Genomic DNA, 56,038 nt, shown 5'->3' with positions numbered 1-56,038 from the left:
TGACGCTGTTCGACACCGCCGAGGTGTACGGCCTGGGCAAGAGCGAACGGATCCTCGGCGAGGCGCTCGGCGACGAGCGCGCCGAGGTCGCGGTGGCCAGCAAGGTCTTCCCGGTGGCCCCGTTTCCCGCCGTGGTCAAGCAACGCGCAGGCGCGAGCGCGCGGCGGCTGGGGCTCGATCGCATCCCGCTCTACCAGATCCACCAACCCAACCCGCTGGTCCCCGATTCGGTGATCATGCCCGGCATGAGCGAGTTGCTCGACGCCGGAAAAATCGGCGCGGCCGGCGTCTCGAACTACTCGCTGGCGCGGTGGCGCAAGGCCGACGCCGCGCTCGGGCGCCCGGTCGTCAGCAACCAGGTGCATTTCTCGCTCGCCCACGCCGGTGCGCTCGAGGAGCTGGTGCCCTTCGCCGAAAGCGAGAACCGCATCGTGATCGCCTACAGCCCGCTGGCCCAAGGGCTGCTGGGCGGCAAGTACGGCCCGGACAACCGTCCCGGCGGCGTCCGGGCGATCAACCCGCTGTTCGGCACGGAAAACCTGCGCCGCATCGAGCCGCTGCTGGACACGTTGCGGGAGGTGGCGGCTGGCGTCGGCGCCCGGCCGGCCCAGGTGGCGCTGGCGTGGCTGGTCAGCCTGCCGGGCGTGGTGGCCATTCCGGGCGCGTCGAGCGTCGAGCAGCTCGAGTTCAACGTCGCCGCCGGCGACATCGAGCTGCCCCCGGACGCGCGCGACGCGCTCACCGCCGCGGCGCGCGCCTTCCGGCCGGTGTCGAGCGGGCGCTTCCTGGTGGACACGGTCCGCGAGAGACTGAGGCGCTAGACCGTTACGACTGCGCGGCGTCGGCGAACGCCGCCGGGCTGGCGGGGGCTCCCCGCGCCACCACGACCGGCATCGACGTCGCGGCATTGGTGCGCAGGATCGTGTGGACCACGTCGACGAGGTCCTCGATGGGCATCAGCTTGCCGGGCATGCAGCCGCGCGAGGACCACAGCGGGACGGCCTGCATCGCGAGGTCCATGTCCCAGCCGACGTTCATCCCGGTTTGCCCGTCGCCCTCGCCGCCCGCGCACTCCCCCACGATCAGGCTGGTGAAGCCGATGTCGGGATGCTCGGCCCGCCACGCCTCGACGAGCCTTTCGAGGGCGGCCTTGCTGACGCCGTACGCCCCCAGGCCCGGCCACGGCGGCCCGAAAGTGCCTGCGTCGGAAGACAGGTAGACCGCCTTGCCGGCCGAAGCCGTCAGGTGCGGCACCGCCGCGGCGGTCACCAGCGACGCGCCGATGACGTTGGTGTCGAAGATGCGCCGCCAGGTCGCGGCGTCGGTGTCGACCATCCGGACCAGCGGCCCGACGGCAGGCGCGTAGACGAGGTTGTCGATCCCGCCGAGCGCGTCCGCGGCGGCGCCAATTCCCGCGCGGCAGGACGCCTCGTCGGTGACGTCGCATTCGATGGCGACCGCGCCGGGGCCCGCCTCCTTCGCCGCGGAGTCGATGCGCTCACGTCGCCGGGCGAGCAGGGCGACCTGATCGCCGCGCCGAGCGAGGCCGACGCCGATGCAACGCCCGAGGCCGCTCGATGCGCCAACCACCACTGTCCTTGACATATTCGCCCTCTCCTGTAACGAGCCCGCTGGAGGCACAGCGTATCGACCAGGGCGGGGTCGCGTGAGGGCGCCCGGCGGTCTAGCGCGGCGTGGTGCGGCGCGGACGCCCGTGGGGGTCGCGCTCGATGAGGCCGTTCTCCTCGAACGCGGCCAACCAGCCCCGCATGGGCCACCAGCCCCATCGCTCGTGAAAGATCGTGGCGTTGCGCAGGATGTCGTCGAGATGCTGCACGGGCGGGTCGGCGGTCGGGTGGAACTGATGGAAGGCGTGCGCGCCGCCCACCCAGCGCATCGGCACACGCCGGGCCGCGGCACGTTGCGCGAAGTCGGTGTCCTCACCGCCGTAGCCGCGATAGCGCTCGCAGAAGCCGCCGATGCGATGCCACGTCGCGGCGGTCACGGCGAACGACAGCGACCAGAACAGGGCGTAGTCCGTGGTGGACTCGACGTGGCGGTCGGGCGGCGCGGGACGCGCGGGGTGCGGATCGGGGTGGGCCTCGAGCTCGGAGATCGCGTAGCCGGCCGGTCCCGGCGGCGGCAGGTAGGTGACCGGTCCGCACAGCAGGGCGCCGGCGTGCTCGGGGTTCGACGCCGCGTGCCGGTAGCGATCGAGCAGGTGCCTCCCCGGAATGCAGTCGACATCGAGGAACACCAACAGTTCGGCCGAGCGTGCCAGCGCGGCGGCGGCTCCCCGGTTGCGACCGTGCGCGACGGGGACGGGTTCGGCGGCGCGCACCTCGAGGACATGGGCAGCGGCCCCGGCGTCGGCGACGGTCTGCGCGACGCACGGATCGCCGAGCGCGACCACGATATGCACGTCGGGCGGCGCGGCGCTGCCCGCTAGTCCGCACAGCTGGCGGCGCAGGTGGAGGCTTCTGCCCCGCGCGGTGGTGATCACCGCGGTCTTCATACCGCCGGCCCGGGCGCGCACCGCTGCGCGGTGGCTTCGATCGCCGCGGCGGCGCGAGCGGCCGCGTCGCGCACCTGCCAGCGACACCACGCGCCGGGCTCGCCGGCCCGGGCGTGCGCCAGCAGCGCCGGCCAGGCCCGGGTGTCGGGCCACCCGTGCGCGACCGTGGCCAGCCGATGCCGGCGCAACACCTCGGCGGTGGCGCGTTGCTCGTCGAAGGGACGCGGCTGGGGGATCACCACGGCGGGCCGCCGCGCTGCGGCGACGTCGGCGATGCAGCTTTGGCCCGCGTGCGTGACGACGACGTCGGCGCCGCAGATCCGTGGCCAGGGATCGTCGGCCCAGCTCCCGTTGCCGCCGCCGAGCACCGTCCACGTCGTGCCCGGACAGGCCCGCGCGCCGTCGGCGGCGGTTTCGCCGAATTCCGCACTGCCCCCGCCGAATACGAGGACCCGCAACGTGTCCGGCGGGCCAGTCGGCCCATCGGCGCGGGAACAGGCCCGTCCGTCGAAGCGGCTGATGCCCCCGACGTAGCTGGTCTTGTCGGCGTAGGGCCGCAACCACGCCGGCTCGGAGAGATCCTTGGGCCAGGCCGCCACGATGTGGTCGGCGAGCCGGTGGGCAAGCAGGTGCGGGGGGTCGACGCGGGTGCCGGGTAGCGCGACGACGATCAGCGGCACGCCCAGCAGCCGGACGAAGGCCGCCACCTCCACCGACACGTCCGTCACGAAGGCCTGCGGTCGCTCCTCGGTGACCCATTGTGCGATCGCGTTCATCCGTTCCCGAAACCCGTTGTCGTGGTGCGGCGCCCAGTGCAGCGCGCCGTGCGCGGTGGGCCGGCCCATGTGCCGACCCTGGTCGTCACGCGGTAACTTCACGGTGGCCGCGAAGGGGTGTGGCGTGGGGACCTCAGACGAGGTCAACGCGGCGACCGGGTGGCGCATTTGCGCGCAGATGCTCATCGCCCGCGCCATATGACCGAAACCGTGGTGGTGGATGTAGTAGCCGATCATCGCTGACCTCGCTGTGGTTTTCGATCACCTGCCGGTACAAGTCGACGTAGCCGCGCACCATCGCCTCCGACGAGCACCGGCGCAGGGCGTGCTCGCGCACGGGGCCGCGTGCCAGCCGGTGGGCCTCGGGTATGGCCCGCGCCAGGGCGGCGACGTGGCCGGGCTCCACGAGCCGGCCCGACTGGGGCGCAACGAGTTCGGGGATCCCCCCGCGGGCGAAAGCGACCACCGGCGTGCCGCAGCACATGGCCTCGGCAACCACGAGCCCGTAGGGTTCGTCCCACATCGGGGTGACCAAGGCCGCGGCGGACGCGCCGACCAGCCGCGCCAACTGCTCCTGGTCGAGGTGGCCGGCGTAGCGTATCTCGTCATCCAGCTGCGGCGCCACCTCGGCGGCGAAGTACTGCGCGTCGGCGATCGGGCCGGCGAGCACGAGTCGCCTGCCGGCGCGCCGGGCCGCCCCGATGGCCACGTGGGGCGCCTTTTCGGCCGTGATCCGGCCGAACCACACCAACGCGTCGCCGCCGGGACCCAGCGGCCACTGCCGCACGTCAATTCCGTTGGGCACCACGGCGATATCGCCGACGGCGTCGCGCCACGCCGTCGCCGTGTGCCGGGAGACGGCGACGAAGCGGCTGGGGGCCCCGGCCGTGGACTGGATCGCGGACTCCAGCCACGGTGTCGGGGGCGTGTGCACCGTGGTGAGCAGCGGCGTGCGCAGCATGGGGGCCATCGCCACCGGCAGATAGTGCAGGCTGTGGTTGTGGATGATGTCGAAGTCGCCGCGGGCGCTGGTCGCCAGCTGCAACATCAGCGTCAGGTAGGCGTGATGGTCGGCCATGAAGGTCTCCGGCGGCATGGACACGTCGGCGCGCGCGGTCGCCGAGACCTCCAGGCTGCGCACCGCGAGGCTGCGGCATCCCAGGTCCCGGTCGGATCCGGGCGCGGCGAAAAGCGACACCTGGTGGCCGCGCCCGACGAGGGCGCGGGCTAGGTGCCACACGTGCGCTTCCAGACCGCCGGCGAACGGCTGGCTGATGGGGAAGCGGCTGGACGCGATCACCGCGATCCGCAACGGCGCGGTCATCCCAGCACCTCGCGATACAGGCGCCGGTGAGCCGCGGCGAGTCGCACCCGTTCGCTCCGTCGCGCCGCCCAGCTCGCCCGCGGCATCGGGGCGCCAATTGTCCAGCGGCGGTGGGCTTCCGCGACCGCGCGGCCCAGCGATTGCTCGTCGAAGCTTTCCTCGCTGAACTCGAAGACCCCGCACGGGCGCTGTTGGTCGTAGAATCCGCAGCTCGGGACGATGACGGCCGTGCCGAGGTCAAAGCAGGCCTCGAGCCAGCCCGAGTGGCTGCCGAAACGATACGGCAGCACCGAGACGGTCAATGACGCCAAGTAGTCCCACAATTCGGCGTCGGAGAAGTACGGATGCACCCGCACGCGGACATGGCCGTGGCGGTCGTAGGCCAGCAGCGCGGCGCCGGTCCGCGGCGCGTACCAGTGGTTGGCGGGATCGAAAATTTCGTCGTGGACGTCGATCCGCAGTACCGCGTGCGGCAGCGCCGAGACGATTTCGACGAGCGCATCGACGATCGGCAGCGGATCCATATTGGCGCGCAGGCTTTTCGCGTGCACACCGACCACGAAGCTCGCACCGTCGCTGCGCTCCTTTTCGATGCGGCCGCTGCTCAGCACGTGCGGATGGGGAAGGACCCGGCAGGCGCGTCCCCACCGAGACGAAATCGCCTGTGCGGCACCCGGTGTCAGGGTGATCAACTCGTCGGCCGCCGCGACCAGCACGTCCTGTTGCTCGGCGTGGGCCTGCGGCACATCATGGTGCGGGTTGCGCAGGTCGTGCAACGTGTACACCAGCGGCTTGTGGTGGGCCTTGAGCTCGGCCACCACCCCCGACAGCACGTCGGGCGAGATGGCGTCGAAGCCGAAGTGGACGTGAAACACGTCGAACCGGTCGTGGTTGTCGCCGACCCAGCCGGGCTCGAGCATCAGCGGCGGCCACCAGCCGCCCGGGACGGTCCGGCCGTCGGCGGGCGCCGGGTCGGCCAGGCGCACCACGCTGTCGAAGCCGCCGGGCTCGGACAGGTGTCGCACGTATACGTGCGAAGCCGGTACCGAAGCAACACGCACCGATGACATCCTTCCGAAAAGGCAAGGGGTCGAAGGGCCGCGGGCCAAAGCGCCTGTGAGCGCCGTGAAGTCCCCGCGTGCAGAACCAGTCCTGCGAGCTCAAGAACGCTGCGCCAGGACTGGTACCCCGGACCTTGCGGGCTAAACGCCGCCGGATGGGGCCGTGGGATCCGGCCCGGTCACGGGCGTGTCCGCACCGTCCGCGCTCGCCGGCATGGGGGCGTCAATCGCCGCGTCACCGTGCGGTAGCGTCCGGTGCGGCCTGCAGCACGACGGCGGTGTAGGCGTCCACGGTCAGCGTCGCCGCCGCGGGCAGCTCCTCGCCCAGCGCCGCCGCGTCGGCTCCGGTGTGCACCGCGGTGAGCCAGGAGGCTCCGAATTCCTTTGGCGGCAGTGTGAATTCGATGGGCTCGTGGTGGGCGTTGAAACACAACAGGAACGAGTCGTCGACTACCCGCTGGCCCCGCGCGTCGAGGTAGGGGATGCCCTGGCCGTTGAGGAACACCGCGACGGACTTGGCGAAACCCGTGCCCCAGTCCTCGTCGCCCATCTCGGTGCCGTCGGGAGTGAACCAGGAGATGTCCGGCAGCCCGCCCGCGCCGCGCCGGCCCACCGGCTTGCCGGAGAAGAACCGGCGCCGGCGGAACACCGGGTGGTTGGCCCGCAGCGCCGACACCACCCGGGTGAACTCCAGCAGGCCGGCGTCGGCGTTGGCCCAGTCGATCCACGTGATCTCGTTGTCCTGGCAGTAGCCGTTGTTGTTGCCGTCCTGCGTCCGGCCCAGTTCGTCACCGTGGCAGATCATCGGCACCCCCTGCGACAGCAGCAGGGTGGTCAGGAAGTTGCGTTGCTGGCGGGCCCGCAACGCGTTGACCTCCGCATCGTCGGTAGGCCCCTCGGCGCCGCAGTTCCACGACCGGTTGTGGCTCTCGCCGTCGTTGTTGTCCTCGCCGTTGGCCTCGTTGTGCTTTTCGTTGTAGGACACCAGGTCGCGCAGCGTGAAGCCGTCGTGGGCGGTGACGAAGTTGATCGATGCCACCGGCCGGCGGGCGGTGTGCTCGTAGAGGTCGGCCGACCCGGACAGCCGGTAGGCGAACTCGTCGAGGGTGGCGGGCTCACCGCGCCAGAAGTCCCGGACGGTGTCGCGGTACTTGCCGTTCCACTCCGTCCACTGGGGCGGGAAGTTGCCGACCTGGTAGCCGCCCGGGCCGACGTCCCAGGGTTCGGCGATGAGCTTGACCTGGCTGACCGTCGGATCCTGTTGCACGAGTTCGAAAAACGTCGCCAGGCGGTCGACGTCGTAGAACTCGCGGGCCAGCGTCGCGGCCAGATCGAACCGGAAGCCGTCGACGTGCATCTCGGTCACCCAGTAGCGCAGCGAGTCCATGATCAGCTGCAGGGCGTGCGGATGCCCGACGTTGAGGCTGTTGCCGGTGCCCGTGTAGTCCATGTAGTAGCGCTTGTCGTCCTCGACCAGCCGGTAGTAGGCGGCGTTGTCGATGCCGCGCATCGACAACGTGGGGCCCAGGTGGTTGCCCTCGGCGGTGTGGTTGTAGACGACGTCGAGGATGACCTCGATGCCGGCCTCGTGCAGGGCGCGCACCATCGCCTTGAACTCCTGCACCTGTCCCCCGGCCGACGCGGAGCTGGAGTACTTCGGGTCGGGCGCGAAGAACGCAATCGTGTTGTAGCCCCAGTAATTCGACAGCCCCTTGTCGACGAGGGTGGAGTCGTTGGCGAAGTGGTGCACCGGCATCAGCTCCACGGCGGTGACGCCGATGCTCTGCAGGTGCTCGATCATCACCGGGTGCGCCACCGCGGCGTAGGTTCCGCGGAGCTGTTCGGGGATGTCGGGATGGGTCTGGCTGAGGCCCTTGACGTGCGCCTCGTAGACCACCGTGTCGGCGTACTGATGGTCGGGTGGGCGGTCGTTGCCCCAATCGAAGTACGGGTTGATCACCACCGACTTGGGCATGCTGGCGGCGGAGTCGTCGTCGTTGCGGCTGTCGGGGTCGCCGAAGTTGTAGCCGAACAGGGACTGGTTCCACTCGAACGTGCCGTCGATGGCCTTCGCGTACGGGTCCAGCAACAGCTTGTTCGGGTTGCACCGCAGCCCGGCCTGGGGGTCGTGCGGGCCGTGCACGCGGTACCCGTAGCGCTGGCCCGGCTCGATGTTGGGCACGTAGGCGTGCCAGACGAACCCGTCGGCCTCGGGCAGGCTGATGCGGCTCTCTTCGCCGTCGGCGTCGAACAGGCACAACTCCACCCGCTCGGCCACCTCGCTGAACACCGCGAAGTTGGTGCCGGCGCCGTCGTACGACGCGCCCAGCGGATAGGCCCGGCCCGGCCACACTTCGCCGGTGGGCGTGGGGGCGGCGGCGGGTGCGGTGGTCATGGCCCATTCAGTACCCTGCCGGGCCCACCCTCAAACCGCCGTCCGATCGGTAGCCGGAAAGCGTTGGGCCCTAGACGTTTTCAGGGTTTCAGGACGATCTTGACGGCACCGTCCTGCTTTTTCTGGAAGATATCGTAGGCGTGGGGGGCCTGGTCCAGCGGCAGCACGTGGGTGGCGAACGTGTCGACGCCCAGCGGGTCGTCGTCGCCCAGCAAGGGCATGATGTCGTCGACCCACCTCTTGACGTTGGCCTGCCCCATCCGCAGGGTCACCTGCTTGTCGAACAGGGTGAGCATCGGGATGGGGTCGGCCATCCCGCCGTAGACGCCGCTGAGCGAGATCGTGCCGCCGCGCCGCACGATGTCGATGGCCGAATACAGGGCCGAAAGCCGGTCCACGCCGGCGGTCTGCATGAGCCGCTTGCCGAGCGCGTCGGGCAACATGCCGCTGGCCTGCTGGGCGAGCTTGGCGACCGGGGATCCGTGGGCCTCCATGCCGACCGCGTCGATGACCGAATCGGTGCCCCGCCCGTCGGTCAGGTCCCGGATCACGTCCCCGAGGGGGGAGTCGATTCGGCTCAGGTCGATGGTGTGGATGCCGCGCCCGGCGGCGCGAGCCAGGCGTTCGGGCACCAGGTCGACGGCGATGACCCGGCGGCCCAGATGGTCGGCGATGCGCGCGGCCATGTCGCCGATCGGGCCCAGACCCAGGACGGTCACCGAGCCGCCGTCGGGAATGTCGGCGTAGTCGACCGCCTGCCAGGCCGTCGGCAACACATCGGAGAGATAGACGAACCGCGAATCCGGCGGGCCCACAGGGACTTTGATGTGGGTGAACTGGGCCTGCGGGACGCGCAGGAATTCGGCCTGGCCGCCGGCGACCTCGCCGTAGAGCTCCGAATAGCCGAATAGCGCCGCGCCCATGCCGTGGTCGCGCACCTGGGTGGTTTCGCATTGGGTGTAGAGCTGCTTGTCGCACATGTAGCAACGCCCGCAGGAAATCTGGAACGGGATGACGACGCGGTCGCCGACCCGCAGGTCGCCCGTCTCACCACCCACCTCGCGGACGATTCCCATGGCTTCGTGGCCGAGGATGTCCCCCGCCTCCATGAAGGCGCCGAGGACCTCGTAGAGGTGCAGGTCGGACCCGCAGATGTTGGTCGAGGTGACCTCGACGATGGCGTCGGTGGGCCGTTCGATCTTGGGGTCGGGCACCGATTCCACGCGGACGTCGCGTTTGCCCTGCCAAGTGACGGCTTTCATGTGCAAGGCACATACCCGCCTCGCGCCGGGCGAAACGCCGTCAGGTGCCGCGCTCGGTTTGCTGGGACGCTTGAGCGGATGTTCGCTGTCGATCAGCGTTTTGGCGATCTCGATCAGCTTGGTATTGGATTTTTGCGACAGCCGGGACAGCAGTTCGAACGCCTCGACCGCATCGAGGTTGAAGCGCTCCATGATCACGCCCTTGGCCTGACCGATGATGTCCCGCGACGCCAGGGCGCTGCGGAACTGGTCCTGGCGGCGCATCATCGACCACGCCAGCGCGACGTGCGCGGCGAAGACTCCGCCGAGCTCCAGCGATTCCTCGGTGAAGGCGTGCGGCTCTTCGGCATAGAAGTTGAGCGCCGACATGCTGTTGCTGTCGACGAACAGCTCGTAGGACAGGATCGAGCGGATCGGGGTCTCCTCGAGCGCCTCGCGCTGATAGTGCGGCCAGCGTTGGTCGGTGTTGAGATCCTCGACGTGCATGATGTGGTGCTGCCACACCGCCGCCAGGCAGGGCCCCTCCCCGTACCGGTTCTGGATCGCGTCCAGGACCATCGGGTAGCGGTGGGTGGCGACCACGTTGGTGACCGTCTTGGTCCGGTCGGCCAGGGTTATCCCCGCGTACTGGCAGCCCGCCACGTGCCGGGCGCCGCTATCGACGAGTTCGCGCAGCACGACGTTGGTTTCCGTTTCGTGGCGCTCGAGGTCGGCAATCAGCCCCGCGAGCTGGGTCGCGATCGAGTTCTGGCCCTCGGGCATGGTAGTCACCCGCCCCGCCTCAGTTGGGTCATGGTGGCGACGACAATTCCGACCTTGCCGACGCATAAAACGAAGTCTATGAGCCATAGAACGAAGTGCCAAGCGGGCAAAATGGGCCGCGGCGGGATCCCGGATGCCTTCTGAACGCCCGCGCCGCCGATACCGATTGCGGCGTAACGATTTCGGACGATTTCGGGTCCCTCACGGCGCCCGCGCCGGGCAAATCACGGCCCGTTACACTCGCGGTGATGACCTCGATCGTGATCGTCGGCAGTGGCTTCACCGGGTTCACCTGCGCGCGCCGCCTCGCGCGCATCCTCGAGCGGCGACGCGCGCCGGTCGCCATCACGATGATCTCCCCGGTCGACTACATGCTGTACACGCCGCTGTTGCCCGACGTCGCCGGCGGCGTCGTCGACGCCCGCTTCGTCGCAATGCCGCTGGCCAACACCCTCAAGGGCGTCCGCGCCGTGCGCGGCCGGGTCGACGGCGTGGATTTCGCGCGACGCACCCTGACCTATCGCGATCCCGACGAACGCGGCCACTCGATGTCGTGGGATCGGCTGGTCCTCACCCCGGGTTCGGTGACGCGGCTGTTCGACGTGCCGGGGCTCGCGACGCACGCGCGGGGACTGAAGACCACCGCCGAGGCCCTCTACCTGCGCGACCACGTCGTCGAGCAGCTCGAGCTGGCCAACATCGAGGACGACCCCCAGGTGGCGGCGGCCCGGCGCGCGGTCGTCGTGGTCGGCGCGTCCTACTCGGGCACCGAACTGGTCGCCCAGCTGCGGGCGCTGGCCGACGCGGCGGCCAAACAGATGGGTTTCGACGCCGCCGAAGTCAAGTTTTTGCTCCTGGATACCGCCGAGCAGGTCATGCCCGAGGTGGGACGCAAACTCGGCGACGCCGCCCTCAGGGCGTTGCGCCGCCGGGGCATCGACGTCCGCCTCGGCACCACGCTCAAGGAGGCGCACGCCGATCACGTTGTGCTCAGCGATGATTCACGCGTCGACACCCACACGCTGGCCTGGGTGACGGGGGTGACCGGGGCCCCGCTGATCCAGGAACTGGGCCTGCCGACGGAACGGGGCCGGCTCACAGTCCAGGCCGACCTGCAGGTGCCCGGCCACCCCGCCGTGTTCGCCGCCGGCGACGCGGCGGCGGTTCCCGACCTGACGGAACCCGGAAAGATCACCCCGCCCACCGCGCAGCACGCGACGCGGCAGGGCAAGGTGCTGGCCCGGAACGTGGCCGCCAGCCTGGGCTACGGCACGCCCAAGCAGTACAAGCACCACAACCTGGGCCTGGTGGTCGACCTGGGCCCCCGGTATGCCGTGGCCAACCCGCTCAACGTCCAGCTGTCGGGGCTCCCCGCGAAGGCCGTGACCCGGGCCTACCACCTCTACGCGATCCCGCGGGCGGTCAACCGGTGGGCTGTCTCGCTGGCCTACCTGACCGACGCGCTGTTCGACCGATCCGTGGTGTCGATCGGCCTGGCCTCCGAGGAGGACGCGCAATTCGCCGCCAGCGAGGGCATCCCGATGCCGAAGACGAGCTAGCCCCCGGTCCGCTTCTTCTTGGCTGCGGCGCCCCGCAAGTCGCGGTTGGTGGAGCGCAGGTCGGAGTTGGCCGCCGATAGCGCGGTGTTGTCGTCCTCGAGGCTGAGGATGCGGGCGATGCCGGCCAGGTTCACCCCGGCCTCGACCAGCGCGCTGATGCGTTGCAGCCGGGCCAGGTCGTCGGCGCTGTAGCGCCGGGTCCCGCCGTCGCTGCGGGCCGGGCTCAACAACCCGTGCCGTTCGTAGAGGCGCAGGGACTGCACCGGGACGCCGGAAAGTTCGGCGGCCACCGAGATTCCGTACACCCCCCGATCCGACGCCGGAGCGCCGGCGTTCTCGGTCATATCGGGTCTCCGCAGCGAACTCGCACGAAAATCTGTTTATCACACTTGCACTCAGCTGTCGAGAGTGCTATATGAAATCTATGTCGTGAGACATAAGTTAGACACTTCGCAATCAACAGATTGGAGTGAGAGGTGACCGCCATGCTGATGCGTACCGATCCGTTCCGTGAGCTGGACCGCTTCGCCCAGCACGTGCTCGGCACGGCCGCCCGGCCCGCGGTGATGCCGATGGACGCCTGGCGCGAGGGAGAGCGCTTCGTCGTCGAATTCGACCTGCCGGGCATCGACACCGACACGCTGGACATCGACATCGAGCGCAACGTGGTGACCGTGCGCGCCGAACGCCCGGCCGTCGACCCCGACCGCGAGATGCTGGCCACCGAGCGGCCACGCGGGGTGTTCAGTCGCCAGCTCGTGCTGGGCGAAAACCTCGACACCGAGAGGATCGAGGCCGCCTACCGCGAGGGCGTCCTGCGGCTGACCATCCCGGTGGCCGAAAAGGCCAAGCCACGCAAGATCTCCGTCGACCGCGGCAACGGGCACCGCGCCATCGACGAGAACGCCCCGACGCGGGAGGTGATCGACGCCTGAGAGTCGGCTGAAGGGCGGCGGCCCAGCTCGGGTCGCCGCCCTCAGACCCGGAAAGGTCCAAATGAACTGGCAGCTGAACGGCCACAAGCCACACGTCGAACAAGCCCTGGCCGGTGGCGTGCCGCAACGGGCGGGCTGGTTCCGTTTCTACTTCACCGACCAGCGGTGGGAATGGTCCGACCAGGTGCAGTGCATCCACGGCTACGAGCCCGGCAGCGTGGCCCCCACCACCGAGCTCGTGCTGGCCCACAAGCACCCCGACGACCGCGGGCAGGTCGCGGCCACCATCGACCAGATCCTCAACACCCGCCAGCCGTTCAGCACCCGCCACCGGATCGTGGACACCGGCGGCCACGTGCGCCACGTCGTCGTCGTGGGCGACCAGCTTCTCGACGAGCAAGACGAGGTGATCGGAACGCACGGGTTCTACATCGACGTCTCGCCGCCGGCCGGGGACGCGGAGGACCTGCTTACCGCCAGGCTGGCGGAAATCAGCGAGAACCGGGCGGGCATCGAGCAGGCGAAGGGCATGCTGATGCTGATCTACAACATCGACGACACGGCGGCGTTCGACCTGCTGCGGTGGCTGTCCCAGGAAGCGAACGTCAAGCTGCGGCTGCTGGCCGAGCAGATAGCGGCGGACTTCCGCGGTGCGGGGCCGGTGCTCGACGCCCGAGGCGAGTTCGACCACCTGCTCCTGACCGCGCATCGACGCGTAAGGGATGGCCGCCCCGTCTAGATCGCTCCCAGCCAGTAAGCGAGGGCCTCTCGCGCTGAGTCCTCGACGGTTCCCGAGGTGTCGATCGGATGGGCGGTGTCCCAGCCGGAGTTGCGCGCGGACATCGCCGCGGCAATCTCCGGGGTGACCTCCGAGTTGCCGGGTGGCCTCGTGGTGATACGGCCGGCCGCGGTGTCCGCCCCGGCCACGCACCTGAGTTCGACCGTCGCCGAATGTGTTTCGGAGGCGAGCCGACGGGCCCGCGCGCGCATCCGCGGTTCCCCCCAGGTACCGTCCAGGATCACCGACCGCCCGTTGCCCAGCACCGGGCGCGCGCGCATCAGGGCCTCCTCGTAAACCGCCGCCACGTTTTCCGGGCTGTACAACCCGCGGTCCAGGACACCGGCGTCTCCGCTTATCGCGCCGGAGTCGCGCAGCTCGCGTCGCACGTCGTCGGTCGAGATGATCTGCGCCCCAGTCTGTTCGGCGAGCGCGCGGGCGACCGTCGACTTGCCGGTGCCCGGGTTGCCGCCGACCAGCGCCAGACGCACTGCGCCGGCCTCGAGGTGCTCGACCGCTATCGCCAGGTGGCGCGCGGCGTCTTCGGCGGCCCGTGCGTTGCCCTGCGACAGCCGCACGCAGTCCGTCTTTCCCCGCACCCCCGCGCGATAGGCGATGTAGAAGTGCGCGAGCGACGCCGGCACCGGGTGCCCCGAGTGCGCGGCGTAGCTTTGCAGGAAGTGCTCGCCATAGTCTTTGCGGCCCAAGAACTCCAGATCCATCGCGAGGAACGCGGCGTCGTCGACGCAGTCGACGTAGCGCAGGTCGTCGTCGAACTCCAGGCAGTCCAGTAGCGCGGGTTCCCCGCCCCCGCAAAAGATGTCGTCGGCGAGCAGGTCCCCGTGGCCGTCGACGATGAGCCCCTCCTCGATGCGTTCGGCGAACAACGGCGCCCGGCCGGCGAGGAAATCGGTTGCGAGCCGCCGGATTCGCGGCACGGACCCCTCCGGTAGCGTGCCCGCGTACCGATCGAGTTCGGTCAGGTTGTCGCGCCAGCGTCGCTCGATCGCCCCTGGCTCACCCTGGGCGCTGATCGACCGGCCGCGCTCGGCGCTTTCGTGAAACCGCGCCAGCACCGCGGCGACGGCATCCAGCAGGCCTCGAACGGTCCGGTCGGGGTCGGTGAGGACCCTCGCCGCCAGCCGGTCCTCGTCGTGGTGGCGGCGCATGACGACGATCGGCTCGGCCGGCCCGCCGGCGGGGTCGCTGAGGTGCGCGACCCCCAGGTAGCTGTCGGGCGACAGCCGGCTGTTCAGCTCGACTTCGCGGCGGCACGCGCGCTCGCGCCGCTCCGGGGTGCGGAAGTCGAGAAAGTCGGTCAGCACCGGCTTCTTCGCCTTGAACGCCCGGTCGCCGACCAGCACCACCATGCCGGTGTGCGTCTCGTGCGCGGCCACGTAGGGGACGTAGGTGGGATCCACCAACCCAGCGTCCGTCGCCGTGGGCGTTTCCGCCAACTTCAGGCCGGTCGCGCCACGATCACCGGCATCCGGACCGCGTGAACCACGGCGTTGCTGACCGAGCCCAGCAGCGTCCGGGCGATGCCGCCACGGCCGTGGCTGCCGACGACGACCAATTGCGCGGACTCCGATCTCTCGATCAGCTGGCGGGCCGGCCGGTCGCTGACGAGGAACCGGTGCACCGTGACGTCCGGGTAGCGTTCTTGCCAGCCCGCCAGGCGTTCGGCGAGGCTGCGCTCGGCCTCGGCCTGCACCGCCGCCCAGTCGAATCCGGGGAGTTCGAGCACCTGGGCATCGCTCCAGGCGTGCAACGCGTGCAGCTCGACGCCGCGGCGCGACGCCTCGTCGAAAGCGATCGCCGTCGCCAGCTCGGACGCGGGCGAGCCGTCGATCCCGACCAGCACGGGCGCCCATTGGGGGTGGGGCATCAGGGGGTCCTCGTCGCGAATGACCGCGACCGGGCATTTGGCGTCCCGGGCCACCCCCGAGCTGACCGATCCCAGCAGCACCCGCCCCACCGCTCCGCGCCCGTTGCTGCCGACGACAATCATCTCCGCCTGGTCCGATACCTCGATGAGCGTCGGCACCGGTGGTGAACACCTCAGTTCGGTGATGATCTGGATCTTCGTGCCCTTGACGACCGCTTCTTCGGCGATCTTGACCGCCCGCTCGAGAACCTCGCGGCCGTCCTCCTGCCACACCGCGACCCCGGCCGGAAGCGGTATCGGGGGGAACGTCGGCGCGGCCGCGCCGTACATGTGCATCAACGTCAGCGGGACGTTGCGCAGCGCCGCGTCGCGGGCCGCCCAGCAGACGGCGGCGTTGGACGGCGGCGATCCGTCGACCCCGGCGACGATGCCGTAACGCTTGATGGATGTGGCCATCGTGTCCTCCCTTCAGCCCGCGGCCCATTGCTTGGCGCGGTCCAGCTCGTCGAGTCCGAAGATGGCGAGGTTTTGCGGCATGTCCGGTAGCAGTTCGATCATCGAAATCTCCTCAGCGAACTACGATCACGGGAACTCGTGCGCCCTGGGCCACGGCGGAACTGACGGAACCGAGCAGCATGCCCGGGAAGCCGCCGCGGCCGCGGCTGCCGACCACGACCAGTTGAGCGCGTTCGGATTCCTCGAGTAGCCACCGGGATGGCTTGTCGCAGAACAGCAGTCGCTCGATGTGCACATCCGGGTACCGCTCTTGCCAACCGGCCAGGCGCTCGGCGAGGATCTCGTGCGCCGCGCGTTCGCGGTCGCGCCAGTCCATACCGAGGATGGGAAACACCGCGACGTCGCTCCACACGTGCAGCGCGCGCAGCCCCACCCCGCGGCGGGAGGCCTCATCGAAGGCGAGGGCGGTCGCCGCTTCCGACGCGGGCGACCCGTCGACGCCGAGCAGCACCGGCGCGGTGGCGTCGTGCCCCGCTTGCCGATTCGGGTGGATGACGGCAACCGGGCAGTGGGCGTGGTGTACCAGCCCCGTCGTGACCGAGCCCAACAGCAGGCGACCCACCGCGCCCAATCCCTGGCTTCCGGCGACGATTATCCGGGCATCCTTCGACGCCTCGATCAGCGCCGGCACGGCGGCGGAATACACCAGCTCCGTGCGTGTTTCGAGTGTCCGCACACCGGCGCTCAGCGTCTTGCGCGCCTGATCAATGATGTGCTGCGCCTCGTCGCGCTGCCAGTCGGGCATCTCGGCATACAGGCGGCCCGCGGGCCAGCCGGCGACCACCGGCGAGACGGCGTGCAGCAACGTGACGGGCAGCCCGCGCATGACCGCCTCCCGCGCGCCCCAGTCGACGGCAGCGTCGGAGGCGGCCGACCCGTCGACGCAGATGAGGACTCCGTTGTCGCGTGTACCCATGATTGCCAACGCTATTCGGTGTCGGGCCGGTCGGGCAGGGCCGTTAGACCCCCACCCGCGCGCCATTGGTCACTCGCCGGTGAGCGGGGCCACCCAGTGGACCCGGGTGCCGCCCTGCGGCGGGCTGGTGATCTCGCAGGTGCCGCCGAGCTGTTCGGCGCGATGCCTCATGTTGGCCAGGCCGCTGTGGCGCCGGTTGTCGGCGGGGATGCCGCGGCCGTCGTCGGTGACGTCGAGGACGAACATGTCGGCGACGCTGACCTCGACGGCCAGCCGGGACGCGCCGGCGTGGCGCAGCGCGTTGCTGACGGCCTCGGTGGTGACCGCCTCTGCGTGCTCGGCGAGTTCGCCGCCGACCGCGGTGATCGGCCCGTGCATGCGCACCGTGGTGGCGACGTCCCGGTTCGCGGTCAGGTCGGCGACCACGCGTTGAATCCGTTGCCGGAAGTCGCCATTGGGTCCCGACGGGGATTTGAGTTGGAAGATCGTGGTGCGGATCTCTTCGATGATCGTTTGCAGATCGTCGAGGGTGCGGTTGAGCCGTTCGGCCACCTCCGGTGACCGCGCCCGGGCGAGCGTGCCCTGCAGGTTCATGCCGACGGCGAAGATTCGCTGGATGACGTGGTCGTGCAGATCGTGCGCGATGCGCTCGCGCTCGGCCAGGATGGTCAGCTGCCGCGAGTCCTCCCGCCCCGACGCCAGCACGAGGGCGATCGCGGCGTGCGTGGCGAAGTCGCTGACCAGGTCGAGGTAGCTCTCGTCGAACGGCGGCTGATCGGCGGCGCGGGCGATCGCGATCACGCCGGCGACCTGATCGTCGGCGCGCAACGGCATCACGACGGCGGGGCGCTGCCCGGCGTCGCTGAACGCCTGGATCGGGTACCGCAACGCGTCGGTGATCAGCGGTTTGCCGGAGCGGAAAACCTCGCCGCTGGTGGAACCCTGCACCGGAACCCGGCTGCCGAGCACCTCGTCCGCGTGCGCGCCCACCGCCGCGGATACCACCAGCGTGTCGGTTTCGTCGTCGGGCACGTCGGCGTCGGCGGGGACGAGCACGATCGCCTGCTCGGCATCGGTGAGGCCCATCGCGCGCTCGGCGATCAACTGCAGCGGGCGGCGGTGCGGCTCGGCGCTGGACAGCAGGGCGGTGGTGATCTCGCGGCTGGCCTCCATCCACTTCACCGACAGCCGCTCGCGCTCGAGGACGCGCGCGTTGTCGATGCTCGCCGCGGCCGCGAAAGCCAATGCGCGCGCGGCGAATTCGTCGGATTCGGAGAAGACCCGCGCCGGGTCGTCGTGGGTCAAATAGATGTTGCCGAAGACCCGCCCGCCGATGGTGATCGGCACCGCCAGAAACGCCCGCATGGCGTGGTGCTCCGGAACGCCGACGGCGGCCGGGTGCGCGGTCAGGTCGTCCAGGCGCAGCGCCGGGGTGTCGAACAGGGACAGGCTCAACAGGCCCTTGCCCACGGGCAGATGCCCGATGCGCCGGACGGTGTCGGCGTCCATGCCCTCGTGGACGAACCGCAACAGGTTGCCCTCGGGGCCGCGGACGGCCAGGGCCCCGTACGGGGCCCCGGTCAATTCCCTTGCCGCGGCGACGATCCGGTGCAACGTCGCATCGAGGTCGCCGACGTCGGCGCCGATCTCGACGACCACGCGCAGCAGGTGTTCCATCTGATCGCGCGCGGCCGGCGGCTCGTCGGGCCGCTCCTCAGTCCGGCGGCGCATCGGCGCGCGCCCCCGGCCGCCCGGACCGCTGCTCCAGTTTCGAGGCGAACACCGCCGCCTGCGTCCGGCGCTCCATGCCCAGCTTGGCCAGCAGCCGCGACACGTAGTTCTTCACCGTCTTTTCGGCGAGGAACATCCGCGCGGCGATCTGGCGGTTGGTCAAGCCCTCCCCGAGCAGCCCGAGCAGCGTGCGCTCCTGGTCGGTCAGCCCGGACAGCGGGTCCGCGCGCCGCGCCGTCCCGCGCAGCTTCGCCATCAGCGCGGCGGCGGCCCGGTTGTCCAGCAGGGACTTGCCGGCCCCGACCTCCTTGATCGCCTGGGCCAGTTCCATGCCCTTGATGTCCTTGACGACGTAGCCGCTGGCGCCGGCCAGGATCGCCTCCAGCATCGCCTCATCGGAGGTGAACGACGTCAGCATCAGGCAGCGCAGGTCCGGATGATCGGCCAGCAGGTCGCGGCACAACTCGATGCCGTTGCCGTCGGGAAGGCGCACGTCGAGCACGGCCACGTCGGGCTGCAACGCCGGTATCCTCGCCTTCGCCTCCGCCACGGAACCGGCTTCGCCGACGATCTGCAACTCGGTGTCCGAGGCGAGCAGGTCGGCGAGGCCGCGCCGCACGACCTCGTGGTCGTCGACGAGGAAGACCTTGACCATTCGGGCCCTTTCTGCCGGGCGTGCCATCCGCCATTTTTCCACGAGGTCAAAGACTCACAAATGTTGCCGGTTGACGACCAGCACGGAGCAGCCGGCCCGCCCGACGAGCTCGCCCAGGTGGCGACGGTTGCGGGCGCCGGCGACGACCAGCCCTGCCGGGCCGGGGCGGTGGGCCAGGTACTCGGGAAGGCCGCCGGGGACGGCCGCCGGCTCGACGCGCAGGCCCGGATAGCGTCGCGTCCAGCGGGCCAGCCGTCGATCCAGGCCGGCGAGCGCGCGGCGATCGCCTTCGTGTCGCCGCACGAGCGCGCGGATGGGGGCGCCGCGCAACCGGGCCTCGGTGACGGCCGCGTCCAGCACGACGCCGTTGTCGGGTGAGCCGTCCAGCTCTACCACGATCCGGTCCGGCCGGCCGTCGTCCCGGGCGCGGATGATCGCCACGGGGCATCGCGCCGACATCGCCACACCCGCGGCGACCGAACCCGCCCGGCCCGGCCGGAAGTGGTGCAGCCCGACCGCGCCGACGCACACCAGGGCTGCCGACGCCGACGCCCGGATCAACGATCCCAGCGCCTGCCCCTCGGCGACTTCGGTTTCGATCGTCACCGCAGTGCCCGCGGCCTCAATCTCCTTGACCGCGTGGCGTATCGCCATCTCCGCGGCGGCCGCGGTTTCACCCGGCTCGGCCGCGTAGAGCAGGCGCAGGGGCGCGTCCCGGCTCACTGCCTCCTCGACCGCCCAGAGCGCCGCATGTATCGCCGCCCGCGATCCGTCGACGCCGACGACGACGGGCCGCGGTGCCGCTACCCCGTTCATCGGCTTTGCGGGCGGACCACCAGCACCGAGCAGTCGGGATAGCCCACGATCGGGTGGCAGTTCGGGGTGGCCAGGTCGGCGATCTCGCCGGCGTCGGCGGCGCCCACGACGGCCAGTTCGATTGCGCGGCTCCGCCTTTCGCCGGTGTGGACTCCGGTGCCCGCGGCCACGGTCGCCACGTGCACGTCGGGATAGCGCCGGACCCAGCTGTTCAGCCGCCGATCGATCTGCAGCACGGTGGCGCGCCGGCGCCGGCCCTCCTCCATGGCGTGGCGCACGACTTCGTCGTTGTCGGGGTCGTCGTTGAGGACGACGGCGATGACACCGTTAGCGGATCGGTCGGGCTTGGAACGGATGATCGCGACCGGACACGGCGCGTCCGCGACCAACGCCGCGGCGACGGGGCCCACCAAGGGGGCCCGCCCGCGCCTGGAGGCACCGACGCACACCAGCGCCGCGCCGTGCGCTTCGCTGAGCAGCGCCTGCCCGGGATCACCTGAGAGTACGGCCGTTTCGACGTCGACCGGGTTGTCCGCGCGCTGAACGGCGTGTTCCGCCCGGGCCAGCGCCATCTCGGCGCGTTCGATGTCCCACTCGGTCTGCCCATCGCGGCGCGGGATGACATACACGAGGCGCACCGGCAGCTGCCGGCTGCGCGCCTCCTCGATCGCCCACTCGGCGGCGTCGACCGCGGCTTGCGAGCCGTCGACGCCCACGACCACCGACTTCGCGTCCAGCTGGTTCATGTCGGCTCCTGACTAGCTATTTTTCGCTCAATACCAGGCTATTTCGCGGTTCTGCGGAGCGCAGGGGCCGTTGGGCCCTAGTCGGGGAGCCATTCGTCCCTGCCCTAAAGGACCCGAGGCGGCCTAGCGTGGACAGTGACCATGAACGCGACGCCGGACATCCAGACCGTGAAGGCAGCGGTGCAGCTGGCGTGCCGGGCGCCGTCGGTACACAACAGCCAGCCATGGCGCTGGGTGGCCGAGGACGGGGTGTTGCGGCTGTTCGTCGACCGTGACCGAGCCCTGCCCGGCGCGGACCGCTCCGGGCGCGAGGCAATCCTCAGTTGCGGTGCCGCGCTCGATCACCTCCGCGTCGCCATGCTCGCCGCGGGGTGGCGCGCCGAGATCGAGCGGTTCCCTGATCCCGAGGACCCCAACCAGGTGGCGTCGATCCGGTTCGTTCCCGTCGAGCACGTCACCCGCGCGCAGCGCGACCGCGCCGACGCGATCCTGCATCGCAGGACCGACCGGCTGCCGATGGCTCAGCCCGTGTACTGGAGCATGTTCGAGCCCGTGCTGCGCGGCGCCCTGGACGAGAGCCTGGTGACGCTCGATGTGCTGACCGACGACGAGCGGCCCAGGCTGGTCGAGGCCTCCCGGCTCACCGAGGCGCTGCGCCGCGACGACGAGTCGTATCACGCCGAACTCGACTGGTGGACTTCGCCTTTCGTGTCGGCCGAGGGTATTCCGCCGAGCGCGCTGCCGTCCGACAAGGAAAGCGGGCGGGTGGACGTGGCGCGAGAGTTCCCGGTCCGCGGTCACCAGGATCGGCGTCCCGAGGTCGCGGTGGATGGCTCGACGATCCTGGTGCTGTCGACCCCGGACGACACCAGGATCGATGTGCTGCGCTGCGGCGAGGCGTTGTCGAGCGTGCTGCTGGAGTGCACGCTGGCGTTCCTGGCGACCTGTCCGCTGACCCATCTCATCGAGCTGGACGAAAGCCGCGACATCGTGCGCGGCCTGCTCGAGGGCGGCGGGCGGCCGCAGGTGCTGATCCGCGCCGGGATCGCGCCGCCGATGGAGGCCGTTCCGCCGCCCACGCCGCGGCGCGCGCCGCGCGATGTCCTGGAGATCCGATCGAGCGAAGAAGGGTGCGCTGATGTCGACGACCGATGACGGGGTGACCATCCTGTCGGAGAGCGAATGCTGGGAGCTGCTGGCCGGCGTGGCGCTGGGGCGGATCGTCACCAGCGTGGACGGCCAGCCCGAGATCTTCCCCGTCAACTACGTCGTGCAGGGCCGCACCGTGCTGTTCCGCACCGCCGAGGGCACCAAGCTGGTCAGCGCCGCGATCAACAATCGCGTGCTGTTCGAGGTCGACGACCACAACGTCGCGGAGGGCTGGAGCGTGATCGTCAAGGGCAGCGCGCGCTCGCTTCGCACCAAAGAGCAGATCGAGGAAGCCGAACGCGCCCAACTGCTTTCGTGGACGGCGTCGGAGAAGACGCACTATGTGCGGGTGGTTCCCGAGATGGTCACCGGCCGGCGGTTCCGGTTCGGCCCGCGGCTCTAGTCCGTTACCCATTCGACGAAGTCATTGAGATCGCGTCGTGGCGTCGCCGGCAACGGGTCGGCGTTGATGGGCGCCCAGCCCACCCGCAGCAACATCTGCGGGTAGTGGCCGCCGCCGAAGACGTCGGAGCGCACCGACTCCCGGGTCGCGGCGATCTCCAGCGGCTCGGTGACCGGGCAACTGGCCAACCCCGCCGAGGTGGCGGTGAGCAGCACGATGCTGGTGGCCTCGCCGGCGCGCAGCTGCGCCAGCCGGTCGTCGGCCCGGGCGCCCAGGGCGAGGACGACGGCGTTGTCGTCGGCGGACGACGACGCCGGCGCCATGGCCAGCGCGGGACCGGCGAAGACACGGCCCGGAATCTTGGCCGTGGGGTCCGGCGCCGGTGTGCTGCGCGCCGGAACCCCCGCCACCGACGCGTAGCGCCCGCTCCACGCCGTGAGCTCCAACAGGTAGTCGTAATTGCGGTGCTGCCCAATGGATTCGGCGACGATGTCGTGCAGCTTGTCGAGGTCCTCGACCTGGCACAGGGTCACGCCCTGGCGCGCCGCGCGGGCCGCCATCAGCGCGATGTCGCCGACGGGCACCGCCCAGGAGCTGTAGTGGCGCCTGTCGGTGCGCCGCCGCGGGATGGCCGCGGCCAGCGCGATGTCGACGCCGTCGGCGGGGTGACGCGACAGTTCGATCGCGGCAAGGTGATTGGGGTCGGCCGGATTGGGCAGCCGGGTCACCTTGGCGCGCCAGCCGACGGCCGCGAAGGCGACGACGCAGTGGTGCAGCGCTGTGCCGCAGCTCAGGATCAGGTCGCGGCCGTCGGGGTCGGTATTGGGCAGTTGCCGCGCGGCGTCCGCGTAGAGGTGCAGGCTCGTCGCGTCGACGCGCCACCGCCAGGGTTGCGTGTTGTGCACCGAGGGCGCCCGAGACGCCAATGCCAGGACGGTCCGTATCGTGCCGGCATCCGGAAAACGCGAGTTCATGGCTGTGTCCCCTTCGGTAAACGTTCCGGCTTCCACGGTCGCGCAGTTGCGCCGGGCCGACGAGGGGACGAGGGCTCTAGGCGAAGGGACTTTGGGCCACTTCGCCAACGCCGGGCAAGTGGACCTGAGCTTACGATTGTGGTATTATTCGAACGTTACGAAAGACCTTTCGCTTTGTTCGAATAAAGGCTGGTGAGTCCTGTGAGCGCTGAGGCGATCGAGGCCGCGACATTTCTGCCTGATCACCCTGAAGAACTCGCACCAGTGATCGGGTTCCTCGCAGCTCACGAACGCCGTCGCGGTACTTCAGCTTCTCCAAGTTACGCGTTGGTCGGTATCGACGAGCATGACCGCATCGAGCTGCCCGAAGCAATCCATCAGGCGTTGACGAAGGTGGTCGCCGCACTCCACGGGGGCAAGGCGGTGACCATCGCGCCGCAAACCATGGCACTGACCACGCAGCAAGCGGCCGATCTTCTCGGCGTTAGTCGTCCGACCGTCGTACGCCTGATCAACAACGAGGTGTTGCCTGCCGAACGAATCGGCAACCGGCATCGGCTTCTGCTCGACGATGTGCTGTCCTATCGGGACAAGCGCCGCAAGCGTCAGTACGACGCACTGGCAGCGACCGCGGACATCGACAGCAATGACGATCCGGAAACGATCCGGAAGCAACTGCGCGAAGCGCGCCGCGCTGTGGGGGCGCGCCGAAAGACAGCACGGCGGCGAAGCTGACACAATCGGCAACAATGTTTGCTGCCCTCCTCGACACTTCGGTGTTATGGCCGAGTTTGCAGCGAGATTTTGTGCTTTCGCTCGCAATCGAAGGGCTATATCGACCATTGTGGTCAAGCGAAATCCTGGCTGAACTCCAATATCACGAGGCGCAGAAGCTGATCAGACGAGGAGTACAACCCCGTTCAGCTGCAGCGCGAGCCCGTCGCCTGATAGACCGGATGACAACAGCTTTCGACGATGCTTTGGTCGAAAACTGGGAACCACACGACGGCACGTTCAACCTGCCAGACCCCGACGATGAACACGTCGCCGCAGCGGCACTCGTCGGCGGAGCGGGAGCCATCGTCACCGACAATCTCAAGGACTTCCCGATTGCGAAGATTCCCGAGCACATCAAAGTCCTGTCCCCGCCGAATTTGCAGCGGATACCGTATCGGTCTCGCCAGATGTAGCGCTGCGAGCCGTCCACGCCATGGCCACGAGGTTTTCCGAGCCACCAGTGACCGCTGAGGAGATCCTGAACCAGCTGGTTCAGCGATACCAGATGACCGAAGCGGTCGAGCTCATCCGCGCCGTCATCTGACGCGTCCCGCCGAGCATCGCATCAGCCTGCATTCCCGTGCAACGATCGGCAGACTGTCGTTGTGGAAGAGCGGTTCCCCGGTGAGTTGGAGACATTGCGCGCCGACAATCTCCGACTACGTCGCCTACTGAAACTAAGTGAAGAGCAGGCGCGGGCGGCGAACCCGGATCAAGCCACCCTGACCGGTGCACCGGAGTCGCCGGTGAGCATGGCATCAGCGCCCGAGGACAAGATGCGGTTCTATCTCGATCTATTTAGCTGCCGCTCCGATGTCTACGCTCTGCGATGGGAGAACCGCCGCGACGGGCGCTCCGGCTGGATGCCGGCTATTCACGGATATTGGCGACGAGGCATGAAGCGCACCGATGCAAACTATCGTGCGCTGACCACCGACGTCATCGACCAGCACCTACGTGGCGAGATTCATATCGGCCTGTATCCACTTGGCGACGATGACACATGTTGGTGGGTCGCGGCCGACTTCGACAAGGAGGCCGCGATGCTCGATGCGCTGGCCTATATGAAAGCCGCACGTGCCCATAATGTTCCGGCTGCATTGGAGGTATCCCAGTCGGGGCGGGGCGCGCACGTGTGGATCTTCTTCGCGCAGGCCACTTCTGCGGCAACCGCACGCAGTATCGCGACCAGCCTGCTCGGCGAGGCCTTTCAACTGCGCGGCAGTATGCACCTGAGCAGCTATGATCGACTGTTTCCATCCCAAGACGTCCATACCGGCCGCGGCATGGGGAATCTCATCGCCGCACCGCTCAACGGCAAACGCCGCCAGCACGGCACAACCTTGTTCCTCGACGCAGCCACGCTGGAACCTTTCGACGACCAGTGGGCATACCTGTCCAGCATCGCGCGGCTCTCCACCAAGGAGGTGGCCGTACTCGCTCGCACGCTGCCGGGTCCCCAATTCGGCCATCGCGTACGCCAACTGCGGCTGCCCACCTCGTCGAAAATCGTGCCGAGGCCGGCACCGATCATTCGCGCAACCTTCGCATCTCGGCTCATCCTGGCCGCCAACGATCTTGGTCCCGCAATGATCGCGGCCGTCAAGCACGCAGCCTCCATTCGAAATCCGGAGTTTGATGCTCGCCAGCGAGCTCGACGCAGTACGTGGGACACGCCGCGCTTTCTGTACAGCTATGACGAGACGGCCGAGGGCGATCTCGTCCTGCCGCGCGGCCTGCACGCGCTACTGACGGAACTGGTTGATTCAGCCGACAGTACGTTGCGCATCGACGACAAGCGCGCCGTCGGCCATACTCAAGAATTCAGCTGCACAACACCGCTCCGGACCGAACAGACCGCTGCCGCTCGACAACTCGTCGAAGAAGACACGAGTGTGCTTATCGCGCCCCCTGGCTCTGGCAAAACAGTAATTGCTTGCGCCGCAATCGTCTCCCGTGCAACCTCGACCCTGATCCTGGTCGACCGCAAAGCACTGGCTGACCAATGGCGTGACCGGCTTCAGAAGCACGTCGGATTCAAGTGCGGACAGATCGGCGGTGGGCGTTCGAAGACCACCGGCACCATTGACGTCGCTCTGCTGCCCACGCTCGCCCGTCGCGACAACATCGAAAATCTCACGGCGAACTACGGTTTCGTGATTGTTGACGAATGCCATCACATCGCCGCCAGCGCATTCTTCCACGTGATCAATCGAATCCCTGCAAAATACTGGCTGGGACTCACCGCCACGCCGGAGCGCCGCGACGGGCTTGAAGATCTCATCTATCACCAACTCGGATCACATCACGTGACCCTCGAAGGCCCCGCCGCGGGCCAGCTCCCCTCCGCGGACACCGGCCTGCTTGCACCGCACCCGGTCCTGCACTTGCACCGCACTCGGTTCCGCTACTCCGGCGATGCCGATCCCACCGCGCCGGCCGGAATGGCCGAAATCTACCGCGCATTGATCACCGATGAGGCCCGGCTTGAGCAGATAGTCACCGACATCCTCGCCGCTCACCGCGACGGCGCCAACATCCTCGTACTCACCACATGGATCGGCCACCTGGACGCAATCGCCGAGCGTCTCCGCGCCGCAGGTGAACCGGTCGTCGTACTCAGCGGGCGAATGAAGGCACGGGAGCGCCGTGAAATCTCCGAACAACTCGCCAGCCACACCGCCGACAGCGAGCCCTTGCTGATCATCGGTACCGGCTCATTTATCGGTGAAGGATTCGATTGCCCGATCTTGGACACCCTGTTCCTCGCGGCCCCGATCAGCTTCAAGAACAGACTCGTTCAGTACGTCGGCCGCATCACTCGCCCTCACCCCGCTAAGTCCACCGCGACCGTGCACGACTACCACGATGAGCTCACTCCGGTCCTCGCCTCTTCCCTACGGAAGCGCGCACCCGGCTACATCAAGATGGGCTTTCCCGACCCGAGGACATTGGTCCGATAATCGTCGCTGGCTGCCACCGTCAAGGCGGCCGGCCAGCAGCTGCCGTTTCAAAATGCTCACGGCGGCCGTCCGGCCGGCATGAAAATGGCCCCGGAATCTCTTCCGAGGCCATTCCCACTTAGTAGCGGGGACAGGATTCGAACCTGCGACCTCTGGGTTATGAGCCCAGCGAGCTACCGAGCTGCTCCACCCCGCGTCGGTAAATGACAGGTTACCGAACGCTCGTCACCGGGTCCAAATCGCGCGCCGACCAGCGCGGTCGAGGGCGTCAATGCGACGGCGGGTTGAGGCCGTACCGCCGCCTGATGTCGTCCATCCACTCCGGGTTCCCGTACGTGAGGCCGTATTTGTCCGCGAGCTCGCCGAACTCGGGCAGCTCATGCAGGACGAGGCCGCCCGGGTCGTCGGCGTGCTCGACGAGCAGTTCACCCAGCTCCCTGAAGTAGTTCTCGAAGCCGCCCGGGGTGATCACCTCGATGATGCGGCCCGGCTCGGAGCCCGCGTTCCACATCGCGTGCATCTGCCCCCGCGGCTTGGTGATGTAGCCGCCGGGTCCCAGCACCACCTCGCTGTCGTCGGAGCGAAAGCCGATCTCGCCGGCCAGCACAATCGAGTGCTCGTCCTCGCGGGTGTGCCGGTGCGCGGCGGTGGGCACGCCGACGGCAAACGGATGCTCGACGATGGACACCTCGCCCCCGTTGGTCGTGCCGGACAGCTTGAAAACCGCCCCGAAACCGGGCAGCGCAACGCAATCGCCTTCCCCGGGCAGGACGACCGTGACGGGAATCTGATTCACCTCGACCGCTCCTGCTATTCGGGCCAGCTGCTGCCCAGGACGAGATCAACCATGTTGCCCCGTTTGAAGGATGGGTCGAAGTGCGCCAGGACGTCGGCGTTCATCGTGCCGAAGGTGGTGTCCGGGCGGTGCTTCATGCCGTGGTTGAAGGCGTCCAGGATGCGGTCCTTGAAGTCGGGGCGCGGGTGGGCGGCGGTCACCGCGGCGATGGCCTCGGCGGAAAGGTCTTCACGGCCAATGCCGATGACATCGGTTTCGACACCCGCTGTGACCAAGGCGATTTCTGGGTCGAGGAACTCGGGCACGCCGGGAGTGGTGTGCAAGGCGATGCCCAGCCACACCTTCTGCGCGTCGGCTTCGTCGACCCCACGCTCCAACAGGAAGGCCCGTGCCGCGTTGGCTCCGTCGACCTCGAAGCGCAGGGTGGACGTGCGATAGCGATCGGTCAGGCCCAGGTCGTGAAACATCGCGCCCACGTACAACAGCTCCAGGTCCGGTTCCAGCCCACGACGGCGACCCTGCAGCGCGCCGAACAAAAACACCCGTCGTGAGTGGTCGAAGAGCAGGTCGTCCTCGGCCTCCCGAATGAATTCGGTGACCTCGCGGACGAGTGGCGTATCGGGCACGACGATGCCCGCAATAGTTTCGATCGATTGTGTCTCCATGGCCAAAGTCTGCGGGTACGGGGCCCCAACACCCCATGTCGTTTGAGCCGTGCTTCCCACAAATTGCGACACGGCGCGGACAATGGGCTTGTGTCGGGCCCGCGGTTGATCGTGATCGTCGTCTTCGACGACGTGACCATGCTCGACGTCGCGGGAGCGGGCGAGGTGTTCGCCGAAGCCAACCGCTGCGGCGGCGACTACCGAATCAAGATCGCGTCGGTCGACGGGCGCGACGTCACCACCTCGATCGGCGCCCGGTTGGGTGTCACGGACGCCATTTCGTCGATCGAGTCCGCCGACACCGTCCTGGTCGCCGGCGGCGACAACCTGCCCCGGCGCGCCATCGACCCCGAGCTCGTCGACGCGGTCAGGTCGGTCGCGGGCCGAACCCGCCGCCTGGCCTCGATTTGCACGGGGTCGTTCATCCTGGCGCAGGCGGGCCTGCTCGACGGGCGGCGCGCCACCACCCACTGGCACGACGTCCGGTTGTTCGCCCGGGCCTTTCCCGAAGTCACCGTGGAGCCTGACGCGATCTTCGTTCGCGACGGCGACGTCTTCACCTCGGCCGGTATCTCGTCGGGCATCGACCTGGCGCTGGCGCTGGTCGAAATGGATCACGGCACCGAGCTGGTCCGCGCCGTCGCCCGGTGGTTGGTGGTCTATCTCAAGCGGGCGGGCGGCCAATCGCAATTCTCGGTGCTGGTCGAGGCCGAACCCGCGCGGCAGTCGCCGCTGCGCAAGGCCACCGATGCGGTCTCGGCCGACCCGTCCGCCGACCACAGCGTGAAAACCCTTGCGGCGCGGGCCTCTTTGAGCACGCGGCAGCTGACCCGGCTGTTTCAGTCCGAGCTCGGCACGACCCCGGCGCGCTACGTCGAATTGGTGCGGATCGACGCCGCGCGTGCGGCGCTGGATGCCGGCCGCACCGTCGCCGACACCGCGCGGGTGGCGGGCTTCGGCAGCGCCGAAAGCCTGCGCCGCGTGTTCATCGACCGCCTCGGCGTCTCCCCGAGGGCGTACCGGGAGAGGTTCCGCACGGCATCGCGAGGCTGACGGCTACTGTTCCGTCATGCACGTCGACGTGATGGCGGTCCCGCAGCCGCTGGGCAAGACCGGTGATCTGGCCCGTCGGACGCAGGCCGCGGGGTTCTCCGGTCTGCTGTTCACCGAGACCGGGCGCACGGCCTACCTCAACGCCGCGATCGCCTCGCAGGCCGCGCCGGGGCTCGAGCTGTCCACCGGTGTCGCGGTGGCGTTTCCGCGCAGCCCGTTCGTCACGGCGGCCGCGGCGTGGGAGTTGCAGGAGGCGACGGGCGGGAGGTTCCGGCTCGGGCTGGGCACGCAGGTGCGCACCCACGTTGTGCGGCGCTACGGCATGGCCTTCGAACGTCCCGGCCCGCGGCTGCGCGACTACGTGCGCGCCGTGAAGGCCTGCTTCTCGGCGTTTCGCAGCGGAACGCTCGACCACCACGGCGAGTTCTACGAGCTCGACTTCATCACGCCCCAGTGGAGCGCGGGACCCATCGACGCCTCCGACCCCAAAGTCGATGTGGCGGCGGTGAATCCGTGGATGCTGCGGATGGCGGGCGAAGTCGCCGACGGGGTGCACGTCCACCCGCTGGGCGAGCCCGGCTACCTCACCCGCCACGTCGTGCCCAATGTCGCCGAGGGGGCGGAGAAGGCGGGGCGCTCGCCGTCGGACGTCGCGATGATCGTGCCGGTGATGACGATCGTCGGCGACAGCGACGAGGAGCGCGCCGGCGAGCGGGAGTCGGTGCGGGCCAGCATGGCCTTTTACGGCAGCACGCCGAACTACGCGTTTATCTGGGACGAGGCGGGATTCGAGGGGACGACGGCGCGGATTCGCGAGAAGCAGAAGGCCGGGGACTTCGCCGGCATGGTGGCCCAGGTCTCCGACGAGCACATCGCCGCCTTCGCCACCGAGTCGACCTGGGACGGCTTGGCCGACGCGCTGAGGGCCAAGTACGACGGCGTCGCCACGCATCTGGTGCTGTACAACGCCTTTGGGGCGCTGGAAAGCCCTGAGCGCTTCGAGCGGTACGGCGAGGTGGCGCAGGCGCTGCGGGGCTAACCGCCTCGGCGAGCGTCCGCAAAATGCCAAGGTTTACGGCGTGTCGCCGTACCAACACGCACGCTCGCGGTGGTGGCGGGCACGCTCGCGGGAAAAAAGTTACTTGGCGGCGTTGTACTTGTTGATCGCGTCGTCGAGGCGCTGCAGCGCGGCGCCGTACGAGGCGAAGTCGCCCTTCTTCTGCGCGTCCTTCGCGGCGCCGATCGCGGCCTGAATCTCCTGCAGGGCGGCGGCTTTCGCCGGCGACAGGGTCACCGACCCGTCCGGGGCCGGCGGCACCACCGCGGCGGGAGGCGGCGGCGATCCCGGCACCGCGGCGGGCGCCGGCGGGCTGGCGGGCGGGTTCGGATTCGGGTTCGGGGGCGCGCCGGCCTCGGTCGGCTGGATCCCGGTGGCGGCCGCACCCGCGCCGGGCCCGAACAACCCGGTCAGGGCGTCACCCACGGTGGGGCCGTAGCCGATCTTGTCGTTGTACATCATGGCCACGCGGATCAGCCGCGGATACGACGAGGCGGCGTCGCTGGCCCCCGGCGAGGCGTAGACGGGCTCGACGTAGAGCAGGCCGCCCTGGGCCACCGGCAGGGTCAGCAGGTTGCCCCACCGGATGCGGTTCTGGTTGTCGCGGCCGATCACGCCGAGGTCCTGGGACACCGCGGGGTCGGTGGTGATCGCGTTGTTGGCCAGCTTCGGGCCGTTGACCTGACCGGGGATGGTCAGCACGGTGATCTTGCCGTAGGTCGCGGGATCCGAGCTGGCGCTGATGTAGGCGGCCAGGTAGTCGCGCTTGAACCGGTTCATCGCGCTCGTCAACTGGTACGAGGACGAATTGTCGTTCTTGGCAATGTTTTTCGCGACGATGTAATACGGCGGCTGGTAGCTGCTGGCAGTCGGATTCGGGTCCAGCGGCACGTCCCAGAAATCGGAGGTGGAGAAGAACGTCACGGGGTCGTTGACGTGATACTTGGCCAGCAGCATCCGCTGCACCTTGAACAGGTCCTCGGGGTAGCGCAGGTGCTCGGCCAGCTCGGGGGTGATGTCGCTCTTGGGTTTGACGGTGCCGGGGAACACCCGCATCCACGCCTTGAGCACCGGGTCCTGCTCGTCCTGCTGGTACAGCGTGACGGTGCCGTCGTAGGCGTCGACGGTGGCCTTGACCGAATTGCGGATGTAGGAGACCTGCTTGTCGGGCGCCAGCCGGTTGAACGCGACCTCGGTGGAGTCGGCGGTGGCCGATTCCAGGGAGGTCAATTCGGAATACGGGTAGTTGTCCAGCGTGGTGTAGCCGTCGATGATCCACACCAGCCGCTTGTTGACGATCGCCGGGTACACCGCGCTGTCGGTCGTCAGCCACGGCGCCACGGCCTCCACCCGCCGCGCCGGATCCCGGTTGAACAGGATCTTGCTGTTCGAGCCGATCACGTTGGAAAACAGGAAGTTTCGCTCGGCGAACTTCGCCGCGAACACGCTGCGGGATATCCAGCTGCCGATCGGCACCCCGCCGAGCCCGGTGTAGGTGTAGTTCTTGGTTTCGGTGCTGGTCTCGTAGTCGTATTCGCGGTCGTTGCCGTTGCGCCCGACGATCGCGTAGTCGGCCGAGGTGTTGGAGATGACGGGCCCGAAGTAGATGCGCGGCTGGTCCAGCGGCGCCGGCCCGTCGGACACCACGCTGCCGTTGGCGCCGACGACGTTGGCCAGAAACTCCGGGTAGCCGCCGTTTTGGTTGGGGTCGTTGGCGATGCCGCGCACCGTGTTGGCCGGCGACGCGATGAACCCGTTGCCGTGGGTGTAGACCGTGTGCCGGTTGATCCAGTCGCGCTGGTTGTCGATCAGCCGGTCGGGGTTGAGTTCGCGTGCGGCGACGACATAGTCGCGCAGCGCCCCGTTGCGGTCGAGGTAGCGGTCGATGGACAGCTGGTCGGGGAAGTAGTAGAAGTTCTTGCCCTGCTGGAACTGGGTGAACGCCGGGCTGACGATCGTGGGGTCCAGCAGCCGGATGTTCGACGTGGTCGCGCGGTCGGCGGCCACCTGCTGGGCGGTGGCCTGCCCGTCGCCGGTGTAGTTGCGATAGCTGACCACGTCGGAGGTCAGCCCGTAGGCCTGCCGCGTCGCGGTGATGCTACGGGCGATGTATTCGCTTTCCTTTTGCGCCGCATTGGGTCTGACGCTGATCTGCTCGACGATCAGCGGCCACCCGGCGCCCACGATCAACGACGACAGCAGCAGCAGCACGAGGCCGATGGCCGGAATCCGCAAGTCGCGCAGCACGATAGCGGAGAACACCGCGGCGGCGCAGATCAGCGCGATCGCCATCAGGATCAGCTTCGCCGGCAGCACGGCGTTGATGTCGGTGTAGCCGGCGCCGGTGAACGGCTTGCCCCCGCGGGTGTGCGACAGCAGCTCGTAGCGGTCCAGCCAGTAGGCAACGGCCTTGAGCAGCACCAGCACGCCCACCAAACTGACCAGCTGGATCCGCGCCGAACGGCTCAGCGCCCCGGTGCGCCCGGACAGCCGGATGCCGCCAAAGATGTAGTGCGTCAACACGTTCGCCAAGAAAGCCAGGAACACGGCGACGAACAGGTAGCTGAGCAGCAGCCGGTAGAACGGCAGGTCGAACGCGTAGAAGCCGAGGTCCTTGCCGAACTGGGGGTCCCTGATGCCGAAGTCCCCGCCGTGCAAAAACAGCTGGACCCGCACCCAATAGCTCTGCGCGATGATGCCCGACAGCAGCCCGATGGCCGCCGGGACCCCGACGCCCACCAGCCGCAGGCGCGACACGACGACGGCGCGGTAGCGCGCCACCGGGTCGTTGGTGTTGCTCGGCACGAACACCGGGCGGGTGCGGTAGGCCAGCGCGAGCCCGGCGAACACGATGCCGCCCACCAGCAGGCCGGCGACCAGGAAGACCAGGATGCGGGTGACGAGCACGGTGGTGAACACCGAGCGGTAGCCGAGCTCGCCGAACCACAGCCAGTCGACGTAGGCGTCGATCAGCCGCGGGCCGGCCAGCAGCAAAACGATCACACCCAGTGCGATGAGGATCAGAATCCGGCTGCGCCGAGTCAACTTCGGCATCCGTGCGGTGGGCCGCATCCCCACTGGTTACGCTCCCTGGGCTGTAGAAAAGGTACTTGGAGTTTTCTAGCTCACAACTGTACGCACCTCGCCACCCGCGAGGAGCGGGCTAGCAACTGGGCGGCTGGCCCCCCGCCTGCAGCGCGTGCAGCGCGTCGACCGCGCCGCCGAGCGTGTCGACCTTGACCAAGCGCAACCCCGGCGGGTTGTCGGAGCTCGCCTCGTAGCAGTTCTTCGCCGGCACCAGAAACACGGTGGCACCGGCCGCGCGCGCGGCGGCCATCTTGTGGGTGATGCCGCCGATCTGGCCGACCTTGCCGTCGACGGCGATGGTCCCGGTGCCGGCGACGAACGTCGACCCGGCCAGGTCGCCGGTGGTGAGCTTGTCGACGACGGCGAGGCTGAACATCAGCCCGGCGGACGGCCCGCCGACGTTGGCGAGGTTGAAGTCGACGACGAACGGCGCCCAGGGCGCGTCGAGCACGGCAACCCCGAGGAAGCCGTAGTCGCGATCCTTGTTGGTGCCCAGCGTGATCTGCGCCACCCCGGCCGGCTCGTTCTTGCGGCGGTAGTCGATCGTCACCACCTGGCCGGGTTTGGTGTTCTTCAGATATCCGGTGAACTGCTCGACGTTGGCGACCGGGGTGCCGTTGACCATGTCGATGGCGTCACCGGACTTCAGTTTGCTCGCCGACGGGCCGGGGTCGGTGACGTTCGCGACGGTCACCGCGGCCGGGTACTTCAGGTAGCCCAGCGCGGCGTATTCGGCGCTGTCCTCGGACTGCTTGAAGTCGGCGGTGTTGGCCTTGTCGACGTCCTCGCGCGACTTGCCCGGCGGAAAGACGAGGTCGCGCGGGATCAGCTGTTCCTGCCCCGAAAGCCACAGCGTCAGCGCCTCCCCCAACGACAGCTCGTCGCGCTGGGACACCGTCGTCATGTTGAGGTGACCCGTCGTCGGATGCGTGGTGGCGCCCTGGATGGCGACCACCTGCTTGCCGTCGACCTCACCGAGCGTGTCGAACGTCGGGCCCGGGCCCAACGACACGAACGGCACCGTCACCACCGCGAGCGACACGCCGAACACGACGATCGGCAGCAGGGCGACGAGCAGGGTCAGAATCCGCCTGTTCACGCCGCTTACCCTATCGGGACGCCGCCGCGGCCCATTCAGCTGAGAGCGTGACCGCGGCCCGCACGGGGCGCGGGCGCGGTGAGTACCGTTGACGTCATGGCTGACCTGCCTTTCGGCTTCTCCTCCGGCGACGACCCGGAGCGCAAGAAGCGCGGGAAGAAAGATCCCGAATCCGGCTCGGGGGCGTCCGACCCGTTGGGCGCCTTCGGCATGGGCGATCTGGGGCAGATCTTCACCCAGCTCGGCCAGATGTTTTCCAGCGCGGGCACCGTCATGGCCGGCGGCCAGGCTTCCGGGCCGGTCAACTACGAATTGGCGCGGCGGGTCGCGTCGAGCTCGATCGGGTTCGTCGCGCCCATCCCCGCCTCGACGAATAAGGCCATCGCCGATGCGGTGCACCTGGCCGAAACCTGGCTGGACGGCGCAACGGCGCTGCCCGCCGGCACCACCAAGGCGGGGGGCTGGAGTCCCAGCGACTGGGTCGACCACACCTTGGAGACCTGGAAACGGCTGTGCGATCCGATGGCCGAGCAGATCGCGACGGTGTGGGCGGCTTCGCTGCCCGAGGAAGCCAAGACCATGGCGGGCCCGCTGCTGGCGATGATGTCGCAGATGGGCGGGATGGCGTTCGGGTCGCAGCTCGGCCAGGCGCTGGGCCGGCTGTCCCGCGAGGTGCTGACGTCCACCGACATCGGCCTGCCGCTCGGCCCCAAGGGGGTGGCCGCGATCCTGCCGGACGCCCTCGAATCGTTCGCCGCCGGGCTCGAGCAGCCGCGCAGCGAGATCCTGACCTTCCTGGCCGCCCGGGAAGCCGCGCACCACCGGCTGTTCAGCCACGTGCCGTGGCTGTCCAGCCAGCTACTGGGCGCGGTCGAGGCCTACGCCAAGGGCATGAAGATCGACATGTCCGGCATCGAGGAGCTGGCCCGCGACTTCAATCCGGCGTCGCTGTCCGACCCGGCGGCCATCGAAAACCTGCTCGGCCAAGGGGTTTTCGAGCCGAAGGCCACCCCGGCCCAGACGCAGGCGCTGGAGCGGCTCGAGACGCTGCTGGCGTTGATCGACGGCTGGGTGCAGGTGGTGGTCACCGCCGCCCTGGGCGACCGGATCCCGGGCACGGCCGCCCTGTCCGAGACGCTGCGCCGGCGCCGGGCCAGCGGCGGGCCCGCCGAGCAGACCTTCGCGACGCTGGTCGGCCTCGAGCTGCGGCCGCGCAAGTTGCGCGAGGCCGCCGCGCTGTGGGAGCGCCTGACGCAGGCCGCCGGCGCCGACGCCCGCGACGCCATCTGGCAGCACCCCGACCTGCTGCCCGGCGCCGACGACCTCGACGAGCCGGCGGGGTTCATCGACCGCGTCATCGGCGGGGACACCAGCGGCATCGACGAGGCCATCGCCAAGCTCGAAGAAGAACCCCCGCCGGGCGGCGCTGGGGATAACTGAACGCGGCGCCCGCCTCGGCGTGGCACAGTCACCACCCATGACTCAGGCCCTATCGGCGGCCGCGCTTTCGTTATATGCGCTGGACCCGGCGCTGCCGGTGCTGCTGCGGCCCGACGGCGCCGTCCAGGTCGGCTGGGATCCGCGCCGCGCCGTGCTGGTCCGCCCGCCGCGCGGCCTCGCCGCGCCCGAGCTGGCCGCGCTCCTGCGGTCCATGCGGTCGCCGACGCCGATATCCGAGCTGCGGAGCCGGGCCGTCGACCGCGGGCTGAAGGACGCCGGCGGCCTGACCAGCCTGGTCGCGCAGCTGGTGGGCGCGGGCGTGGCGACCGAATGCCGGCAGTCCCGGGGCCGGGCGGCGTCGATCCGCATCCACGGCCGCGGGCCACTGTCGGAGCTGCTCACCGACGCGTTGCGGTGTTCGGGGGCCCGCGTCGCGCACAGCAGCCAGCCGCACGCCGCCGTGTCATCCGCCGTGGATCTGGTGGTGTTGTCGGACAACCTGGTCGCCGACCCGCGGATGGTGCGCGACCTGCACGCCCGCGGCGTCCCGCACCTGCCCGTTCGGGTGCGGGACGGCACCGGGCTGGTGGGCCCGCTCGTCATCCCCGGTGTCACCAGCTGCCTGGGCTGCGCCGACCTGCACCGCGCCGACCGCGACGCGGCGTGGCCGGCCATCGCCGCCCAGCTGCGCGACACCGTCGGGGTGGCCGACCGGGCCACCCTGCTCGCCACCGCGGCGCTGGCGCTCAGCCAGGTCAACCGGGTGATCGCCGCCGTGCGCGGGCAGGAGGCGGTGCCCGACCCGGCGCCGCCCCCGGCGCTGAACGCCACGCTGGAGTTCGACGTCAACGCCGGCTCGATCCTCTCGCGCCGCTGGACCAGGCACCCGCTGTGCTCGTGCTGACGGGCGGCGGTTACCCCAGCCGGCCCTGATCGGGGACGTTGGTCGCCAGCGAGGCGTACGCCCTGGCGAGCTCCTCGAGGACCTGCGCGGTCAGGGTGCCCTCGGTGCGGTTCTTGTCCAGTGTCTCGATGATTGCCCTGAACAACGCCTCGGCGGCGTCGTGCTGCGTTTGCTTGGCTGCCATCGCCATAACCTATGGCAACCGTATGGCCCCTTTCCCGGTTGTGGCCGGATCGACAGCGCCCGGCGCTGAGCGTCATGGATGATGGGTACGTGGCAGACATCAAACGCGGCGGCGCCGCGCGCAACGCCAAGTTGGCCGGCCTGTCGGTCGGTATCGCCGGCCGCACGGCACTTGGGTTCGGCAAGCGACTGACCGGCAAGTCCAGGGACGAAGTCAACGCCGAACTGATGGAGAAGGCCGCCCACCAACTGTTCACGGTGCTCGGCGAGCTCAAGGGCGGGGCGATGAAGGTCGGCCAGGCGCTGTCGGTGATGGAAGCCGCCATCCCCGAGGAATTCGGCGAGCCGTACCGCGAGGCGCTGACCAAGCTGCAGAAGGACGCGCCGCCGATGCCGGCGCACAAGGTGCACCGCGTGCTCGACGCGCAGCTCGGCACCAAGTGGCGCTCCCGGTTCACCTCCTTCGACGACACCCCGATGGCCTCGGCCAGCATCGGCCAGGTGCACAAGGCGGTGTGGTCCGACGGCCGCGAGGTGGCCGTCAAGATCCAGTACCCGGGCGCCGACGAGGCGCTGCGCGCCGACCTGAAGACCATGAAGCGCATGGTCGGGGTGGTCAAGCAGCTCGCGCCCGGCGTCGACGTCCAGGGCATCGTCGACGAGCTGATCGAGCGCACCGAGATGGAGCTCGACTATCGGCTGGAGGCCGACAACCAGCGGGCCTTCGCCAAGGCCTACCAGGACCACCCGCACTTTTTGGTGCCGCACATCGTGGCCAGCGCGCCCAAGGTCGTGATCCAGGAATGGATCGAGGGGATCCCGATGTCGGAGATCATCCGCAGCGGGACCGTCGAGCAGCGCGACCTGATGGGCACCCGGCTGGCCGAGCTGACCTTCGACGCGCCGCGCCGGCTGGAGATGATCCACGGCGACGCCCACCCCGGGAATTTCATGCTGATGCCCGATGGCCGCATGGGGGTCATCGACTTCGGCGCGGTGGCGCCGCTGCCGGGCGGGTTCCCGGTCGAGCTGGGCATGTCCATCCGGCTGGCGCGGGAAAAGAACTACGACCTGCTGCTGCCGACGATGGAGAAGGCCGGTTTCATCCAGAAGGGCCAGCAGGTTTCGGTGCGCGACATCGACGACATGCTGCGCCAGTACGTCGAACCGGTCGAGGTCGAGGTCTTCCACTACACCCGCAAGTGGCTGCAGAAGATGACGGTGGGCCAGATCGACCGCTCGGTGGCCCAGATCCGGACGGCGCGGCAGCTGGACCTGCCCCCGAAGCTGGCGATTCCGATGCGCGTGATCGCCTCCGGCGTCGCGATCATGTGCCAGCTGGACGCCCACATTCCGACCAGGGCGCTGTCGGAGGAGCTGGTCCCCGGCTTCGCCGAGCCCGACAGCGCGGTGGTCTAGTCCGCGAAAGTGCAACTGCCGACGCCGCTTCTCGAGAAACGCGTCGGCAGTTGCACTTTCGCGGGTTAGGGCGCGGGTTAGGCGGCCACCTCCTTGCGGGGGCGCCCGCGCGGGCGTTTAAAGCTGACGACCGATCCCCGCTCGAGGATCTCGCCGCCCCACACGCCCCAGGGTTCGGCGCGTTCCAGCGCGGCCGTCAGGCACTGGTGACGGACCGGGCAGCTCGCGCACAAGGCCTTGGCGCGCTCCAGGTCGGCCGGGGTCTCGGCGAACCAGAGGTCGGGATCGCCGGCGTGGCACGGCAACTCCGGCGACGTCGGTCTGGGGACTGGCGGTGCCGACATGTCCTGCTCACCTGCTTCCTGGTCGGGTGTTTGTGGCGATCCGGACCAGGTTGCGGGCTTCCAACCCGAAAATTATGGCCACGGATCCTTGCTGACTTCGGGTCCGTGGCCAAGTGGGGGCTTGTTAGGTGGGTCCCCGATCCACGGACGCGTCCGTCGCGGCGGCGCGATGCTTGGCGGCATGGGAGGTGGCCGCGGTTGATACCGCGGCGGCCACGCCTACACCGAACGCGTTGGTGATCATCGTGGCGATCCTCCTCTCAGTGACGCTTAGTGGGCAGCAAAGTGCGCTTTCGAGGGTAAAGGTTACCGCCTGCCGGCCACAACCGATTTTCTGACCTGCGTCTTTACCTCAGCGGGCTTGCCGCACCAGCTCCAGGACGTCCGGCCCGTACTGTTCGAGCTTGCGCGCGCCGATCCCGGGGATCGCGATCAGGGCCGACTCGTCGCCCGGCAGCAGCTCGGCGATCGCGATCAGCGTGTTGTCACTGAACACGACGTACGCGGGCACCTTCTGTTCCTTGGCCACTTCGAGCCGCCACTCCTTGAGGCGCAGCAGCAGCTCCTCGTCGATGTCGGCCGCGCAGGTTTCGCAGCGGCGCAGCATGATCGCCGCGGGGGTGGTCAGGCTGTTGTTGCAGATGCGGCAGCGCGTCGCGGTACCGCGGGTGCGGCGGGACCGGGAAGGCGCGGCGTCGCCGCGCGTCTGCGGCGCGATGCCGTTGAGGAACCGCGACGGCTTGCGGCTTTGGCGCCCGCCGGGGCTGCGGGCCAGCGCCCAGCTGAGCGCGAGATGGATTCGCGCCCGGGTGATTCCGACGTAGAGCAGCCGGCGCTCCTCCTCGACGGCCTCGCTTTCGGCTCCGTGCGCCAGCGCGTGCGAGATGGGCAGGGTGCCGTCGGCCAACCCGACCAGGAACACCGCGTCCCACTCGAGCCCCTTGGCGGCGTGCAGCGACGCCAGCGTGACGCCCTGCACCACGGGCGGGTGCCGGGCGTCGGCGCGCAGGCGCAGCTCGGCCACCAGCCCCGGCAGGTCGAGCTGCGGGCGCTGCGCCACCTCCTCGTCGACCAGCTCGGCCAGCCCGCCCAGCGCCTCCCAGCGGTCCCGGGCCCGGCTGCCCGTCGGCGGCTCGGCCGTCAGCCCCAGCGGCTCCAGAACGGCGCGCACCACGTCGGGAAGCGGACCCTGCGAGCCGCGCTCCGCTTCGCGCTGCAGTGCCAGCAGCGCCTGCCTGATCTCCTGGCGGTTGAAAAACCCCTCGCCCCCGCGGATCTGGTAGGTGATGCCCGCCTCGGTCAGGGCCTCCTCGTAGACCTCCGACTGCGCGTTGACCCGGTAGAGCACCGCGATCTCCGACGGCGCGGTGCCGGATTCGATGAGCCGGCCGATCGATTTCGCGACCGCGGCGGCCTCGGCGGTCTCGTCGGGATGCTCGTGAAACGACGGGGCCGGGCCCGGGGGGCGCTGGCCGGACAGCTGCAGCTTGCTGCCCGCGACGCGGCCGCGCGCGGCGGCGATCACCTGGTTGGCCAGCGACACCACCTGCGGGGTGGACCGGTAGTCGCGCTCCAGGCGCACCACCGTGGCGTCGGGAAACCGCCGCGAGAAGTCGAGCAGGAAGCGCGGCGTGGCCCCGGTGAACGAGTAGATGGTCTGGTTTGCGTCGCCGACGACGGTCAGGTCGTCGCGGTCGCCCAGCCAGGCCGCCAGCACGCGCTGCTGCAACGGGGTGACGTCCTGGTACTCGTCGACGACGAAGCAGCGGTAGCGGTCGCGGAACTCCTCGGCGACGGCGGCGTCGTTCTCGATCGCGGCGGCGGTGTGCAGCAGCAGGTCGTCGAAGTCGAGCAGCGCCAGCGACTCGTCGCGAACCTTGAGGGCCTCGTAGGCCGAATAGACGGCCGCGATCTGCTGGGCGTCCCGCGGGACGTCGCGGCCGGCGTCGGCCACCGCGGACGCGTACTGCTCGGGCCCGATGAGCGACGCCTTGGCCCACTCGATCTCGCCGGCCAGGTCGCGCACGTCGTCGGTGCTGACGTTGAGCCGGCAGCGACTGGCCGCCCTGGCCACGACGGCGAACTTGGTGTCGAGCAGCTGCCAGCCGGTGTCGCCGACGACGCGCGGCCAGAAGTAGCGCAGCTGGCGGTGCGCGGCGGCGTGAAAGGTCAGGGCCTGCACGGCCCCGACCCCGGCACCGGTGTGGCCGGCCGCGGCGAGCGCGCGCAGCCGGGCGCGCATCTCCCCCGCCGCGCGCTGGGTGAAGGTGACCGCCAGGACCTGGCCGGCGGCGACGTGACCGCCCCCGACGAGCTGCGCGATGCGATGCGTGATGGTGCGGGTCTTGCCCGTTCCGGCGCCCGCGAGCACGCAGACCGGCCCTCGCGGGGCCAGCACGGCCTCGCGCTGCTCGTCGTCGAGCTCGGCGGTCAATGCGTCGGCGACCATCGGCATGGCGTCCATCTTGGCAGCGTCGGCCGACAAGCCGCGGAATGCGTCATCGCTGCGCTATGTTATCCGGGCTATGACCAACGCTTCGCTCACCGTTTACACGACGTCCTGGTGCGGGTACTGCCGCCGGCTCAAGACGGTGCTCAACTCCGACGGGATCTCCTACGACGAGATCGACATCGAACACGACCCGGCGGCGGCGGAGTTCGTCGGCTCAGTCAACGGCGGCAACCGGACCGTGCCCACGGTGAAGTTCGCCGACGGGTCCACGCTGACCAACCCGAGCGCCGCCCAGGTCAAGGCGAGGCTGGCCGAAGCCGGCGGCTGAGGGGTCAGTCCAGCCCGGCCCACGATTCGATGATCACCCGCGCGATCGAAATCGAGCCCGGCAGTAGGAGTTTCGAGTCCGACGCGCTGCTCCAATCGCCGGCCGCCAGCGCCGCGCGCACCTCGTCGCGGGTGAACCATTGCGCCTCGGCGATCTCGCCGTCGTTGAACGAGAAGTCCTCGTCCGGGTCGCCCAGGGCGTGGAAGCCGACCATCAGCGAGCGCGGGAACGGCCATGGCTGGCTGCCCAGGTAGCGCACGTCGCGCACGGTCAGGCCGATCTCCTCGCGGATCTCGCGGGCGACGCACGCCTCGAAAGACTCACCGGCCTCGACGAATCCGGCCAGCAGCGAGAACATCCGCTCGGGCCACACCGCCTGGCGCGCCAGCACCGCGCGGTCCCCGCCGTCGTGGACCAGGCAGATCACCGCCGGGTCGATGCGCGGGAACTCCTCGTGGCCGGTGACGGGGTTGACCCGCGACCAGCCGCCCCGGGCCGGTCGCGTCGGGGAGCCGTCCACCGAGCTGAAGCGCGCGCTGTCATGCCAATTCAGCAGCGCCAGCGCCGACGACACCAGCTGGCTGCTGGTGTCGTCGAAGATCGGGCCGAGGCTGCGCAGGTTCACCACGTCGACCTTGACGTCGGGATCCTCGGGCGCCTGCAGCGCGCCGCGGATGGCCCACACGTGGCGGCCGCCCTCGATGCGGCCCAGGAACACGGCCTCTTTCGGCGGCTCGTCGGCCAGCGCGGCCGCGGCGCCGAGCACCACCCGGCCGTCGGTGACCAGCACCTGGTTGCGCGAATCCACCCGCAGCAGCGCCGCGTCCGCCCAGCCCGCCGTCGCCGCTTCGACGTCGGTGCGCAGCTGGTCGGCCCGGTCGGCGCCGACGCGCGAGAGCACCGGAATGTCGCGTAACTGAAAGTCCATCAGTTGCCCGCGTTCCGGACGTAGAGCAGCCGGTCGCTGGCCTCGATCGCGTCGGCCTCCGGGGCGCCGATGCGCAGCAGCCGGCCGTCGCGCACCACACCGAGCACGATGTCGCGCAGGTGCTTTGGCGAGCCGCCGATTTCGCCCTGCTCGACCTCGCGTTCGGCGATGGCCAGCCCGGCGTCGGGGGTCAGCAGATCCTCGATCATCTCCACGACGCTGGGCGTGGTGGTGGCCAGGCCCAGCAGCCGGCCGGCGGTCTCGGAGGAGACCACCACCGAGTCCGCGCCCGACTGCCGCAGCAGGTGCTGGTTCTCGGCCTCCCGGATCGACGCCACGATCTTGGCCTTCGGCGAGATCTCCCGCGCCGTCAGCGTGACCAGCACGGCGGTGTCGTCGCGGCTGGACGCGATGATGATTGAGGCCGCGTGCTGGGCGCCGGCCAACCGCAGCACGTCGGATTTGGTCGCGTCGCCGTGGACGGTGACCAGCCCGGCGGAGGCGGCCCGGTCGAGGGCGGCCTGATCGGTGTCGACGACGACGATCTCCGCCGGGGGCACCTCGTCGCTGAGCATCGCCCCGATCGCCGTTTTGCCCTTGGTGCCATACCCGATCACGATCGTGTGGTTGCGCACTCTGCTCCTCCAACGTTGGATCTTCCACGCCTGGCGGGACGTTTCGGTGACGACCTCGAGCGTGGTGCCGACCAACAAGATCAGGAACGCGATGCGCAGCGGCGTGACGACCAAGACGTTCATCGCCCGCGCGAATTCCGAAATGGGCGTGATGTCGCCGTAGCCGGTCGTCGACAGCGTCACCGCGGAGTAGTACAGGCAGTCCAGGAACGTCAGCCGGTCGCCCCGCGCGTCCTGGTATCCGTCGCGATCGAGGTAGACCGTGATGGCTCCGATGAACAGCGCGGCGATGGCGATGGCGACCCGGCGCGAAATGATGCGGGCCGGACCGGCCTGGCCCTGGGGGATGCGCAGCACGCCGACGAGCGCGTAACTGGGCTGGACGGTCAACCGCTCGTCGAGACGGCCCAGCCGCCGCCAGCTACCTTTGGCCACGAAAATCCGTTATCGAATCGAGCCCACCGCACGCCACCCGCACGCCTCAAATGTAACCACGTCAGACACGCGCGGCGCGGTCGTCGGCGGAATCGGCCGGCGGCGCGACCAGGTCCTCGGGGTCCGGCAGTTCGGCGGGGGTGATCGTGGCACCGGCGCGCACGTAATGGAAGGCCGTGCGCACCGACGATTCCGGGATCCCCGCCAGCGCGGCCCATGCCAGGCGGTACACGGAGAGCTGGACGGCGGCCTGGCGCAGCGCGTCCGCGCCGCGCGGGGGCTCGCCGGTCTTCCAGTCCACCACGGTGGCGCCGCCGTCGGGGTCGGCGAACACCGCGTCGATACGGCCGCGGACCACGGTACCGCCGATCGGCATCTCGAAGGGCACCTCGACGGCCACGGGAGTGCGTGCCGCCCAAGGGGATTGGGTGAACGCCTGCTGCAGCGCGGCCAGTTCGCCGGTGTCGCCGACGTCGGAGTCCGCGGCGCCCGGCAGGTCGCCGAGCTCGAACAGCGAGTCGGCGCCGTAGAACTTCTGCACCCAGGCGTGAAAGGCGTTGCCGAGCAACGTGTGCGGCTCCGGGCGCGTGGGCAGCCGGTGCACCAGCCGCTGCGCCGCGCCGGCCGGATCGCGGGCCAGCTCGACCAGGCCGCTGACCGACAGCTGGCTGGGCAGCGCCCGGGCGGGCGCGCGCTCCGACCGTGCCCGCTCGGCCAGCAACGCGTCGACGTCGGCGGCCCACCCCTCGACGTCGGCGCCGGGGTCTTCGCCGCCGCCCGACATGGCCTGGCGCACCAGGGCGGCGCCGGCCTCGACGTCGCCGCGCCGGCCGGCCAGCGGGTCGGCGGGCCAGGCCGCCTCGACGACGTTGTCGCGCATGGGGTTTCGTTCGCCGTCCGCGGGGGCTGGCGCCCACTGGTCCACCACCCCGCACGGGTCGCCGGCCGCGGCACAACGGTCGATGACGTCCTTGAGCTCGCACAGGAATTCCGACGGGCCCCGCGGTTTGACCCCGGTGGATCCCCAGTGATGCCCGGAGACGAGCAGGGTGTCCTCGGCGCGGGTGATGGCCACGTACAGCAGCCGGCGTTCCTCGTCGACGCGCCGCTGCTCGAGCCGGCGGCGGTGTTCGAAGATTGTGTCGGACAACTGCTTTCGGTTGGTGACGGCCGAGGTGTCCAGCACCGGGATGCCCAGCGAGCCCGCCGAGGCCCGGTCGCCGCGCAGCAGCGGCGGGAGCTCGGCGGCGTCGGTGAGCCAGGTGCTGCGCGACGCGGTCGAGGGAAAGATGCCGCCCGACAGGTGCGCCACGGCGACGACCTGCCACTCCAGGCCCTTGGCGGAGTGCACGGTGAGGATCTGGACCCGGTCTCGCGCCACGGTCGACGGGGCGGGCGGCAGGCCGTTTTCGACGGCCTCGGCGGCGTCGAGGTAGGCCAGCAGGCCGGCCACCGAGGCCGCCGCCTCCGTCGCGTTGCTGCGTTCGGCGTAGCCGGCGGCGACGTCGGCGAACGCGTCGAGGTGTTCGGCCCCGGCCCAGGGCTGCCCGGCGCCCGACGCCGCCCTCGCCTCGCAGTCGACGCCCAGCGCGCGGCGCACCTCGGCGACCAGGTCGGGCAGGGAGTGGCCGAGATGGGCGCGCAGGGCGGTCAATTCGGCGGCCAGCGCGGTGATGCGCTGATGCCCGGCCGGCGAGTACGCACCGGCCGGGCCGGGATCGCCGATCGCGTCGGCCAGGCACGGGGCGTCGGAGTCGGGGCCGGCCGCCCTCGCGATCGACTCCGCCGAGGGCGTAGGGCCCGGGCGTGTCCCGGCCAGGGCCACCGCCCGCCGCCACAGCGCGGCGATGTCCCGGCCGCCGAGGCGCCAGCGCGGCCCGGTCAGCACCCGCATGGCCGCCGCGCCCGCGGTCGGGTCGGCGACCAGGCGCAGCATCGCGACGACGTCGGCGACCTCCGGGACGACCAGCAGCCCGGCCAGACCGACCACCTCGACCGGGATTCCCCGCGCGCGCAGGGCGTCGGCGATCGGCGCGGCGTCGGCGTTGCGGCGCACCAGCACCGCGGCCGTCGGTGGGTTGACGCCGCCGGCGCGGGCTTGCCGGTAGTGCCCGTCGAGTTGGTCGGCGATCCACTCGCGTTCGGCGCGCACGTCCGCGAGCAGGGCGCAGCGCACGGCACCGGGCGGGGCGTCGGGGCGGGGACGCAGCGCGCGCACCGCCACCGACCGTTGTCGCGCCTCGGTCGAGACGGCGTTGGCAACCCGCAGCACCTCCGGGGGGTTGCGCCAGCTCGTCCGCAGCTCGAGCACCGGCGCGGGGGTGCCGTCGGAACGCGGGAAGTCGGTGGCGAACCGCGGCAGGTTGGTGGCCGAGGCGCCGCGCCAGCCGTAGATCGACTGGATCGGGTCGCCGACGGCCGTCAGCGCGAGCCCGTCGTCGACACCGCCGCCGAACAGCGCCGAGAGCGCGATGCGCTGGGCGTGCCCGGTGTCCTGGTACTCGTCGAGCAGCACCACCCGGTAGCGGCCGCGCAGGTCCTGGCCGACCTGCGGGAAGGCCGCGGCCAGCCGTGCGGCCGAGGCCATCTGGGCGCCGAAGTCCATCACCTTCGCGGCGCGCATCCGCTCGCCCACCGCGTCGAGCAGCGGCACCAGCTCGGCGCGCTGCGTCTGGGTGGCCAGCAGCCGCAGCAGCCACTGGTTGGGACCGCGGTCGCGCTGGTAGGGGCCGGCCGGAAGGCCGTGGATCAGCCGTTCCAGCTCGACGTGGGTGTCGCGCAGCTGACGAGTGTCCACCAGGTGTTCGGCCAGCTGACCCCACAGCCGCAACACCATCGAGGTGACCGCGGCCGGGTTCTTGTCGGTGCGCAGCTCGCCGCGGTAACCGTTGACGACGTCGAAGGCCAGCTGCCACAGCTCGGTCTCGCCGAGCAGCCTCGTGTCGGGCTCGACGGGCAGCAGCAGGCCGTGCTCGCGCAGCAGCGAGCCGGCGAACGCGTGGTAGGTGCTGACCACCGGGGCGCCGTCGGGGTCGGAACTGTTGGCGCCCAGGCCGATACCGGCCAGCCGGGCCAGCCGGGAGCGGACGCGGCGCAGCAGCTGGCCTGCCGCCTTGCGGGTGAACGTCAGCCCGAGCACCTGGCCGGGCTCGGCGTAGCCGTTGGCGACGAGCCACACCACCCGCGCGGCCATGGTCTCGGTTTTGCCGGCCCCGGCCCCCGCGATGACGACCAGCGGGCCCGGCGGCGCGGCGATGACCGCGGCCTGCTCGGGGGTGGGCGGGAAAAGCCCCAGCGCGCAAGCCAATTCGGCCGGGCTGTGGCGGGGGTTCACAGCGCCGCCCCGTCGGCGTGGGCCGGGCAGCTGGGCCGGATCGGGCAGTGCGCGCACCCGTCGTTGCGCCGGGCGACGAACTGCGGCCCGGCCGTCGCGTCGGCCGCCCGCCGGACGAGCTCGCGCCACTCGTCCCGCGCGGCGGCGGTCAGCGGGTCCTGCTCGCGCACGGTGGCGCCGGCGGCGCCCGCCTTGCCCACGTACACCAGGCGCGCGCCGCCGGGCTCGGTGCCGGCGGGGATCAGGCCCTCGGCCACGGCCAGCTGGTACATGGCCAGCTGCGCGTGCTGTTGCGCATCGTCCTTGCTGACCGGTGTCTTGCCGGTCTTGATGTCGACGATCACCAAGCGGCCCGCCGCGTCGCGCTCCAGCCGGTCGATGCGCCCGCGCAGCCGGATCTCGCCGCCGTCATCGCCTGGCGCCGGGAGGGTTCCGTCGACGTCCACCTCGACGCCGACCTCGGTGAGCTCGCGCCGGGTCTGCGCGCGCCACTCGAGGAACGCCTCGATCATGGCGCGGTGGCGGGACAGCTCGTTGGCCGCATGCCAGGGGGCGTCGAAGGGCAGGTGCTGCCAGGCGCGGTCGAGCTCGGCCAGCAGTTGCGTTTCCGTTCTGCCCGGCTCGGCGAGCAGCGCGTGCAGCACCGAGCCGATCGTGGAGCGCAGGTCGCGCGCGTCGGTGCCGCCGTGGCGTTCGGCCAGCCAGCGCAGCGGGCAGTCGGTCAGCGTCTGCAGGGTCGACGGCGTCAGCGTGACGACGTCGGCGGCTCCCCGTAGCGGCTCGCTGGTGCTGACCGGGATCAGCCCCTGCCACCCGGCCGGGTCGGCGCCGGGCACCCCGGCCCTGGCCAGTCGCGCCAATTGCGTTGCCGCGCAACGCCGGTCGGTGTCGCCCACCGCGCCCTCGGGGGCGCAGACGACACCACGCAGCCGGCCCACCAGCGCCGCCGCGGACAACACCCGCGGCGCCGAGACCGGTTGCGCATCAACGGTTTCGCCGTCGGACCACTGCGCGATTTCGGCGAAGAACGCCGACGGCAGCGCGGCCTCCCCGTCGGCCCCGCCGGCGTCGCCGTCGACAGCGGTCACCAGCAGCCGTCGCCGGGTGCGACCCATCGCCGCCACCAGCAGCCTGCGCTCCTCGGCCAGCAGCGGTGCGCGCACCGAGGCGTCCTCGGTGACACCGTCGAGCACGTCGAGCAGCCGCTGGGTGCCCAGCACGCCGCCGCGCGGAACGGTGTTGGGCCACAGGCCTTCCTGCAGCCCGGCGATGACGACGAAGTCCCATTCGTGTCCCAGCGCGGCATGCGCGCTGAGCACCCGGACCTGCTCGGCCTCCGACACCGGCTCGGCGTTGGCGCGGGGCAGTTGCAGCGCCGCGACGTGCTCGACGAGGCCGCGCAACGACGCGCCCGGGGTGCGCGACACGTAGTCGTCGGTGACGTCGAACAGGGCGGTCACCGCCGCCAGGTCCCTGGCGGCCTGGGCTCCGGCGGAGCCGCCGCGCTCGCTGGCCGACAGCCAGCGACGCTGCAGCCCGGACCGGTGCCAGGCGGCCCACAGGGTGTAGCGCGGGTCTTGGCCGTCCCGGTGGCAGCGCGCGGCCGCGTCCAGCACCGCGCGCACCCGCCGCAGGGGGCCGGGGCGCGGCGGGTCGGCGTGCAGGGCCTCGACCAGGAGCGCCCCGACGTCGCCCGGTGCCCGATCCGGGTTGGCGCGCTGCAGCGTTCGGCGCAGCTGCCGAAGCGACACCGGGTCGACGCGGCCGATCGGCCCGGTCAGCAGCGCCAGGGCGCGCTCGCCGTCGAGACCGTCGGCGGAGGCGGCCAGCACGGTGAGCAGCGCCCGGGCCGCGGGCTCGTCGGACACCGGTCCGCCCGAGGCTGGCGCGGCCACCGGCACCCCGGCGGCGGCCAGCGCGCGCGGCAACCGCGCGCCGGCGCGCGGCACCGAGCGGACGACGACCGCCATCCGCGACCACGGCACCCCGTCCACCAGATGCGCGCGCCGCAGCGCGTCGGCGATCGCGGCGGCCTCCGCGTGCGCCGAGGCGGCCAGGCGCACCGTGACGGATCCGTCCTCGGCTCCGGTGCCGTCGATGCGCCGGCCGGCGCTGCCGCCGGGCAGCCGGGCCGCGATGCCGCTCACGGCCCGCGCCACGGCCGGCGCGCAGCGCTGCGACACCGTCAGCGTCACCGCGGGCGAATCGTCGGACAACAAGCCGGACGCCTCACCGCCCCGGAAGCCGAACACCGCCTGGTTGGGGTCGCCGGCGACCAGGGTCACCTCGGCGCCCGCGGCCAGCACCCGAACCAGGCGGGCGGCCTGCGGGTCGAGTTGCTGCGCGTCGTCGACCAGCAGCACTTTCAGCCGGGCGCGTTCGGCCGCCAGCAGTTCGGCGTCGACCGCGAAGGCCTCCAGCGCCGCACCCACCAGCTCGGCGGCACCCAGCGCCGGCGCGGTGGCCTGCGGCCCCGCCGTGCCGACGGCCGCCCGCAGCAACATCACCTGCTCGTACTGGCGCGCGAACTGTCCGGCCGCCACCCATTCCGGGCGCCGGCACCGGCGCCCCAGGCGCTCGAGTTCCTGCGGCTCGACCCCGCGTTCGGCGCAGCGCGCCAACAGGTTTCGCAGTTCGGTGGCGAAGCCGGCGGTGCGCAGGGCGGGCCGCAGCTGGGCCGGCCACGCGCTCGCCGCGCGGGGGCCGTCCTCGAGGTCGCCGGCCAGCAGCTCCCGGATGACGGCGTCCTGTTCGGCGCTGGTGACCAGCCGCGGCGGCGGGTCGCCGGCCCGCTCGGCGGCACGCCGCAAGACGGCGTAGGCGTAGCTGTGCACGGTGCGCACCAACGGCTCGCGCACCGCGGCCCGGCCGGGGCCGGTGGCGCGCAGCAACGCCGTCGTCAACGCGCTGCGCGCGCGCATCCCCAGCCGGCCCGAACCGGTAAGCAGCAGAACCGATTCCGGGTCGACACCGGCGCCGATCTGGGCCACCGCCGCGTCGACGAGCAGGGCGCTCTTGCCGGTGCCGGGACCACCCAGGACACGCACCCGCCCGCGCAGGCCGGGCGCCAGGGCGGCGGCGGCCTCGTCGTTCCAGGTGTGTGGCATGGCTGCATGCAACCACGGGGGTCTGACAACTCGGCGCGAGCGCCGGATACTGGAATCGGAAAGCCCCAACACCAGCCAAGGAGGGATTTCAGATCGTGTCTGTTGGCCCAGATGACGAAGTGCCCGAAGCGGACGCGGTGGACCAGCGCCGGGCCGTCGGTTTCGATCCGGAAGGCGACGAGGCCGGTGTGGACGCCACGTACGTCAACGCCGACGCCACCGATCGCGATGCCAATGAGGCCGACGTGATCGAGCAGGCCTTCGTCGTCCCCGTCGCCGACGACGATCGGGACGACTGAGCCGGGCACCCGATGACGGCGTCGGCGGCGACTGGCACCATCGACGGGTGACCGCCGACCTGCACGTCCACCGCTACGGCCCGACCGGTCCGGTGCGGCTGCTCGCCCTGCACGGCCTGACCGGCTACGGGGGCCGCTGGCGGCAGCTGGCCGGCCACCTGCCCGAAATCGCCGTCGCCGCACCCGATCTGCTCGGCCACGGCAACTCGTCGTGGGCGGCGCCGTGGAGCATCGACGCCAACGTCGCGGCGTTGGCGGCGCTGCTCGACATGGACGCCGCGAACGCGCGAGTCTTGGTGGTCGGCCACTCGTTCGGCGGCGCGCTGGCCATGCAGCTGGCCGCCGCCCGCCCCGACCTGGTGGCGGGGCTGCTGCTGCTCGACCCGGCCGTCGGGCTGGACGGGGGCTGGATGCGCGACATCGCCCACGCGATGTTCGCCTCCCCCGACTATCCGGACCCCGACGAGGCGCGCCTGGAGAAGGTGCATGGCTCGTGGGCCGACGTGGACCCCGCGTGGCTGGACACCGAGATCGCCGAGCACCTCGTCGAGCTGCCCAACGGGCGCTACGGCTGGCGCGTCAGCCTGCCGGCGATGATGTCGTACTGGAGCGAGCTGGCCCGCGACGCCGTGCTGCCGCCGCCCGGAACGGCCACGGTGCTGGTGCGCGCGAAGCGGACGTCCCCGCCGTACGTCGGCGAGAACCTGATCGACGGGCTGCGGCAACGGCTCGGCCCCGATTTTCGGCTGCTGGATTTCGACTGCAACCACATGGTGCCGTACGCCAAGCCCACCGAGGTGGCGGCGCTGGTCCGCGAACTGCTGGGCTGAGCATGCCGCCGGTGACCGACGAGCAGGTCGAGCGGGTGCGCGCGCTGGTCGCGGCGATCCCGTCGGGCCGCGTGGCCACCTACGGCGACATCGCCGCTGTCGCAGGGCTTTCCAGCCCGCGCATCGTCGGCTGGATCATGCGCACCGACTCCTCGGACCTGCCCTGGCACCGGGTGATCACCGCGTCCGGGCGCCCCGCGCGGCACTTGACCAGCCGGCAGCTCGAATTGCTGCGCGCCGAGGGGGTTCTGGCGAAAGACGGGAGGGTCGCGCTGGACGAGGTCCGCTACGAGTTCGGTGGCGGGCTTTGGGTGTGAAGCCAGGGCGTTGAGTGTGAACGAGTGGCGGGGATTCGGCGGTTTTTCCGCCCGGGATTCACGCGCGACGCCCAGGATTCACAGTCAAACCTGACCGCGGCCTGGTCTAGAGCACCAAGCGCACTAGGGCCGCGGTGCGGGCCAGGCCCGGGAACGCCTCGGCGGTCGACCGCGGATGCAGCGCGTGCACCGCCAGGCGAAACAGCAACGCCCGCAACAACATCTGCGGCCACTCGGGCAGCGCGTTCCAGCGTTCGATGAGCCCGTCGTCGGCCTCGCCCCAGGACAGCGCGTCGACGACGACGACGCCCGCGGCCCACGACGCCGGCCGCCAATAGGGCGTGATGTCGGTGATCCCCGGCGCCGCGGTGCCCACGAAAAGCACTGTGCCGTAAAGGTCTCCGTGCACCAGCTGGTTGGGGCTCTTGGTCGGCTTGCGCAGGCTGGCCAGCTGGTTGATCAGCTCGATCGAGCGCTCACCATCGGCCGTCGACGGCGCGGTCCGCGCGCCCGGCGGCACCGACGCCAGCGGCCGTTCCTCCCACGCCGCGCGGTCGGCGGCGATGAAGACGTCGACGTCGCTCCACGGCGCGGTGGGCCCCTGGGTCAGAAAGCGGGGGCGTTCCAGCTTGCCGGTCGCCTCGTGCAGCCGCACCGCGGCCGACACGACCTCGTCGTGGCGGGGCTCGGGTGTGCCGGCGACGAAGGTGTCCGCGCGCCACCCCGATACCACGTAGCGCCCGTCGGTCGAGCGCACCGGCCGGGCCAGCCGCACGCCGTCGACGAACAACGTCTCGCGCACCCGCGCCGACCAGGCCGCGCGCGCGTGGTCGGCCACGATCGACAGGACGACCTCGCCGCACCGCCAGCCGCCCTCCCAGCTGGCGCCCAGAGCAACGGGCTTGGAACCGGTCAAACCGAACGCCGCCAGCACATGCTCGGGCGGTGGCTCGACGGTCACATCGGTAGCCTAGACGAGGCCAACACGGGTTTCGGGTCAGTACATGACCATGTCGGGCTGCATCTGCCTGGCCCAGGCCACGATCCCGCCCTGCAAATGGACCGCGTCGGAGAAACCGGCCTTCTTCACCTCGGCCAGCGCCTCGGCGGAGCGCACACCCGTCTTGCAGTACAGCACCGCCGTGCGGTCGTGGGGCAGCTTGGCCAGTCCCTCACCGGAACTGATCGTCGACTTCGGGATCAGCTGGGCGCCGTCGATGTGATTGATGTCCCACTCGACCGGCTCGCGGACGTCGATCAGGGCCAGCTTCTTGCCGGAGTCCATCAGCTCGCGCAGTTGCCGCGGGGTGATCGCGGAGTCGCCGGGCGCCTGCGCGACATCCGCGCCGCAGAAGTCCTCGTAGTCGATGAGCTCGGTGATCCGCGGCCTGGAAGCCTCGGACGGGTCCTTGCGGATGCTGATGGTGCGGTAGCTCATCTGAAGCGCGTCGTAGATCATCAGCCGGCCCAGCAGCGGCTCGCCGATGCCGGTGATCAGCTTGATCGCCTCGGTGCCCATCACCGACGCGATCGAGGCGCAGATGATGCCCAGCACGCCGCCCTCGGCGCAGGACGGCACCATCCCGGGCGGCGGCGGCTCGGGGTAGAGGTCGCGGTAGTTCAGGCCCCGCCCGTCGGGGGCGTCCTCCCAGAACACCGATACCTGGCCCTCGAAGCGGTAGATCGACCCCCACACGTACGGCTTTCTCGCCAGCACCGCGGCGTCGTTGACCAGGTAGCGGGTGGCGAAGTTGTCGGTGCCGTCGAGGATCAGGTCGTACTGCCCGAACAGGTCGACGGCGTTGCCCGCGTCGAGCCGGAATTCGTGCAGCCGCACGTCGACCAGCGGGTTGATGGCCGCGATCGAGTCGCGCGCCGACTGGGCCTTGGACCGCCCGACGTCGGCCGTGCCGTGGATGATCTGGCGCTGCAGGTTGGACTCGTCGACGATGTCGAAGTCGACGATGCCGAGGGTGCCGACGCCGGCGGCGGCCAGGTAGAGCAGCGTCGGCGCGCCGAGACCACCGGCGCCGATCACCAGCACCCGGGCGTTCTTCAGCCGCTTCTGCCCGTCGACCCCGAGCTCGGGGATGATCAGGTGGCGGCTGTAGCGGGCCACCTCGTCGCGGGTCAGTTCGGCCGCCGGCTCGACCAGCGGGGGCAGTGACGACGACACCTATCCATGGTATCGGCGCCGAGACTGCGCGGAGATCGCGTTTACGGGGGCAGATCACGCGCTGAGCGCAGTTTCGGCGCGAACAGGGCCGAGTCAGGCGATCGGATACGGCCAGGGATTGAACCGGCAGACCTTGCCGTCGGCCTTGACGAAATCGGGGTCGAACTTGGCGGCGTCGTCGTTGGACGTGGAGAACGTCTGCTGCATCATCACCGGCGCCAGGCCGCCCTGCTGCTCGCAGGGCTCGTGGCGCACATACCCGATGGCGTGGCCGACCTCGTGGTTGATCACGTACTGCCGATAGGAGCCGACGTCGCCCTCGAACGGCACGGCCCCGCGCACCCAGCGCGCCTCGTTGATGAACACCCGCGCCTGCCGGTCGGCGCCGTAAACCGGGTTGTAGCACGATGTCTCGAGCCGGAACTCGTAGCCGCAGCCGCCGCGCACCGTCACCGGGGACACCAGCGAGATGCGAAAGTCGGGCTTGGCTTTGTTGTTCGGGTTGGCTTCGTCGACGCGGATGAACGCGAATTGCGGGTTGTGCGTCCAGCCCTTGGGATTGGCCAGCGTCTGGTCGATCATCTGGGCGAAGGCCTCGTCGCCGCCGAACATCGTGGGGTCCATGCCGTTTTCGACCTCGACGGTGTAGCGGAACACCTTGCCGGTGCCCTGACCGATCTGCGGGGTCACGCCCGGCACGACGTGCCAGGACTTGTCGCCGGCCTCGGTGAAGGGTCCGCCGTCCGGCAGCGTCCCGGCCGGCAGATTGGCGTCGAAGGCGGCGAGCCCGCGGGGCGGCGCGTCCATGATCGACGTGCCCACCGCCCCGATGTCCGGTGTGCCCTGGATGGATTGGGTCGCCGTCGGTTTCGGCGCGCCGGTGCCGGTCACCGTCTGATAGATCACCAGCGCGGTGAGCACCACCAGGGCGGGCAACGCGTACGCGCGCCAGCCGTAGGTGGAGACGAACCGGCCCAGCCACGTCTGCTTGCGCCAGCGGCGCGAGCGGTCCCGGTCGACGCGGGCCCGTCCGGCGTCCCGGGCGATCGGGTCGCGCAGGGCCCGCAGCGGTTCCCGCCACTCGTCGCGCAGCACCGGAACCCGGCCGGTGCCGTGCTCGGGCCGCTGGGAGGTCATTTTCCCAGGATTGCACAGCGCGCGCGGTCACCGCCCTTGGCGCGCCCGAATGCGCGCGCGACGCGGCCGCCACCGGCGCGGACTGCGGCGATAGCGATCGTGGCGGCCCCATCGGTAGTAAGGTCGTTGCGACTAGCCGCGCGCGGCTGGCCCCGGCGGGCGGACGGCCAGTTGCAACGACCGAATGAGGACTCGATGAGCGATCTCGCCAAGGCGACGGCACGACGTGCCGTCAAACCGGCCGAGCGGGTTCGGCCGGGCGACGCCCCGCGAGACGGCATCGTGACCGCCAACCGGCGCGGCAACCGCCTGCCCCGCGACGAGCGCCGCGGCCAACTGCTGATCGTCGCCAGTGACGTCTTCGTCAACCACGGCTACCACGCCGCCGGCATGGACGAGATCGCCGAACGGGCCGGTGTCAGCAAACCCGTTCTGTACCAACACTTTTCTTCCAAGCTGGAGCTCTACCTGGCGGTGCTGCACCGGCACGTCGAGAACCTCGTCTCCGGCGTGCAGCAGGCCCTGAAAACCACCACGGACAACCGGCGGCGGCTGCACGCGGCGGTGCAGGCGTTCTTCGACTTCATCGAGCACGACAGCCAGGGCTACCGGCTGATCTTCGAGAACGACTACGTCACCGAGCCCGAGGTGGCCGCGCAGGTGCGGGTGGCCACCGAGGCGTGCATCGACGCCGTTTTCGACCTGATCAGCGCCGATTCGGGGCTGGATCCCCACCGCGCCCGGATGATCGCGGTGGGACTGGTCGGCATCAGCGTGGACTGCGCCCGCTACTGGCTGGACTCCGACCGCCCGATCTCCAAGTCCGACGCGGTCGACGGCACCGTCCAGTTCGCCTGGGGCGGGCTGTCACACGTGCCGCTTACTCGCCCTTAGCGGCCTTTCCCGCGGCCCGGGCGGCCGCGGATTCGGCGCCGATCCCGAACCCGACCCGGCGGGCGTCGGCGACCCCGATCTCGACATAGGCGATCTTGGAACTCTGGATCAAAAAGCGGCGGCCCCGCTCGTCGCTCAGGCTGAGCAGACCGGAGGCGTCGCGCAGCGCGGCGCCGACGAGCTCCTCGACCTCGTCCGGCGTCTGCGCGCTGGACAGG

General features: G+C 70.2%; 51 protein-coding genes, 1 tRNA gene and 1 pseudogene (2 of these 53 cut by a window edge). 20 read left to right on the top strand and 33 right to left on the bottom strand.

Translation table 11 applies throughout. The features are described from left to right. Positions 1–821: the 3' portion of an aldo/keto reductase gene (locus AC5Y4Z_RS10965; RefSeq protein WP_499963551.1), read on the top strand. Its footprint begins 148 nt before the window's first position; only the last 821 of its 969 coding nucleotides appear in the window; its start codon lies off the left edge, out of view; the stop codon is at positions 819–821. 4 nt (positions 822–825) lie between these two features. On the opposite strand, the gene AC5Y4Z_RS10960 is transcribed toward AC5Y4Z_RS10965, so the two are convergent. From AC5Y4Z_RS10960 to AC5Y4Z_RS10925, 8 genes and pseudogenes are all read right to left on the bottom strand, one after another. Further along, on the bottom strand, positions 826–1,593 hold the full coding sequence (locus AC5Y4Z_RS10960) for an SDR family oxidoreductase (RefSeq protein WP_499964746.1): 768 nt from the start codon (positions 1,591–1,593) through the stop codon (positions 826–828). Between the two features lie 91 nt (positions 1,594–1,684). Beyond that, positions 1,685–2,515, bottom strand: a complete 831-nt coding sequence (locus tag AC5Y4Z_RS10955; RefSeq protein WP_499963549.1) for a glycosyltransferase family 2 protein — start codon at positions 2,513–2,515, stop codon at positions 1,685–1,687. Further along, positions 2,512–3,528, bottom strand: a complete 1,017-nt coding sequence (locus AC5Y4Z_RS10950; protein WP_499963547.1) for a glycosyltransferase — start codon at positions 3,526–3,528, stop codon at positions 2,512–2,514. Before AC5Y4Z_RS10950 ends, AC5Y4Z_RS10955 begins: the two co-directional genes overlap by 4 nt. After that, entirely contained in the window at positions 3,425–4,615 is a 1,191-nt protein-coding gene (locus tag AC5Y4Z_RS10945; protein WP_499963545.1) for a glycosyltransferase family 4 protein, read from the bottom strand. The genes AC5Y4Z_RS10950 and AC5Y4Z_RS10945 overlap by 104 nt, the downstream gene beginning before the upstream one ends. Next, positions 4,612–5,685, bottom strand: coding sequence for a glycosyltransferase family protein (locus tag AC5Y4Z_RS10940; RefSeq protein WP_499963543.1), 1,074 nt, complete (start codon positions 5,683–5,685; stop codon positions 4,612–4,614). Before AC5Y4Z_RS10940 ends, AC5Y4Z_RS10945 begins: the two co-directional genes overlap by 4 nt. A gap of 226 nt (positions 5,686–5,911) precedes the next feature. Continuing rightward, positions 5,912–8,071, bottom strand: coding sequence for a glycogen debranching protein GlgX (gene glgX / locus AC5Y4Z_RS10935; protein WP_499963541.1), 2,160 nt, complete (start codon positions 8,069–8,071; stop codon positions 5,912–5,914). An 80-nt stretch (positions 8,072–8,151) separates the two neighbouring features. Continuing rightward, positions 8,152–9,333 carry a zinc-dependent alcohol dehydrogenase gene (locus AC5Y4Z_RS10930; protein WP_499964743.1) on the bottom strand — a complete coding sequence of 394 codons (1,182 nt, stop codon included), beginning with the start codon at positions 9,331–9,333 and terminating at the stop codon, positions 8,152–8,154. Positions 9,334–9,435: 102 nt separating this feature from the next. Next, positions 9,436–10,095, bottom strand: a pseudogene (locus AC5Y4Z_RS10925) (GAF and ANTAR domain-containing protein); the annotation flags it as partial. Positions 10,096–10,343: 248 nt separating this feature from the next. Between AC5Y4Z_RS10925 and AC5Y4Z_RS10920 the strand changes: the two are divergent. Beyond that, complete coding sequence (locus AC5Y4Z_RS10920; protein WP_499963539.1) at positions 10,344–11,654, top strand: NAD(P)/FAD-dependent oxidoreductase; 1,311 nt, start codon at positions 10,344–10,346, stop codon at positions 11,652–11,654. Here AC5Y4Z_RS10920 and AC5Y4Z_RS10915 read toward each other — a convergent pair. Next, positions 11,651–11,998, bottom strand: coding sequence for a MerR family transcriptional regulator (locus AC5Y4Z_RS10915; protein WP_499963537.1), 348 nt, complete (start codon positions 11,996–11,998; stop codon positions 11,651–11,653). The genes AC5Y4Z_RS10920 and AC5Y4Z_RS10915 overlap by 4 nt on opposite strands. A 141-nt stretch (positions 11,999–12,139) precedes the next feature. On the opposite strand from AC5Y4Z_RS10915, the gene AC5Y4Z_RS10910 reads away from it, so the two are divergent. Together AC5Y4Z_RS10910 and AC5Y4Z_RS10905 are read left to right on the top strand one after the other, a co-directional pair. Continuing rightward, positions 12,140–12,589 (top strand): Hsp20/alpha crystallin family protein, encoded by a 450-nt coding sequence (locus AC5Y4Z_RS10910; protein WP_499963534.1) that lies wholly within the window; start codon positions 12,140–12,142, stop codon positions 12,587–12,589. A gap of 61 nt (positions 12,590–12,650) precedes the next feature. Then, positions 12,651–13,328, top strand: coding sequence for a PAS and ANTAR domain-containing protein (locus tag AC5Y4Z_RS10905; protein ID WP_499963532.1), 678 nt, complete (start codon positions 12,651–12,653; stop codon positions 13,326–13,328). Here the strand turns inward: AC5Y4Z_RS10905 and AC5Y4Z_RS10900 are convergent. From AC5Y4Z_RS10900 to AC5Y4Z_RS10870, 7 genes are all read right to left on the bottom strand, one after another. Continuing rightward, the gene (locus tag AC5Y4Z_RS10900; protein ID WP_499964741.1) at positions 13,325–14,737 is read right to left on the bottom strand and encodes a bifunctional aminoglycoside phosphotransferase/ATP-binding protein; all 1,413 of its coding nucleotides are present in this window, start codon (positions 14,735–14,737) and stop codon (positions 13,325–13,327) included. The genes AC5Y4Z_RS10905 and AC5Y4Z_RS10900 overlap by 4 nt on opposite strands. Before the next feature lie 89 nt (positions 14,738–14,826). After that, positions 14,827–15,711, bottom strand: coding sequence for a universal stress protein (locus tag AC5Y4Z_RS10895; RefSeq protein WP_499963531.1), 885 nt, complete (start codon positions 15,709–15,711; stop codon positions 14,827–14,829). 112 nt (positions 15,712–15,823) lie between these two features. Further along, positions 15,824–16,687 carry a universal stress protein gene (locus AC5Y4Z_RS10890; RefSeq protein ID WP_499963530.1) on the bottom strand — a complete coding sequence of 288 codons (864 nt, stop codon included), beginning with the start codon at positions 16,685–16,687 and terminating at the stop codon, positions 15,824–15,826. Between the two features lie 69 nt (positions 16,688–16,756). Further along, a complete protein-coding gene (locus AC5Y4Z_RS10885) occupies positions 16,757–18,418 on the bottom strand; it encodes a sensor histidine kinase (RefSeq protein ID WP_499963529.1) in 1,662 nt (553 codons plus the stop codon). Then, entirely contained in the window at positions 18,402–19,073 is a 672-nt protein-coding gene (locus AC5Y4Z_RS10880; protein WP_499963527.1) for a response regulator transcription factor, read from the bottom strand. The genes AC5Y4Z_RS10885 and AC5Y4Z_RS10880 overlap by 17 nt, the downstream gene beginning before the upstream one ends. A 54-nt stretch (positions 19,074–19,127) precedes the next feature. Continuing rightward, a complete protein-coding gene (locus AC5Y4Z_RS10875; protein ID WP_499963525.1) occupies positions 19,128–19,889 on the bottom strand; it encodes a universal stress protein in 762 nt (253 codons plus the stop codon). Beyond that, entirely contained in the window at positions 19,886–20,635 is a 750-nt protein-coding gene (locus tag AC5Y4Z_RS10870) for a universal stress protein (RefSeq protein WP_499963523.1), read from the bottom strand. Before AC5Y4Z_RS10870 ends, AC5Y4Z_RS10875 begins: the two co-directional genes overlap by 4 nt. A gap of 141 nt (positions 20,636–20,776) precedes the next feature. Between AC5Y4Z_RS10870 and AC5Y4Z_RS10865 the strand changes: the two genes are divergently transcribed. Both AC5Y4Z_RS10865 and AC5Y4Z_RS10860 read left to right on the top strand, forming a co-directional pair. Beyond that, complete coding sequence (locus AC5Y4Z_RS10865; RefSeq protein ID WP_499963519.1) at positions 20,777–21,790, top strand: Acg family FMN-binding oxidoreductase; 1,014 nt, start codon at positions 20,777–20,779, stop codon at positions 21,788–21,790. Further along, complete coding sequence (locus AC5Y4Z_RS10860; RefSeq protein WP_499963517.1) at positions 21,774–22,187, top strand: pyridoxamine 5'-phosphate oxidase family protein; 414 nt, start codon at positions 21,774–21,776, stop codon at positions 22,185–22,187. The genes AC5Y4Z_RS10865 and AC5Y4Z_RS10860 overlap by 17 nt, the downstream gene beginning before the upstream one ends. On the opposite strand, the gene AC5Y4Z_RS10855 is transcribed toward AC5Y4Z_RS10860, so the two are convergent. After that, positions 22,184–23,161, bottom strand: coding sequence for an Acg family FMN-binding oxidoreductase (locus AC5Y4Z_RS10855; RefSeq protein WP_499963515.1), 978 nt, complete (start codon positions 23,159–23,161; stop codon positions 22,184–22,186). The genes AC5Y4Z_RS10860 and AC5Y4Z_RS10855 overlap by 4 nt on opposite strands. Positions 23,162–23,362: 201 nt before the next feature. Here AC5Y4Z_RS10855 and AC5Y4Z_RS10850 point away from each other — a divergent pair, with 201 nt between their 5' ends. The 4 genes from AC5Y4Z_RS10850 to AC5Y4Z_RS10835 all read left to right on the top strand — a co-directional run bounded on the left by AC5Y4Z_RS10850 (position 23,363) and on the right by AC5Y4Z_RS10835 (position 26,901). Beyond that, complete coding sequence (locus AC5Y4Z_RS10850) at positions 23,363–23,896, top strand: helix-turn-helix domain-containing protein (RefSeq protein ID WP_499963513.1); 534 nt, start codon at positions 23,363–23,365, stop codon at positions 23,894–23,896. 14 nt (positions 23,897–23,910) lie between these two features. After that, positions 23,911–24,351: a PIN domain-containing protein gene (locus AC5Y4Z_RS10845; protein ID WP_499963511.1), complete on the top strand. Its 441-nt coding sequence runs from the start codon at positions 23,911–23,913 to the stop codon at positions 24,349–24,351. 2 nt (positions 24,352–24,353) lie between these two features. Continuing rightward, positions 24,354–24,482 (top strand): hypothetical protein, encoded by a 129-nt coding sequence (locus tag AC5Y4Z_RS10840; protein WP_499964739.1) that lies wholly within the window; start codon positions 24,354–24,356, stop codon positions 24,480–24,482. Positions 24,483–24,543: 61 nt separating this feature from the next. Continuing rightward, positions 24,544–26,901 carry a TOTE conflict system archaeo-eukaryotic primase domain-containing protein gene (locus AC5Y4Z_RS10835; protein WP_499963509.1) on the top strand — a complete coding sequence of 786 codons (2,358 nt, stop codon included), beginning with the start codon at positions 24,544–24,546 and terminating at the stop codon, positions 26,899–26,901. Between the two features lie 122 nt (positions 26,902–27,023). On the opposite strand, the gene AC5Y4Z_RS10830 is transcribed toward AC5Y4Z_RS10835, so the two are convergent. The 3 genes from AC5Y4Z_RS10830 to AC5Y4Z_RS10820 all read right to left on the bottom strand — a co-directional run bounded on the left by AC5Y4Z_RS10830 (position 27,024) and on the right by AC5Y4Z_RS10820 (position 28,362). Then, positions 27,024–27,097, bottom strand: a tRNA-Met gene (locus tag AC5Y4Z_RS10830). Positions 27,098–27,169: 72 nt separating this feature from the next. Next, on the bottom strand, positions 27,170–27,697 hold the full coding sequence (locus AC5Y4Z_RS10825) for a cupin domain-containing protein (protein ID WP_499963507.1): 528 nt from the start codon (positions 27,695–27,697) through the stop codon (positions 27,170–27,172). Between the two features lie 14 nt (positions 27,698–27,711). Continuing rightward, the gene (locus AC5Y4Z_RS10820) at positions 27,712–28,362 is read right to left on the bottom strand and encodes an HD domain-containing protein (protein ID WP_499963505.1); all 651 of its coding nucleotides are present in this window, start codon (positions 28,360–28,362) and stop codon (positions 27,712–27,714) included. 105 nt (positions 28,363–28,467) lie between these two features. On the opposite strand from AC5Y4Z_RS10820, the gene AC5Y4Z_RS10815 reads away from it, so the two are divergent. Together AC5Y4Z_RS10815 and AC5Y4Z_RS10810 are read left to right on the top strand one after the other, a co-directional pair. Further along, positions 28,468–29,415: a GlxA family transcriptional regulator gene (locus AC5Y4Z_RS10815; RefSeq protein WP_499964737.1), complete on the top strand. Its 948-nt coding sequence runs from the start codon at positions 28,468–28,470 to the stop codon at positions 29,413–29,415. Positions 29,416–29,431: 16 nt separating this feature from the next. Further along, positions 29,432–30,454, top strand: a complete 1,023-nt coding sequence (locus AC5Y4Z_RS10810) for a TIGR03617 family F420-dependent LLM class oxidoreductase (RefSeq protein WP_499963504.1) — start codon at positions 29,432–29,434, stop codon at positions 30,452–30,454. Positions 30,455–30,553: 99 nt separating this feature from the next. Here the strand turns inward: AC5Y4Z_RS10810 and AC5Y4Z_RS10805 are convergent, their stop codons facing one another. Both AC5Y4Z_RS10805 and AC5Y4Z_RS10800 read right to left on the bottom strand, forming a co-directional pair. Further along, positions 30,554–33,550 carry a UPF0182 family protein gene (locus AC5Y4Z_RS10805; protein ID WP_499963503.1) on the bottom strand — a complete coding sequence of 999 codons (2,997 nt, stop codon included), beginning with the start codon at positions 33,548–33,550 and terminating at the stop codon, positions 30,554–30,556. A gap of 85 nt (positions 33,551–33,635) precedes the next feature. After that, on the bottom strand, positions 33,636–34,658 hold the full coding sequence (locus tag AC5Y4Z_RS10800; RefSeq protein WP_499963501.1) for a YlbL family protein: 1,023 nt from the start codon (positions 34,656–34,658) through the stop codon (positions 33,636–33,638). Positions 34,659–34,736: 78 nt separating this feature from the next. Here AC5Y4Z_RS10800 and AC5Y4Z_RS10795 point away from each other — a divergent pair, with 78 nt between their 5' ends. Together AC5Y4Z_RS10795 and AC5Y4Z_RS10790 are read left to right on the top strand one after the other, a co-directional pair. After that, complete coding sequence (locus AC5Y4Z_RS10795) at positions 34,737–36,098, top strand: zinc-dependent metalloprotease (RefSeq protein WP_499963499.1); 1,362 nt, start codon at positions 34,737–34,739, stop codon at positions 36,096–36,098. A gap of 37 nt (positions 36,099–36,135) precedes the next feature. Next, positions 36,136–37,002, top strand: a complete 867-nt coding sequence (locus AC5Y4Z_RS10790; protein WP_499963497.1) for a cyclodehydratase — start codon at positions 36,136–36,138, stop codon at positions 37,000–37,002. Between the two features lie 10 nt (positions 37,003–37,012). On the opposite strand, the gene AC5Y4Z_RS10785 is transcribed toward AC5Y4Z_RS10790, so the two are convergent. Then, positions 37,013–37,186: a hypothetical protein gene (locus AC5Y4Z_RS10785; RefSeq protein WP_499963495.1), complete on the bottom strand. Its 174-nt coding sequence runs from the start codon at positions 37,184–37,186 to the stop codon at positions 37,013–37,015. A 74-nt stretch (positions 37,187–37,260) separates the two neighbouring features. Here AC5Y4Z_RS10785 and AC5Y4Z_RS10780 point away from each other — a divergent pair, with 74 nt between their 5' ends. Then, positions 37,261–38,604: a macrolide-binding ATPase MABP-1 gene (locus AC5Y4Z_RS10780; protein WP_499963493.1), complete on the top strand. Its 1,344-nt coding sequence runs from the start codon at positions 37,261–37,263 to the stop codon at positions 38,602–38,604. Positions 38,605–38,681: 77 nt separating this feature from the next. On the opposite strand, the gene AC5Y4Z_RS10775 is transcribed toward AC5Y4Z_RS10780, so the two are convergent. Beyond that, positions 38,682–38,948 carry a WhiB family transcriptional regulator gene (locus tag AC5Y4Z_RS10775; RefSeq protein WP_499963491.1) on the bottom strand — a complete coding sequence of 89 codons (267 nt, stop codon included), beginning with the start codon at positions 38,946–38,948 and terminating at the stop codon, positions 38,682–38,684. A gap of 352 nt (positions 38,949–39,300) precedes the next feature. After that, a complete protein-coding gene (locus AC5Y4Z_RS10770) occupies positions 39,301–41,403 on the bottom strand; it encodes an ATP-dependent DNA helicase UvrD2 (protein ID WP_499964735.1) in 2,103 nt (700 codons plus the stop codon). 70 nt (positions 41,404–41,473) lie between these two features. Here AC5Y4Z_RS10770 and mrx1 point away from each other — a divergent pair, with 70 nt between their 5' ends. Further along, complete coding sequence (mrx1, locus tag AC5Y4Z_RS10765; RefSeq protein ID WP_499963489.1) at positions 41,474–41,728, top strand: mycoredoxin Mrx1; 255 nt, start codon at positions 41,474–41,476, stop codon at positions 41,726–41,728. Between the two features lie 4 nt (positions 41,729–41,732). Here the strand turns inward: mrx1 and nudC are convergent, their stop codons facing one another. The 4 genes from nudC to AC5Y4Z_RS10745 all read right to left on the bottom strand — a co-directional run bounded on the left by nudC (position 41,733) and on the right by AC5Y4Z_RS10745 (position 50,167). Then, positions 41,733–42,656 carry an NAD(+) diphosphatase gene (gene nudC, locus AC5Y4Z_RS10760; RefSeq protein WP_499963487.1) on the bottom strand — a complete coding sequence of 308 codons (924 nt, stop codon included), beginning with the start codon at positions 42,654–42,656 and terminating at the stop codon, positions 41,733–41,735. Beyond that, positions 42,656–43,726 (bottom strand): potassium channel family protein, encoded by a 1,071-nt coding sequence (locus tag AC5Y4Z_RS10755; protein ID WP_499963485.1) that lies wholly within the window; start codon positions 43,724–43,726, stop codon positions 42,656–42,658. The genes nudC and AC5Y4Z_RS10755 overlap by 1 nt, the downstream gene beginning before the upstream one ends. Before the next feature lie 61 nt (positions 43,727–43,787). Beyond that, positions 43,788–47,090, bottom strand: a complete 3,303-nt coding sequence (locus AC5Y4Z_RS10750; protein ID WP_499964733.1) for an ATP-dependent helicase — start codon at positions 47,088–47,090, stop codon at positions 43,788–43,790. After that, positions 47,057–50,167, bottom strand: a complete 3,111-nt coding sequence (locus AC5Y4Z_RS10745) for an ATP-dependent helicase (protein WP_499963483.1) — start codon at positions 50,165–50,167, stop codon at positions 47,057–47,059. Before AC5Y4Z_RS10745 ends, AC5Y4Z_RS10750 begins: the two co-directional genes overlap by 34 nt. A 92-nt stretch (positions 50,168–50,259) precedes the next feature. Here AC5Y4Z_RS10745 and AC5Y4Z_RS10740 point away from each other — a divergent pair, with 92 nt between their 5' ends. From AC5Y4Z_RS10740 to AC5Y4Z_RS10730, 3 genes are read left to right on the top strand one after another with little or no spacing between them, the layout of a single operon-like run. Next, positions 50,260–50,466, top strand: a complete 207-nt coding sequence (locus tag AC5Y4Z_RS10740) for an Rv3202a family protein (protein ID WP_499964731.1) — start codon at positions 50,260–50,262, stop codon at positions 50,464–50,466. A 47-nt stretch (positions 50,467–50,513) separates the two neighbouring features. Then, positions 50,514–51,296, top strand: a complete 783-nt coding sequence (locus AC5Y4Z_RS10735) for an alpha/beta fold hydrolase (protein ID WP_499963481.1) — start codon at positions 50,514–50,516, stop codon at positions 51,294–51,296. A gap of 2 nt (positions 51,297–51,298) precedes the next feature. Further along, positions 51,299–51,613, top strand: a complete 315-nt coding sequence (locus tag AC5Y4Z_RS10730; RefSeq protein ID WP_499963479.1) for an MGMT family protein — start codon at positions 51,299–51,301, stop codon at positions 51,611–51,613. 106 nt (positions 51,614–51,719) lie between these two features. On the opposite strand, the gene AC5Y4Z_RS10725 is transcribed toward AC5Y4Z_RS10730, so the two are convergent. From AC5Y4Z_RS10725 to AC5Y4Z_RS10715, 3 genes are all read right to left on the bottom strand, one after another. Further along, positions 51,720–52,574 carry a TIGR02569 family protein gene (locus AC5Y4Z_RS10725; RefSeq protein WP_499963477.1) on the bottom strand — a complete coding sequence of 285 codons (855 nt, stop codon included), beginning with the start codon at positions 52,572–52,574 and terminating at the stop codon, positions 51,720–51,722. A gap of 36 nt (positions 52,575–52,610) precedes the next feature. Then, complete coding sequence (gene moeZ / locus AC5Y4Z_RS10720; protein WP_499963475.1) at positions 52,611–53,789, bottom strand: adenylyltransferase/sulfurtransferase MoeZ; 1,179 nt, start codon at positions 53,787–53,789, stop codon at positions 52,611–52,613. 93 nt (positions 53,790–53,882) lie between these two features. Further along, on the bottom strand, positions 53,883–54,926 hold the full coding sequence (locus tag AC5Y4Z_RS10715) for a DUF3152 domain-containing protein (protein WP_499963473.1): 1,044 nt from the start codon (positions 54,924–54,926) through the stop codon (positions 53,883–53,885). A gap of 195 nt (positions 54,927–55,121) precedes the next feature. Here AC5Y4Z_RS10715 and fasR point away from each other — a divergent pair, with 195 nt between their 5' ends. After that, positions 55,122–55,820, top strand: coding sequence for an HTH-type transcriptional activator FasR (fasR, locus tag AC5Y4Z_RS10710; RefSeq protein ID WP_499963471.1), 699 nt, complete (start codon positions 55,122–55,124; stop codon positions 55,818–55,820). Here the strand turns inward: fasR and AC5Y4Z_RS10705 are convergent. Continuing rightward, positions 55,807–56,038, bottom strand: partial view of a DUF3107 domain-containing protein gene (locus AC5Y4Z_RS10705; RefSeq protein WP_499963469.1) — the 3' portion only. The gene runs 44 nt beyond the window's last position; 232 of the gene's 276 nt are visible here — the last part of the coding sequence; its start codon lies beyond the right edge, outside the window; the stop codon is at positions 55,807–55,809. The genes fasR and AC5Y4Z_RS10705 overlap by 14 nt on opposite strands.

It is taken from the genome of Mycobacterium sp. NGS63 (assembly GCF_059812295.1).
Note: the sequence above shows the minus strand (reverse complement) of the source record. Positions and strands in the feature narration are given on the sequence as shown.

Coding starts and splice junctions, on each gene's coding strand:
- AC5Y4Z_RS10845 (WP_499963511.1), top strand. CDS start 23,911: ATGTTTGCTGCCCTCCTCGACACTTCGGTGTTATGGCCGAGTTTGCAG.
- AC5Y4Z_RS10875 (WP_499963525.1), bottom strand. CDS start 19,889: ATGAACGGGGTAGCGGCACCGCGGCCCGTCGTCGTCGGCGTCGACGGA.
- AC5Y4Z_RS10770 (WP_499964735.1), bottom strand. CDS start 41,403: ATGCCGATGGTCGCCGACGCATTGACCGCCGAGCTCGACGACGAGCAG.
- AC5Y4Z_RS10855 (WP_499963515.1), bottom strand. CDS start 23,161: ATGAACTCGCGTTTTCCGGATGCCGGCACGATACGGACCGTCCTGGCA.
- AC5Y4Z_RS10940 (WP_499963543.1), bottom strand. CDS start 5,685: ATGTCATCGGTGCGTGTTGCTTCGGTACCGGCTTCGCACGTATACGTG.
- AC5Y4Z_RS10715 (WP_499963473.1), bottom strand. CDS start 54,926: ATGACCTCCCAGCGGCCCGAGCACGGCACCGGCCGGGTTCCGGTGCTG.
- AC5Y4Z_RS10890 (WP_499963530.1), bottom strand. CDS start 16,687: ATGGGTACACGCGACAACGGAGTCCTCATCTGCGTCGACGGGTCGGCC.
- AC5Y4Z_RS10780 (WP_499963493.1), top strand. CDS start 37,261: ATGGATGATGGGTACGTGGCAGACATCAAACGCGGCGGCGCCGCGCGC.
- mrx1 (WP_499963489.1), top strand. CDS start 41,474: ATGACCAACGCTTCGCTCACCGTTTACACGACGTCCTGGTGCGGGTAC.
- AC5Y4Z_RS10870 (WP_499963523.1), bottom strand. CDS start 20,635: ATGAACCAGCTGGACGCGAAGTCGGTGGTCGTGGGCGTCGACGGCTCG.
- AC5Y4Z_RS10775 (WP_499963491.1), bottom strand. CDS start 38,948: ATGTCGGCACCGCCAGTCCCCAGACCGACGTCGCCGGAGTTGCCGTGC.
- AC5Y4Z_RS10730 (WP_499963479.1), top strand. CDS start 51,299: ATGCCGCCGGTGACCGACGAGCAGGTCGAGCGGGTGCGCGCGCTGGTC.
- AC5Y4Z_RS10885 (WP_499963529.1), bottom strand. CDS start 18,418: ATGCGCCGCCGGACTGAGGAGCGGCCCGACGAGCCGCCGGCCGCGCGC.
- glgX (WP_499963541.1), bottom strand. CDS start 8,071: ATGACCACCGCACCCGCCGCCGCCCCCACGCCCACCGGCGAAGTGTGG.
- AC5Y4Z_RS10745 (WP_499963483.1), bottom strand. CDS start 50,167: ATGCCACACACCTGGAACGACGAGGCCGCCGCCGCCCTGGCGCCCGGC.
- AC5Y4Z_RS10905 (WP_499963532.1), top strand. CDS start 12,651: ATGAACTGGCAGCTGAACGGCCACAAGCCACACGTCGAACAAGCCCTG.
- AC5Y4Z_RS10820 (WP_499963505.1), bottom strand. CDS start 28,362: ATGGAGACACAATCGATCGAAACTATTGCGGGCATCGTCGTGCCCGAT.
- AC5Y4Z_RS10895 (WP_499963531.1), bottom strand. CDS start 15,711: ATGGCCACATCCATCAAGCGTTACGGCATCGTCGCCGGGGTCGACGGA.
- AC5Y4Z_RS10865 (WP_499963519.1), top strand. CDS start 20,777: ATGAACGCGACGCCGGACATCCAGACCGTGAAGGCAGCGGTGCAGCTG.
- AC5Y4Z_RS10810 (WP_499963504.1), top strand. CDS start 29,432: ATGCACGTCGACGTGATGGCGGTCCCGCAGCCGCTGGGCAAGACCGGT.
- nudC (WP_499963487.1), bottom strand. CDS start 42,656: ATGGACTTTCAGTTACGCGACATTCCGGTGCTCTCGCGCGTCGGCGCC.
- AC5Y4Z_RS10860 (WP_499963517.1), top strand. CDS start 21,774: ATGTCGACGACCGATGACGGGGTGACCATCCTGTCGGAGAGCGAATGC.
- AC5Y4Z_RS10950 (WP_499963547.1), bottom strand. CDS start 3,528: ATGATCGGCTACTACATCCACCACCACGGTTTCGGTCATATGGCGCGG.
- AC5Y4Z_RS10945 (WP_499963545.1), bottom strand. CDS start 4,615: ATGACCGCGCCGTTGCGGATCGCGGTGATCGCGTCCAGCCGCTTCCCC.
- AC5Y4Z_RS10930 (WP_499964743.1), bottom strand. CDS start 9,333: ATGAAAGCCGTCACTTGGCAGGGCAAACGCGACGTCCGCGTGGAATCG.
- AC5Y4Z_RS10790 (WP_499963497.1), top strand. CDS start 36,136: ATGACTCAGGCCCTATCGGCGGCCGCGCTTTCGTTATATGCGCTGGAC.
- AC5Y4Z_RS10910 (WP_499963534.1), top strand. CDS start 12,140: ATGCTGATGCGTACCGATCCGTTCCGTGAGCTGGACCGCTTCGCCCAG.
- AC5Y4Z_RS10955 (WP_499963549.1), bottom strand. CDS start 2,515: ATGAAGACCGCGGTGATCACCACCGCGCGGGGCAGAAGCCTCCACCTG.
- AC5Y4Z_RS10785 (WP_499963495.1), bottom strand. CDS start 37,186: ATGGCAGCCAAGCAAACGCAGCACGACGCCGCCGAGGCGTTGTTCAGG.
- fasR (WP_499963471.1), top strand. CDS start 55,122: ATGAGCGATCTCGCCAAGGCGACGGCACGACGTGCCGTCAAACCGGCC.
- AC5Y4Z_RS10900 (WP_499964741.1), bottom strand. CDS start 14,737: ATGGTGGTGCTGGTCGGCGACCGGGCGTTCAAGGCGAAGAAGCCGGTG.
- AC5Y4Z_RS10920 (WP_499963539.1), top strand. CDS start 10,344: ATGACCTCGATCGTGATCGTCGGCAGTGGCTTCACCGGGTTCACCTGC.
- AC5Y4Z_RS10880 (WP_499963527.1), bottom strand. CDS start 19,073: ATGGTCAAGGTCTTCCTCGTCGACGACCACGAGGTCGTGCGGCGCGGC.
- AC5Y4Z_RS10915 (WP_499963537.1), bottom strand. CDS start 11,998: ATGACCGAGAACGCCGGCGCTCCGGCGTCGGATCGGGGGGTGTACGGA.